Raw genomic sequence first — 57671 nt, forward strand, 5'->3', positions numbered from 1 at the left:
GCATCCGGCCTAACGCCGGTCGATCACCGGATCAGTGGCCACCGCCGAACGGTCCAAGCCGTCACACATCGCGACGGGCCGGGGTCGGACTTCGATCAACCGCCGCAACGCGAACCGGATCGCCTCGATCTCCGAGGTACCGAGACGAGCCGCGTGCTGCTTCACGAGACGCCGGCGGCTGATCGACTTGAACTGATCACACATCGCGAAACTCGGCTTACCGAGCGAGTCGAGCCGCGGCTGGAAAGGCAGTCCCCGGTCCTTCGTCGTGCAGGGCACCACGAATACGAGGTCATGCGGCAACTCGCAGGCGAACGCCGATCCCACGACCACCGCCAGCCGTTGACCCGCCTGCTCGCGACCAACCTGCGGGTCGAAGTCCGCCCCACACCTGCCATGGCCAGACGGTCCTGGTCACTTGGCGACCTCGGTGTCCACCTCAGCCAGTTCGCGGCTTTCTCGCAGGTAGTCGTCGGCCATCTCCGGATCAGCCGCCAGCCGGGCCAACGCGCCGCGGATGCAGCGGTCGCAAACGGCACAAAAAAGGCGGGCACCCTGTGCAGGGTGCCCGCCTTCGCTCCGGAGTTCCGGGGAACTACTTGACGCTGACCTTCGCGCCAGCAGCCTCGAGCTTCTCCTTGGCGGCCTCGGCGGCCTCCTTGTCGACCTTCTCCAGCAGCGCCTTCGGCGCGCTCTCGACGAGGTCCTTGGCCTCCTTCAGGCCCAGGCCCGAGACGACCTCGCGGACGACCTTGATGACCTGGATCTTCTTCTCGCCAGCACCCTCGAGGACGACGTCGAACTCGTCCTTCTCCTCCTCGACCGGGGCGGCGGCGGCACCGGGGGAGGCGGCCACGACGGCGGCCGGGGCGGCGGCGGTGACGTCGAAGGTGTCCTCGAACTTCTTCACGAAGTCCGAGAGCTCGAGCAGGGTCAGCTCCTTGAAAGCGTCGAGCAGTTCGTCAGTGCTCAGCTTCGCCATGATGGCGTTCCTTTCTGTTCAGGTTCGGGGGGGTGGTAACGGTCAGCTCTCGGCCGGTGCTTCGCCGCTCTGCTGCTCTTGCTCTCGCTTCTCCTGCAGCGCGGCGGCCAGACGGGCCACCTGGGACGCCGGCGCCTGGAACAGCGCGGCGGCCTGGGACAGCTTCGCCTTGAACGCGCCTGCCGCCTTGGCGAGCAGGACCTCACGGCTGTCGAGATCGGCGATCTTGTTGATCTCGTCCACCGTGAGAGCGCGGCCATCCATGTAGCCGCCCTTGATCACAAGCGCGTTGTTGTCCTTGGCGAAGTCACGAAGCGCCTTGGCGGCATCGACCGGTTCACCCTCGACGAAGGCGATGGCGGTCGGGCCGACGAAAAGCTCTTCGACACCCTCGATCCCGGCGTCCGCGGCGGCACGCTTGACGAGAGTGTTCTTCGCAACCCGGTACTTGGCACTGGTGCCGAGAGCGCGGCGCAGCTGGCTGAGCTGGGTCACCGACAGGCCGGTGTACTCAGTGACGACGGTGGCCGAGCTGGTGCGGAACCGGTCCGCGATCTCGGCGACGGCTGCCACCTTGTCGGGCTTCGCCATTCCTCGCCTCCTCTCTTGGCTGTGACCGCCAGCCGGTGAAGGAGCCCGAAACGACGAAACGCCCCGGCGCAGCAGGGCGCGGGGCGTCATACAGTGCACGTGGCACCAGTAGGAAAAGCCTCGTTCCTCCTGCGCGGGCCGCCCGCTGTCGCGGGGCCTTCGTTCCACACGGCGTGTGGAAGACCAGCGGTCTTCGGTAGAACCGTCGTCCAGTGTACCCGGGTATCCCCGGTGATTCCCGCGGGGCCTGTCATCATGGGCGGGTGGTGGGAGAGCGACCTGGCGACGAGTCCGACGACCGAGGCGAACTGGAGCGCGCGCGGCCCGCGGAACCGGCCCGGCCGGACCAGGTGGAGTCGGCGCCGCAGCTGGATCCCGAGCAGCTGCGCCAGTTCCAGCAATTCCAGCAGTTCCAGGACTACCTGAAGTTCACCCAGGCCCAGCAGCAGGGCGGCCAGGTGGTGTCCACCCAGGCCGGCGGGCCGCCGGTGCCACCGCCGCCGCAGGGCGGTCTCGTGCCGGCACCACCGCAACCGCCGCGGCGGCCACGGATCCCGATGCCACGGTTCGTCAAGCGGGCGCTCGCCTCCGTGCTGTCCGCGCTGATCTTCCTTGCCGTGCTGGGGATCGCGGGCAAGCTGCTGTACGACCACTTCTTCCCGCCCCAGGACGACGACAAGCCAGCGGCGGAGACCGGCGGCGGGACCTACCACGCGAACAAGATCCTCTCGACCCAGCCGTACGAGGCCGTGCGGAAGGTCTACCAGCAGATCGCGCAGGGCCGGCCGGATCTCGCGTGCGGCTACTTCGACACCCCGGTGCAGGACCGGTTCGCGCGCGACGTCAACGCCGCCGACTGCCAGCAGGCCGTGCTGACGCTCAAGGGACAGGTCACGAACGTCAACGACTATGCCGAGTCGATCTGGCCGCAGACCTACGACCCGAACGCGGCCACGCTCACGATCAACTCGTGCGACTTCACCATCACCGGCGGCCCGGCGCTGGGCGTCTTCACCGTGACGAAGGTCGACAAAGGACAGTGGCTCATCACCGGCCACGCCCCTGGCCCGCCGACGTGCCCGGCGCCCACCTCGTGACGCGAAAAGAGCCGGCTCCCGCGCAGGGAACCGGCTCTTTTCGTTGCTACGTCAGACTGCCGCGCCCTCGCCAAGGAGGTTGCGGGTGCGCGCCGGGTCGACCGGGATGCCCGGGCCCATGGTGGTGGAGAAGGTGATCTTCTGCAGGAACCGGCCCTTGGCGGCGGACGGCTTGGCCCGCAGGATCTCGTCCAGCGCGGCGGCGTAGTTCTCGACGAGCTTCTCCGGGTCGAAGGAAGCCTTGCCGATCACCAGGTGCAGGTTCGCCTGCTTGTCCACCCGGAAGTTGATCTTGCCGCCCTTGATGTCGGCGACGGCCTTCGTGACCGCGGGGGTCACGGTGCCGGTCTTCGGGTTCGGCATCAGGCCACGCGGGCCGAGGATGCGGGCGATGCGCCCGACCTTCGCCATCTGGTCCGGCGTCGCGATCGCGGCGTCGAAGTCGAGCCAGCCACCCTGGATGCGCTCGATGAGGTCGTCGCTGCCGACCGCGTCCGCACCGGCGGCCTCGGCCTCGGCGGCCTTGTCACCGACGGCGAACACGATCACGCGGGCGGTCTTGCCCGTACCGTGCGGCAGGTTCACGGTGCCGCGGACCATCTGGTCGGCCTTGCGAGGGTCGACGCCGAGACGCAGCGCCACCTCGACGGTGGCGTCCATCTTGACCTTGGAAGTTTCCTTGGCGAGCTTCGCCGCCTCGAGCGGGCTGTACAGCCGCTCGCGGTCGATCAGCTCGGCGGCCTGACGATAGGCCTTGCTGCGCTTTGCCATGCTCTGTCCTTTGGATCAGTGTGGTGGCGGGCCAGCGCGTGGCCCTCCCACGGGTGTTCGGGGTGGTTATTCGACCGTGATGCCCATCGACCGGGCCGTGCCCGCGATGATCTTGGCCGCTTGGTCGATGTCGTGGGCGTTGAGGTCGCTCTTCTTGGTCTCTGCGATCTCACGCACCTGGTCCCAGGTCACCTTGGCGACCTTGGTCTTGTGCGGCTCACCGGAGCCCTTCTCGACACCGGCGGCCTTCAGCAGCAGCTTCGCGGCCGGCGGGGTCTTGAGCTTGAAGTCGAACGACCGGTCTTCGTACACGGAGATCTCGACCGGCACCACGTTGCCGCGCTGCGACTCGGTGGCGGCGTTGTAGGCCTTGCAGAACTCCATGATGTTGACACCGTGCTGACCCAGCGCGGGTCCGACCGGCGGTGCCGGGTTCGCGGCACCCGCCTGAATCTGCAGCTTGATGATCGCCGCAAGCTTCTTCTTCTTGGGTGGCATTCCTGTTCCTATTCACTACTGGCTCCCCCATGCGCCTGCCTGCACACAGGGGCCAACGATCCAGTGTACGGACCGTCAGATCTTGGAGACCTGGTTGAACGACAGCTCGACCGGCGTCTCGCGGCCGAAGATCGACACCAGGACCTTGAGCTTCTGCCCGTCGGCGTTGACCTCGCTGATCGTCGCGGGCAACGTCGCGAACGGGCCGTCCATGACGGTGACCGACTCGCCGACCTCGAAGTCCACCTCGACCGGGGTGCCGCCCAGGCTCGTCTCGGCCGACGCGGCGTCGCCGCCCTTGGCCTTCGCCGGGACGGGCTGCTCGACCTTGGGCGCCAGGAACTTCAGCACCTCGTCCACGGTCAGCGGCGAGGGCTTGTTGGTGGCGCCGACGAACCCGGTGACGCCCGGCGTGTTGCGCACCGCGCTCCACGACTGGTCGTTGAGGTCCATCCGGACCAGGATGTAGCCGGGCAGCACCTTGCGCTGCACCTGCTTGCGCTGGCCGTTCTTGATCTCGGTGACCTCTTCGGTCGGCACCTCGATCTGGAAGATGAAGTCCTCGACGTCCAGGGTCATGGTCCGGGTCTCGAGGTTGTTCTTGACCTTGTTCTCGTAGCCGGCGTAGGAGTGCACGACGTACCATTCGCCGGGCAGGCTCTTCAGCTCCGCGCGGAGCTTGGCCACCGGGTCCTCGTCGTCGGCTTCGGGCTCGATGGGCTCAGCGGGCTCGGTCTCGTCGACGACGTCCTCGAGGTCGGCCTGCGCCTCGGCGGTGCTTTCGGCTGCCTCGTCCGCGGGCTGCACCGGCTCGTCAATCTCTTCGCCGGCTGTCACGCCGTTCTCGGAGGTCACGTTCCGTCCTCTCAGTTGATCGCTTGTCGTGCTGGTGCCGGCCTGTCGCGTCTCGCGCGCCTCAGCCGAACAGCCAGAACACGCCCTTGCGGAACACCCAGTCCAGCAAGTAGACCAACGCGACCATGAAAGCCACGAAGACCAACACGACAGTGGTGTAGGTGACCATCTGGTTGCGCGTCGGCCAGATGACCTTGCGCAGCTCCGCCCACACCTCGCGGATGAACCGCATGAACCTCGACAGCAGCGAGGCCTTCTTTTCCTTGCGGTCCCGCTTCGGGGTCGCCTTGCCCTTGGTCTCAGCCGTCTTGGCCCCGTCTGCCGAGACCGCGGCCTTCGCCGGGCGTGCCTTGTCGGTGTCCTTGGCCGAAGCCTTGCCGGCAGGGCGCGCGGAGGCGCGGCGCTCACGCCGAGCCGCGGCGGTGACCGGTCGAGAAGCCCGCTTGGACTCCTGTTCCTTCTCGCCGCCGGCGTCGCTGTCGCTCACGACTTCTCCTCCGCTTGGACCACCTGATTACGTCGACGCAGGGGCGACAGGACTCGAACCTGCGACCTGCGGTTTTGGAGACCGCTGCTCTACCAACTGAGCTACACCCCTTCGAACGGCCAGGCCGCTCGCTGGACGCCCTTCACCAACCCCGTAACCCATACGAGGTCAGGTGCCGGACGTTCCAAGTTCAGGAGTCTACGGCAAGGCTCGTGGCGGGCTTCAACCGAGCCTCCCCTGCGTGCTTCATCACAATCAGTGCGTGCCACCATGGAGGCCATGACCTCTCCCGCTACCGTCGTCCGCTCGCGCATCTCGGCCCGCATCGCCGGCATCACGCCGTCGGCGACCCTCGCGGTGGACGCGAAGGTGAAGGCGCTCAAGGCCGAGGGGCGCCCGGTGATCGGTTTCGGCGCGGGACAGCCCGACTTCCCGACGCCGGACTACGTTGTCGAGGCCGCCGCTGCCGCCGTGCGCGACCGGGCCAACCACGGCTACACCGCGGCCGCCGGCCTCCCCGAGTTCCGCGACGCGCTGGCCGCGAAGACGCTGCGCGATTCCGGTTACTCGGTCGAGCCGTCCCAGATCCTGGTGACCAACGGCGGCAAGCAAGCCGTTTATTCCGCGTTCGCCACGCTGCTGGACCCGGGCGACGAGGTGCTGCTGCTGGCGCCGTACTGGACGACCTACCCCGAGTCGATCAAACTGGCCGGCGGTGTGCCGGTGCAGGTGACCGCGGACGAGTCGACCGGCTACCTGGTCTCGGTGGACCAGCTCGAGGCGGCGCGCACCGACCGGACGAAGGTGCTGCTGTTCAACTCGCCGTCGAACCCGACCGGTGCCGTGTACCCGCGTGAGCTGATCGAGGCGATCGGCAAGTGGGCGCTCGAGCACGGGATCTGGGTTGTCACGGACGAGATCTACGAGCACCTCGTGTACGACGAGGCGAAGAACTACTCGCTGCCGGTGGTCGTCCCGGAGATGGCGAACCAGACGCTGGTGCTCAACGGGGTCGCGAAGACCTACTCGATGACGGGGTGGCGCGTCGGCTGGATCATCGGCCCGCAGGACGTGATCAAGGCGGCTTCGAGCTACCAAACTCACCTGTGCGGCAACGTGTCCAACGTCGCGCAGCGGGCCGCACTGGCCGCCGTCGCCGGTCCACTGGATGTCGTGCACGAGATGCGTGCCGCGTTCGATGTGCGCCGCAAGCGGATCGTGTCGCTGCTGTCGGAGATCCCGGGCTTCGAGTGCCCGACGCCCAAGGGTGCCTTCTACGTGTACCCGTCGGTGAAGGGCGTGCTGGGGAAGGAAATCCGGGGCGAACGGCCTTCGGACTCACTGGAACTGGCGGACCTCATCCTGCGCGAGGCGGAGGTCGCGGTCGTCCCCGGCGAGGCCTTCGGCACGCCCGGCTACTTCCGGTTCTCGTACGCCCTCGCTGAGGCGGATCTGGTGGAGGGTGTTGGCCGGGTTGCGAAGCTGATGGCCGAGGCGCGGTAGTTTTCGGGATTAAAAGATGCCTCGCCGGCGGGCTGGCTCCGGGATGAGGGGGCCCAGAGGATCTTGCGTTGGGTGGGTGGTCGGGGTGGGTTGTCATCCCGTCGCCTGCGGTTTGTGAATATCACTTTGCTCCGGGGCCGCAAGGTTTGTGCTGTCGGCCGCCGGTTTCGGCGTAGGTTGCGGCCCCGGCTCAAAGTGATGGTTCCGGTTTCAGGCGACGGGATGACAACCCAAGCCCTCGGGTTTAAAGACAAACCCGCACCGGGCAGCGATCACCGCACTACGGCATTCGCCTTTCCCAGCACCGTTTTCCCCTCGAACTTCGCCGTGATGTCCACCCGGGCGCTGCCGTCCTCGCGGACCTCGGCGATCTTGGCGGTGAACTCGATCATGGCGCCTTTGTCGTCGTCCGGGACCACGACCGGGCGGGTGAATCGACAGCCGTATTGCACCAATCGCCCCGGGTCGCCCAGCCAGTCCGTCACGATGCGGCCACCGAGCGCCATGGTGAGCATGCCGTGCGCGATGACATCCGGCAGGCCGACCTGCTTCGCGAACCGTTCGTTCCAGTGGATCGGGTTGAAGTCCAGCGCGGCCCCGGCATATCGCACCAACCGGTCCCGCGTCACCTGCACCTGCAGCGGCGGCAGCTCCTCGCCCACCTGAAAGGTCATGATTCCCCCCGGACCACGAGCTGGGCGCGCGACGTGCACACATGCGAACCGTCGATGTCGGCGATGTCCGCGCGCACCGTCATGAAGTCGTTCCCCGCCCGGGTCATGATGTCCTCGATGTGCGTCGTCAACCGCAACTGGTCGCCGGCGTGCACCGGCCGCGAGTGCACGAAGCTCTGGTCCCCGTGCACCATCCTCGAGTAGTCCAGCCCCAGCTCCGGGTCGGCGACGACCGCGTTGATCGCGGCCAGGTTGATGATCGTGAGGAACGTGGGCGGGGCGATGACATCCCGGTACCCGGCGGCACGAGCCGCTTCCGGGTCGTAGTAGACCGGGTGCTCGTCGCCGATCGACTCCGCGAACTCACGAATTTTCTCCCGCGCGACCTCGTAAATGCTGGTCGGCGGGTAACTACGCCCGATGAACGACTGGTCCAGTGCCACGCCCAGAACATTACCCAGCGAGCGCGATGGCACCACGCAGGGCGCCGTCGTCGGCGAACCTGGCCGGCACCACCTCGGGCGGGAACGGCACGGCCCGCGCCAGCCGTTCCCGCAGCGCGGGCAGGATCACGTCGTTCGAACCGGCCAGCCCACCACCGACCGCGATCCGCCGCGGATCCAGTGTGATGGCCAGGTTCGCCAGTTGCACCGACAACTCCTCGAGCGCCCCCGACACCAGCCCCTTCGCCGTCGGGTCCCGCCTCGCCAGGGCGAACAGCTCCGCCGCCGTCACCGGACGCCCCAGCACCTCGCTCGCGAACAATCCCAAACCGCGCCCGCCGACGACCTGCTCCAGCGGCGCCATCCCGGCCGCGAAGCCCTCGTCACCGCCGTCGCGCAGGTTGTAGCCGATCTCCCCCGCCGCCCCGTTCGCGCCGGTCAGCACCTTCCCGCCGACGATGATCGCCGCCGCGACGCCGGTGCCGAGCGACAGGAACACCGCCGGATCCGCGCCCGCCAGCGCTCCCCACCGCGACTCCGCTAGACCGGCCGCCTTCACGTCCGTGCCCACGGTGACGGGTGCGCTGAACTCCGCCGCCACCAGCTCGCGCAATCGCAGGCTCCCCCAGCCCGGCACGTTCGGCGCGAGCAGGATCTTGTCCGGCAGCACAATGCCCGGGCTCACCACCCCGACGGCCGTGGGTTCGCGGCCGCCGAGCAGGTCGCGCGCGGCGGCCAAGGCCCGCGACACGACCTGCTCGGCACCCAGTTCGGCCTCGGTGTCCAGGCGGGTCTGGCTCACCAAGGTGCCCGCCTCGCCGGCGACCCCGATCGCGACCTTCGTGCCGCCGAAATCGACGCCCAGAACGAGTTCGCTCACCCGGCCACCGTAAGCGCCGGTGTGTTGAACCCGGACACGCTCACCTTCGGCGCCGCCACCGGGTCGTAGTGCGCCGTGACCGTCTGCGATTCGCCGGGCCACAACGTGATGTCGTTGTCGCTCCAAGTCGCCGAGGGGATATCCACGCGCAGGAAGAACGCCACCTTGTCCGACGTGTTCGTGAGCGTGACCGACGTAACGCCCGGCCTGGGCGTGCTCGCGACCGCCTCGACCGTGGTCTTCGGCAGCGTCTGCAACGCCGAGAAGTCGGCGTACTGCGTCATTGTCGCCTGCGGGTTGCCCATGGTGGCCGCCCAGTCGACGACATCCGGCTTGATCGAGCGCCAGTAGGTGTTCCGGTCGACGACCTTGCCATGCTGGCTCAACAGCAGCTCGACGAAGTACATCGAACCACTGCCAGGCACCTTCGGCGCGAGCACGTCGTTGCGAACCTCTTGGCTGCCAAGGGAAAGCCCACCTACCTGCTGGTCGTCGAGCAGCTTCCCGTTCAGGTCGTAGACCTTCGCCTCGACACTCAGCTCGCGCTGCGTGTCGCCACCCAGGTTGTCCACCGTGACCTTGTCGTCGTCATAGCCGAGCAGTGCGTGCAGCGGCTTGTTCGCCTTCTGCGCGCCATAGTAGGCGCCCGGCTGGTCACCGTCGTAGTTGTAGAGCGACCACAGCAACGTCGGCCAGCCCTTGTTGAGCTGCCAGTACACGACGCCGGTCGACGGGTTCGCCTTGTCCGTCGAGTGGTCCAGGAACGCCTCGAACTGCGACCGGGTGTTCTCGTAGTTCTGCACCTGCGCCAGCTCCACATAACTGTCCAAAGAGGACCAGTTGCCGTAGCGAGCCTTCAGCGCGGTGTCGAACGTATAGAGCGTCCCGAAGGCGTAACCGCCGTGGCCGGGCTCGAAGTTGGCGTGATACTGGTTGTACGCCGGGTCCTGCCAGAGCTTCGCCTGCTCCTCCGGGGAAAGGAAACGCTTGATCGAGTCGAGGGTCGGCACGGTGTCCCCGGCGCTCTGCTCGCTCGCGAAGCCCCACGCGCCGCCCACGTTCGACCGGCTGCCGTCACCCGGGTCGTAGTGGCTGGTGTCGTACCAGTACGACGGCGGCACCCAGTCGTACGGGCCTTCCTTCTCCCCCGCCTGGCCGAGCGTCGGCGTGCTCTTGTACTCGGCCGAAGCGATGATCGGGACCTGGAAGTCCGCCTCGGCGAACCCGGCCAGCGACTCCCTTTCCTGGCGTGGCAACGGTTCGTTGTCGCTCCAGCCGTAGGTGATCACGCTCGGGTGGCCGCGCTCGCGCTCGCCGATGCTGCGCGCGGAGTCGTGCATGATCCGGAAGTCGCGGTTGGTGAGGTTCGCTTCGCTGTCGGGCTGCCACGCGTCACAGCAGATGAACCCGCCCAGCACCAGGATTCCCGCGCGGTCCATCTGCTCGTAGAAGTCCTGCGGCATGTCGTGGCCTTCGAGCCGGACGCCGGTGAACCCCAGGTTCTTGATCAGCTGGACCTGGTGTGCCACATCGGACTTCGAGTAGCGCAGGAACAGATCCGGCGCATACCCGCCGCCGCGGAACACGAACTCCTTGCCGTTGACCGCGAAGATCCGCGCGCCCTCGGGCAGCTGTGGTGAGCCGCCGACCAGCCGGGTCGTGACGGTGCGGATGCCGAAGGTGTCGCTGGACGTGGTGGACACCTTGCCGTTCTGCGCAACCGCGGTGCCCAGCGTGTACAGCGGCTGGTCGCCCATCGAGTAGGGCCACCAGACCTTCGGCTGGGTGATCGTGACCGGCGCGAACGTGACCGTCTTCGTGCTGTGCGCGGGCACGGTCACGGTCTGCCGCACCGTGATCGGCTTCCCGCCGCCCGGCGGGGTGATCGTCGCGGTGACGTCACCTCGCTGCTCGCGGCCGGCGTTGTTGGTGACGTCGAGCTTCGCGGTCAGCTTCGAAGCCGACAAATCGGCCGTGTTCTGTTGCAGGACATGCGCGTTCGAGCCGGTGAGCGCGTCGGAGATCTGCAGCTGGATCGGGTACTGGATACCGGTGTTGTTGTCCGGCGGGAACTGGTTCCAGTCCACGTCGTCCACGGTGTACATCTTGGTCGGGTCGTTCGGGTACATCTTGATCGCGAGGGAGTTCTTGCCCTGCCGGACGAACGACGTGATGTCGAAAGTGTGCCCGGCGAAGGCGCCGCTCACCACGTCCAGGCCGGCGACCTGCTTGCCGTCTACCCACACATCGGCCTCGCCGACGACGCCCGGGATGGTCATCTTCACGTCCTGGCCGGGGTTCGCGTCCAGGGTGAAGTCGGTGCGGAACCACCACGGCACGGCGAACCGCGGCACGGTGACCGGGCCGAGCTTGTCCACGTAGCCGAAGCATTTCCGCATGTTGTCGGAGTAGAAAACGTTGGGACACGCGCCGTTCTGCAGCAGCGCGTTGATCTCCGTGCCGGGCGCGCCCGCATCGTCGGGCTTGACCGGCAGCCAGTTCGTCGTGCGATAGGCGGGGTTCGAGATCCGCTCGGCCAGGTCGGTGGCGACGGTGCTGCTCTGCACCTGCCAGCCCTGCGAGCCGACGGTGATCAGGCCCGTGTCGTGCGGCTGGGCCGCCGCCGCTGGCGTGAGCGATGCCGTCGCCAGCAGGACGACGGCCCCCAGCGCGATCGTCCTCATTGGGCGTACGCCTCGCGGATTTCCTTTTCACCGAACGGCCAGGTCTTCTCGACCGCCGCCCAGATCAGGAACGCGATGATCCCGGCGACGATCCACGCCAGCGTGAGCCACTTCGACAGTGTGGTCGCCGAGTAGAAGATGTAGCCCCAGCCCACGAGCGCGAGGAGCGTCGGCACCGGGTACAGCCACTGCCGGTACGGCCGCTTCAGGTCCGGCTGGCGGCGCCGGAGCGTCCAGATCGCCGCCACCTGAGCGACCGACTGCACGATCACGAGCACTGCCAGCGCCATGTTGATCACGTCGGTGAGCGTGAACAGCGAGCCGACGGCGGTGATCACGCCCATCGCCAGCAACCCCACGACCGGGAAGTTCAAGCGCGGGTGCAGCCGGGAAAACCACGGCAGGAACACCTTGTCGCGCGCGGCTTCGTAGGGCACCCGGGACCCGCCGAGCAGGCCCGCGAACACCGAGCCGAACGCGGTGATCACGATCGCGACGGTGATGACCTTGGCGGCCACGCCGCCCCAGGTCCGTTCCAGCACCAGCGACGCGATCGACGTCGAGTCCTTCACCTCCTGCCACGGCACCGCGCCGAGCACGCCCACCTGCAGCAGGAAGTAGAGACCCATGATGCCGAGCACCGAGTAGATGATCGACCGCGGCAGCGTGCGGCCGGGGTCGTGCAACTCCGCGCCGAGGTAGGCGGTGGTGTTGTAGCCGAGGTAGTCGTAGATCGCGATCACGAGACCCGCGCCGAGGCCGGTCCAGAACGCGCCGCCGGAACCGAACGCGCCGGGCGTGTAGCCGAACGCCTGGCCGCCGTTGAAGTGCGTGAACGCGGCGATGACGACGGCGAGCACCGAGAACAGCATGATGCCGAACAGGACCGTGGTCAGCTTGCCGATGTCGCCGATCCGCCGCCACAACGCGAAGACCACGATCACGACGACCGCGATCCCGATGACGTGCCCGAGCGCCGTCGTGTTGCCGTCGGCGTCGACCACGCCGGGCACGAGGTAGCCGAGGTAGGTGACCAGGCCGATCACGCCGGTCGACATGATCAGCGGGATGAACAGGACGGCGCTCCAGGCGAACAGGAACGGCATCAGCCGGCCGGTCCGGTACCGGAAGGCTTCGCGCAGGTAGATGTAGGTGCCGCCGGCGCCGGGCAGCGCGGCGCCCAGCTCGGCCCAGATCAGGCCGTCGGCGAGGGCGATGATCGCGCCGATGATCCAGCCGAACATCGCCTGCGGGCCGCCCATCGTCGCGACCATCAGCGGGATGGTGACGAACGGGCCGATGCCGCACATCTGGGTCATGTTGATCGCGGTTGCCTGCCAGGGGCCGATCTGCCGCTGCAGGCCGGTGGTTTCGAGACCGGAACGGGTGGGTGAGCTCACGGCGCGCCTCCAACCAGTTTGTTAAGAAGGTTTCTTAACATAGTCCTGACGCTGGGGGAAGAGTGCGCCGTAAACTGGCGGGCGCTGAGGTGCGGAAAGTAGGGGTGTGGGGTGGAGGTCGGTACTCCGGCGAGCATGCGTGAGCTGAACCAGCGCGCGGTGCTGGAACGCTTGCGGCGCAAGGGGCCCGCGACCCGGCCGCAGATCGCCGCGGACACCGGGCTGTCGAAGCCGACGGTCGGGCAGGCGCTGCTCGACCTCGAACAGCACGGCCTGGTGCGCACCGCGGGCCGCACGATCTCCGGTCCCGGCCGGTCCGCGGTGGTGTACGAGGTGAACCCGGCCGCCGGGCATGTGCTGGGGATCGACATCGGGCGCGGGCTCGTGCGGGTGGCCGTCGCCGACCTGTCGGGCACCGTGGTCGCGCGGTTCGACGAGCGGAACAAGGCCCGGTCGGCCGGTGCGCTGATGCGGTCGGTGCGCTCGTCGGCGGAGGCCGCGGTCGCACAGGCGGGACTGCGGTTCGGCGACATCGTCGCGACCGTCGTCGGCACGCCCGGCGTCCCCGATCACCGGTCCGCGACCCTGCGGCGTGCGCCGAACCTCCCGGGCTGGGAACGCAAAGGGCTGTTGAACGAGCTGTCTTCGGTGCTGGGCACGGAACTCGTGGTCGAAAACGACGCGAACCTCACGGCCATCGGCGAGCACGAGGCCGGGGCCGCGCGCGGCGTCGACGTGTTCGTGTGCGCGACGGTCGGCACCGGGATCGGCATGGGCATCGTGGTCGACGGCGCGCTGTTCCGCGGGGCGCACGGGGCGGCCGGGGAGATCGGGTACCTGCCCTACGGCTGGCCGCCGCCGAGCTCGCCGCCGCGGGAAGGGATGTTGGAGTCCGCGGCGGCGGCGCATTCGGTGGTGGAGATGGCTTCGGCGCGGGGGTTGTCCGTGCGGACCGCGAAGGAGGTCTTCCGGCTGGCTCGCGAGGGGGATGCCCGGGCGCTTTCCGCTGTCGAGGAGGAGGCGGCCCGGTTGGCTTTCATGATCGCGTCGGTGGCTGCGGTGATCGATCCTGCGCTGGTCGTGCTCGGGGGCGGGATCGGGAAGAACGTCGATCTGCTGGCCGAGCCGTTGGAGCGGGCGCTGGCGCATGCGACGCCGTTGCGGCCGAAGATCGTGCCTGGGGAGTTGGGGGAGGATGCGGCACTGACCGGGGCGATCGCGACGGCGCTACGGACGGCGCGGGATGTGGTGTTCGTGCGGCGGGGTCAGGTTTTGTGAGGGCTCGTCGCTTGGCCGCGACCTCGCTGAACGAGGCCACCCCGCCCCAACTCGCCGAGTGTTCAACGGTCGTCACACCGCGTCAAGGGCGCCTTCGGCGTCGCTTCGCGATGGGCGTTGCCCACCCTTGACACGGCGCGCCGACCGCTGAGGAGGCTTCGTGTTGGGGTCGGGGGGAGGGTGTGGGCGGAGCCTTGCTCGGGCCCGTTGCCGGGTGGCGGTTGTGTGGGCGCGCACAAAACCGCCCCGGCCGTGTGTCGCCGGGGCGGTGTGCGGGTCTGGAAGGAACGCCTAGCGGGTTTCCTTGTGCATCCGGTGCTTACCGCAGTTCGGGCAGAACTTCTTCATCTCCAAGCGGTCCGGGTCGTTGCGCCGGTTCTTCTTGGTGATGTAGTTGCGGTGCTTGCACTCCTCGCACGCCAGCGTGATCTTCGGTCGCACGTCGGTGGCAGCCACGGCTACAGCCTTTCTCTACAAAACTCGAATCCCCCTGGCGGGGGTTTGGGGGTTCGACCCCCAAGTTCTTGGCGGACCGAGCACGTCCGCGCCTTCCGCGAACAAGCCCCGCCCACTCGGGTAGCGGTGGCCGGACTTGAACCGGCGACACAGCGATTATGAGCCGCTTGCTCTGCCAACTGAGCTACACCGCCCTGTGCGTGCCCACCGCCCGGGGGTCCAAGGGCACCGGAAGCATCGGCTCCCTGAGACAGGTTAACACCTGCCCGCGAGCCCCTTTACGGAATCGAACCGTAGACCTTCTCCTTACCATGGAGACGCTCTGCCGACTGAGCTAAAGGGGCGGATCAACGCGTTCACGTTGAAGCCTCGAAGAGCCTACCCAATCCGTGGACCGGCACGTGCACCGGGGTGGCCGCTACGTCAGCAGCGTCAGGATGGTCTCCCGTTGCCGGCCCGCTGACCTCGCCGTTCGGGCCTGCAGCCAGGCCTCCAGGCGGTCCTCGGCCAGCGGCCGCGAAATCAGGTACCCCTGCGCCACGTCACAGCCCATCGCCTCGAGCTGGTCGCGTGCGACGTCCTCCTCGACGCCCTCGGCGACCACCGTCAGCCCCAGCGAGTGGCCCAGTTCCACGATGGACCGGACCACCGCGAGGTCCCCGAGGTCCGTCCCCATCCCCAGCACGAAGCTCTTGTCGATCTTGACCTCGTCCACCGGCAGGCGCCGCAGGTAGGCCAGCGACGAGTAGCCGGTACCGAAGTCGTCGACCGCCAGCACGATGCCCAGCGCGTGCAGCTCCTGCAGGATCGGCAGCGCCTTCTGCGGGTCCGCCATCACGCCCGACTCGGTCAGCTCGAACGTCAGCAGCTCCGGCGGCACATCGAAGCGCCGTAGCGCCTCGACGACCTTCGCCGGGAAGTCTTCGTCCGCGAGGTTCCGCACGGACAGGTTGACGGCGACCGCGATCCGCAGCCCCTCGTCCATCCACTTCCGCACCCGGATCAGCGACTGCTCCAGCACGAACCCGGTGAGCACCCCGATCAGCCCGGCCGCCTCGACGGCCGGCACGAACTCGTCCGGGTCGAGCTTGCCGAACTCCGGGTGCACCCACCGCACCAGCGCCTCGACCCCGAGGACCTGCTTGCTGGGCAAGGAGATCTTCGGCTGGTAGTGCACGCTCAGCTGGCCCTCTTCCAGTGCCTGCCGGAACTGCGTGACCATCTGGAAGCGGCGCAGGAAGATCTGGCCCATGCTCGGCACGTAGCCGCGGACCTCCTCGCCGCCGCGGGTGGCCCGCACGGCGACGTCGGCCCGCTGCAGCAGCGTGTCGATGTCCAGTGTCTCCGCCTCGTCGGCGGACGGCGTGGCGTAGCCCACCATGGCGTTCGCCTCGACGGTGAGCCGGTCCACCGGGTACGGCGCGGACAGCTGCTCGCGCAGCCGTTCGGCGGCCTCGTGGATCTGGGTGCTGTGGTAGCCGACGAGCAGCGCCGCGAACGACGCGCCTTCCAGCCGGGCCAGCGGCACGTCCGGGCCGAGCGCGTCCCGGATCCGCCGTCCCGCGGCGATCACCATCCGGTCCGCCCACGCGTAGCCGAGCGCGTCGCTGACGGTCGAGAACACGTCGAGGTCGACCCGCAGCACGGCGCCGTCCCGCCGGTCCCGCAACGGTTCCCGGGCGACCTGGCGGAAGCCCGGCCGGTTCAGCAGCCCGGTGAGCGGGTCGTGGTAGGCGTCGTGGCGCAGGGTCGCCAGCAGCCGCCGATTGTCGAGCGCCGTCGCGAGGTGACTGGCCATCGTGCCGAGCAGCTGCACGTCGTACTTGCCGAACCCGCGCCACCGCGAAAGCCGGTCGTGCGCTTCGACGAGACCGAGCAACTGGTTGGCGCTGCGCAGCGGCACCACCAGCGCCTCCTGCGCACCACGGTCGAGCAACGCGGACGCGACGTCGGAATTCGCTTCGGTGATACGGAAATGCCGGACGTGCGAGCCGGGCAACCGGACCAGCGCGTCCTCGCCCACCATGTCGCCGAGCGGCAACGGCTCCCCCGCGACGACCGTCGTCATCGCGGCGGTCGGTTCGAGCCGCAGCCGCAACACCACCCGCGCCGCCGCCAGCTGGTCCTTGATGCGCTCGGCGATCGTGGCCCAGTCGCTGACGTTGACGCCGCCGGTCAGATCGTCGACCCGGGTGGCGGGGCGGGCGGCCGCCTGCTGACCGGAACGGGCCACCATCAGGCTGACGTCTGAAAGCGCTTCCATATCGCGCTGCTCGCGCAACAGATCCGAATAAGCCCAGTACAGCGCGGAAAGTCCGAGGAAGACCGCGACCACCAGTGGCCAGGCGTTGCTGGTGCCGGCGATCACGAGGTAACCACTGAGGCCGACCGACGCGTTGACGAAGCCGACCACGAGGATGCGCCCGGTCAGCCGCAGCGCGGTGCCGACCCGCATCCGCCGCCGCAGCACGCGCACCGCCGCGAGTGCGAGCAGCGTGCTGGCCAGCGGCGCGGTCAGGGTGCCGGCGAGCGCGGCCGGCCAGGTCATCGCGGTGCTGCCCATCGCGTGCTGGACCAGACCAGCCACGGCGAACGCGCTGGTGATCTCGAGCAGGAAGGCGCCGGCGTTGTACAGCACGCGACCGGAGACCCGCCGGACGAGCAGGGTGCTGATGCCCGCGACGAGGTGGGCGACCAGCACGACCTCGAACGGGGCCACGAAGAAACCGATGACGAGCGGGATCTCGGTGAACGAGATGGTCCACGAGATACCGCTGCGGACGTCGACGTTGATGCCGAGCTGCTCGGCGAGCAGGAACGACAGCGCCAGCACCGGGCCGATCCACCAGAGCTCGGCGCTGCCGTGGAAAGGCAGCCACAGCAAGGAAACCAGGGTCGCGGCGACGATGCCGGAGGTGAGCACGGTCAGCGTGTAGAGCCGGAACCGCCGCTCATCGCCGCGCGCCTCACCGGAGGGCGGGCGGGCGCTGCCATCGGACAGCGCAGGGACGGGTGCATCTGGCGTGCGGCTGCTGCCCGCCATGCAACCTCCTTCCCCGCCCGAAGGCCCCCACGTCATCCGCCACGTGATCTCCGCCGCGAATGAGGTGACACTGTACCCCGGAGGGCGTACTTCAGCCTCTTTCCAGCTGCCATGAGATCAGCCCATAGTTAACAATGTGCCAACTACGCTGAGCTGCGACGACTACCGGGTGAAACGTGCACCCGTTCACCATTTCCTCCGATAACAAGCCGTAACCGGACCTGCTGTGGCCCCGATCGGGCATTGGGTCTTCAATACGCGCATGAACACGGAGGCGACGCTGGCGTCGCACGCCGGCCGACTGAACAGCGCCGATCCCCTGCTGCCCTCGGCAGACCCGTTCGCGGGTCACGGTGGCGAGGCCACGGCGTTCGACGCGCGGGACGGCGATTCGTCGGCCGCCGGACTCGCGATCCGGACGGAAGTGGCCGCGAACTCCCGTGACTCTCTGTGGCGAGCACTGGTCGAACACCGGCTCACGGTGCGGCTCTCGGGTCCCGCGCCAGCTAAATCGTTAGCGAGAATTCTCACGCGATGGGAGGACCACCTCGCCGAGGTGGCGCCCCGCGGGGACTGGGACACCGCGGCCGTCGTCCCCCGGCCCAGCCGGGATCCGGCGGGTTCGGCCGAGCTGCTGCGGCACGGTTTCGCCCCCGTGCGGGTGCTGGCGGTCCGCCCGGCCGACCGGCTCACCGCGCCCGGGCCCGCCGCCGAACCCGGTGTGCGGATCCGCCCGGCCGAGGAAGGCGACCTGGCGACCGCGGTCGAGCTGTATACGGAGCTGCAGCGGTACGACGCGCAGTTCGGCCTGGTGACCCTGCGGGAGAACGCGAACCAGCTGCTCACCGAAGACCTCGCGGGGCAGCTGGGGCGGACCGAGCCGACGGTGTGGATCGCCGAGTTGTACGGACGACCGCTCGGCCTGCTGCGGCTGCAGTTCCCGCCCGAGACCGGCTGGATCGCTCCTTATGTCTCGGCGGATCGGGTCGGTTACCTCTCTTCTCTGCACGTCGCGGAGGCCGCGCGGTCTTCGGGCGTCGGCACGGCGCTCGCGGCGCACGCCCATCAGCTGTTCGACGAGGTCGGCGTCGACGCTGTGTTACTCCATCACGCGCTGGCGAACCCGACTTCTACGCCGTTCTGGTGCGGGCAGGGATACCGCCCACTCTGGACATACTGGTATCGCCGCCCCGCAGTGCGATAGAACACTCATGTGGGTGACAGGCAGCGTTCCGCACCGGCCGCGCCCGATGGCGTCGACACGGAGAGACCGTCGGTAGCGCGGGTCTACGACTGGTACCTCGGTGGCGACCAGAACTGGGCGATCGACCGGGAGTTCGGCAAGCGCGCCGTTGAGCTGTTCCCGCAGGTCAAGGACGTGGCCCGGCAGAACCGGGAGCTGCTGGGGCGGATCGTGCGGGCCGCGCTGGAGGCCGGCATCCGGCAGTTCCTCGACCTGGGCTCCGGGGTGCCGACCGTCGGCAACGTGCACGAGGTGGTGCGCGAGCACCTGCCCGAGGGCGAGGCAGCGACCGTCGTCTACGTCGATTACGAGCCCGTCGCCGCGGCGCACGCGATCGTACTGCTGGAGCGGGACGGGTCGACGGACTGGAGCGGTCTGGTCCAGGAGGACCTTCGCGACGCGGACGCCGTGCTGACGAACCGCACCACCAAGCGGCTCATCGACTTCCGGCGGCCGGTATGCGTGCTGATGCTCGCGGTGCTGCACTTCGTCGGCGGCGACGACCAGCCGGACGAGATCATCGCGCAGTACCAGCAGAAACTCGCCCCGGGCAGCTGGCTCGGGATCTCGCACATCACCGACGAGAACGTGCCGGCCGAGGAGGTCGCGGCGGTGCGCGCGCTGGCCGACAGCTACGAGCACACCAGCAACCCGATGTGGGTGCGCGGGAGTGGGGAGCTCGAACCGTGGTTCGGCGCCTGGCCGCTGCTCGAACCCGGCCTGGTACCGGTCGCGGACTGGCGCCCGGACTGTGCGCTCACCCCCGCGGGACGCCGCGCGCGGCCGTTCGGGCTGGCCGGCGTGGCCGCCCGGCCGAGCTGATCTTATTCCCGGATGCGCGCTCGCTCATAGCGAACTACCTGCGGAAACAAAACGGGACGCGACGAAGTTGAGTGGTACAGACTCAACTAAGAAGGAGCGTCCCGATGACCGAAATCAGGCTCCTGCCCGTACTCCCCCTCGATGACGACGTCGTGCTGCCCGGCATGATCGTCCCGCTCGAGCTCGACGTCGCCGAGACCCGTGCCGCGGTCGAGTCCGCCCAAGCCGGGGCCGCACGGACGTCGGGCCCGTCGTTCCCGGGCATCCGCTCGGTGCCGGCCACCACGGCCGAGGTGCTGATCGTCCCCCGCGTGCACGGCGAGTACGCCGAGCTGGGCACGATCGCGACCATCGAGCGGGTCGGGCGGATCCCCGGCGGCAAGGCCGCCGTCCTGCTGCGCGGCGCCCGCCGGGCGGCCGTCGGCGCGACCGGCGACGGACCAGGCGCGGCGCGCTGGGTGCGGGCCGAAGACGCGCCGGAGCTGACCGACGACCGTGCGCAAACGCTGGCCACCGAGTTCAAGGCTGTCGTCATCTCGACTTTGCAGCAGCGCGGCGGCTGGCAGATGATCGACGCGGTCCAGGAGCTGGCGGACCCGTCCGCCATCGCCGACCTGGCCGGCAACGCGCCGTACCTGGACCTGGAACAGAAGCTGGAGCTGCTGCGCACGCTCGACGTCGCGGTCCGGCTGGAGCGCGCGCTCGAATGGAGCCGCGCGTACCTGGCCGAGCTGGAGGTCACCGACACGATCCGCAAGGACGTGGCCGAGGGCATGGAGAAGCAGCAGAAGGAGTTCCTGCTGCGGCGCCAGCTCGAGGCGATCCGCAAGGAGCTCGGCGAGCTGGACGGCTCGAGTGAGAGCGAGGACGACTACCGCGCCCGCGTCGAGAAGGCCGACCTGCCCGAACAGGTCCGCAAGGCCGCACTGTCCGAAGTGGACAAACTGGAGCGGACGTCGGACCAGTCCCCCGAGGGCGGCTGGATCCGGACCTGGCTGGACACGGTGCTGGAGCTGCCATGGAAGACACGGACGAGTGACCGCTTGGACATCGCGGGCGCGCGGGCCGTGCTCGACGCCGACCACTCTGGTCTGGACGACGTGAAGGAACGCATCATCGAGTACCTGGCAGTGCGTGCGCGGCGCCAGGAGTCCGAGGTCGGTGGCCGGCACAACGGCGCCGTGCTGGCGCTCGTCGGTCCGCCCGGGGTCGGCAAGACGTCGCTCGGCGAGTCGGTCGCGAAGGCAATGGGCCGCAAGTTCGTCCGCGTCGCGCTCGGTGGCATCCGGGACGAGGCGGAGATCCGCGGGCACCGGCGCACCTACGTCGGCGCGCTGCCGGGCCGCATCGTCCGCGCCATCAAGGAAGCCGGCTCGATGAACCCGGTCGTGCTGCTCGACGAGGTCGACAAGGTGGGCGCCGACTACCGCGGCGACCCGACCGCGGCGCTGCTGGAAGTCCTTGACCCGGAACAGAACCACACGTTCCGCGACCACTACCTGGAGGTCGAGCTCGACCTGTCGGACGTGGTGTTCCTGGCGACGGCGAACGCGCTGGAGACGATCCCCGGCCCGCTGCTGGACCGGATGGAGCTCGTCACCCTCGACGGCTACACCGAGCACGAGAAGGTGACCATCGGGCGTGACCACCTGCTGCCGCGCGAGCTGGAGCGGGCGGGCATGAAGCCGGGCGACGTGGTGCTGACCGACGTCGCGCTGAGCCGGATCGCCGCCGAGTACACCCGCGAGGCGGGCGTGCGGAACGCGAACCGGACGATCGCGAAGGTGCTGCGGAAGATCGCGACCCGCGTCGCGCTCGACCAGGAGTCCTTGCCGATCACGGTGGACGCCGAGGCCCTGACGGACTACCTCGGCCGGCCGCGGCACCTGCCGGAGTCGTCGCTGCCCGCGTCGACCCAGCGCACCTCGACCCCAGGCGTGGCAACAGGTCTGGCGGTGACCGGTGCCGGTGGTGATGTCCTCTACGTGGAGGCGTCGCTGGCGGACCCCGAGTCCGGCGGCACCGGGCTGACCCTGACCGGCCAACTGGGCGACGTGATGAAGGAGTCGGTGCAGATCGCGCTGTCGTACCTGCGGTCGCACGGCGCGGAGCTGGAGCTGCCGGTCGGTGACCTGAAGGAGCGCGGCATCCACGTGCACGTGCCCGCGGGCGCGGTGCCGAAGGACGGCCCGTCGGCCGGGGTCACGATGACCACGGCGCTGGCGTCGCTGCTGTCGGGCCGGGTGGTCCGGGCGGATGTGGCGATGACCGGTGAGGTGTCGCTGACCGGGCGGGTGCTGCCGATCGGTGGCGTCAAGCAGAAGCTGCTGGCGGCGCACCGGGCGGGGATGAAGACGATCATCATCCCGCAGCGCAACGAGCCGGACCTCGACGACGTCCCGGCGGACGTCCTGGCCGAGCTGGACGTGCACCCGGTGTCGAACGTCCGCGAGGTGCTCGACCTGGCGCTCACCCCGGCTTCCACGCCGGTGGCGCAGGCGGCCTGACGAAGAAAACGACTACGCCGGTGAGGACCCCAGTGGTTCTCACCGGCGTAGTCGTTCACGCGCGGCGGCGCCACTGACGGACCAGCACCCACGCGAGGTACAGCCCGCCGAGCGCACCCGTCACCACGCCGACCGGCAGCCGCCCGCCGAACACCCGCTGCGCTGCGAAATCGCTTGCCACCAAAAGGAAAGCACCCATCAACGCGGAGGTGAGCAGGGCCGGGCCCGCACCGCCGGACAGCCGGCGCGCGACCTGCGGGGCGGCGAGCGCGAGGAACGCGATCGGTCCGGCGACGGCGACCGCGAACGCCGCCAGCGCGACACTCACCGCCAGCAGCACCAGCCGCGTCCGCTCCGTGCGCACGCCGAGCGCCTGTGCCTTGTCGTCCCCCAGTTCCAGCAACGACAACCGCCGTGCGTAGGCCAGCGCGATCGGCAGCAGCACCGCGAGCGCGAGGCCGGAAACCGTTACGTGCGCCCATTCCCGGCCGTTGAGCCCACCCACTTGCCACGCCTGCGCGACGATCGCGTCCTGCAGCGAAGCGCGCGTGATGAGATACGAGTTGATCGCCAGCAGCAGCGCGCTGACGCCGATACCCATCAGGATCAGCCGCATCCCCTGCACCCCACCGCGATACGACAGCAGGTACAGCACGATCGCGGTCACGATGCCGCCGACGAGCGCGCCGGCGGAGATCGCGGCCATGCCGCCGTCCAACACGAGGATCACGAAGAACGCGCCGACGGCCGAGCCCTGGGTGAAGCCGATGACGTCCGGGCTGCCGAGCGCGTTCCCGGAAACGCTCTGCAGGATCCCGCCGCTCACGCCGAGCGCGGCGCCGACGAACAGTCCGGTGAGCAGCCGCGGCAGGCGCAGCGTGGTCACGACGAAATCCGCGCCGGGTGGGCCGTCACCGAACAAGGTCCGGACCACTTCGGGCACCGAGAGCGGGTAGTCGCCGGTGGTGAGCGCGACCATGCTGATCGCGAACGTCGCCACTGCCAGGGCGGTCGCGACGAGGACGGCGCGCGGATGCACGCGAAGCGAAACGGGTCCGGTACGCAGCGCGGTCACAGCCGCGCCAACTTCCTGCGGCGGCACAACAAGACGAACACCGGCGCGCCGACGATCGCGGTCACGATCCCGACTTCGATCTCCTCGACGCCACCGATGACGCGGCCGAGGATGTCCGAGCCGATCAGCAGGATCGGCGCGAGCACCATCGAGTACGGCAGCACCCACCGCTGGTCCGGGCCGACGAGCAGCCGCGCCGCGTGCGGTATCGCCAACCCGACGAAGGTGATCGGCCCGGCGGCCGCGGTCGCCGCGCCGCACAGCAGGGTCACCGCGATCGCGACGAGCACCCGGGTGCGCCCGAGGTGCGCGCCGACCGCTTTGCCCGCCTCGTCGCCGAGCGCGAGCGCGTTGAGGGCGCGCGCCTGCGAGAGCGCGAGCAGGATGCCGGCCACGATGAACGGCGCGACCTGGCCGACCACGTCCATCCGGCGCGAGGCGAGCGAACCGACGTCCCAGAACCGGAACTGGTTGAAGGTCAACGGGTTCAGCAGCAGCACACCCACCACGAACGCGAACAGCACGGCGGTGATCGCGGCGCCGGCGAGCACGAGCCGTTCCGGAGTGGCGGAACCGCGCCCCGCCGTGCCGAGGATGTAGGCCAGCACCGCGGCGACGGCCGCACCGGCCAGCGCGAACCACAGGTAGCCGGTCAGCGAGGTGATCCCGAGGAAGCCGATCGCGACGACGACCGCGGCCGACGCGCCCATGTTCACGCCGAGCAGGCCGGGGTCGGCGAGCGGGTTGCGGGTGAGCGCCTGCATGAGCGCGCCGCCGAGCCCGAGCCCCGCGCCGACGAGCAGGCCGAGCAGCGTCCGCGGGATCCGCAGGTCGTGGATGATCACGGCCTCGCTGGAGCCGTCGCTGTGCCAGAGCAGGTCCCAGGTCGCCGTGAACGGGATGCCCTTGGCGCCGACCCACAGGCCGGCCAGGCAGGTGAAGACGAGCAGTGCCAGGGCGAGCACCAAGCCCGATGCTCTCGAAACTGAGCGCCGCTCTCGGGCTTGCTCAGTGTTCACCGCCATGAAGTTAGAGTAGCCTTACCTACCTATCGACTTCCGAGGCGGGGCGCCTGATTGGTCCGGGTTCGTGATCTACAGCGCCTTGACTTGAAACTTTGGGTAGGCAAACCTAACTGCCATGACCTCTTCGTTCACGCGCCGGTTCCTGGCGGGCGCACTGGCCTCGGCGTTACTGGTCGTGACCGGGTGCGGCGCCGGGAGTGACACGGCACAGCAGGCGCCCGGCGCCGACGGTGGGGCGTACCCGGTCACGATCGCGCACAAGTACGGCAGCACCACGATCACGGCCGCACCCAAGCGGGTCGTCACCGTCGGCCTGACCGAGCAGGATTCGTTGCTCGCACTGGGCGTGGTGCCGGTCGGCACCACCGAGTGGTTCGGCAAGTTCCCCGGCGCGATCGGCCCGTGGGCGCAGGACGAGCTCGGCACCGCCCCGAAGCCGGAAGTGCTGTCCGACACCGACGGACCGCAGTACGAGAAGATCGCCGCGCTCCGGCCGGACCTGATCATCGGCCTGTACTCCGCGCTGACCCAGGAGCAGTACGACACGCTGTCGAAGATCGCGCCGACGGTCGCCCAGCCCAAGGACGTCAGCGACTACGGCATCTCCTGGCAGGAATCGACGCGCACGATCGGCAAGATCCTCGGGAAATCGGCGGAGGCCGGCAAGCTGGTGTCCGATGTGGAGGCTCGCTTCACCAAGGCCCGTGCGGACAATCCGGCGTTCGCCGGCGCGACCGCGCTCGTCGTGACCAACTACCAGGGCTATTTCGTGTACAGCAGCGAAGATCCGCGCTCCCGGGTGCTGACCTCGCTCGGCTTCGTGCTGCCCGGCGATCCGGCCACCAACAACAAGTTCGGCGCCAACATCTCCGCCGAGCACACCGATCTGCTCAACGTCAAGGCGCTCGTCTGGCTCACGAACGCCGACACCCACAACACGCTCAACGCCGACAAGCTCTACTCGAACCTCGACGTCGCCAAGCAGAAGCGCGAAGTCTTCGTGCCCGACGACACCGAATACGGCAGCGCGATGTCCTTCGTGAGCGTGCTGAGCCTGCCGTACCTACTGGACCAGCTCGTACCGCAGCTCGCCGCAGCTGTCGACGGTAATCCCGCCACCTGATGAGGAAAGGCAAGTTCTCCATGTCCCGTAAGAGAGTTCTCGGTGCACTGCTGCTCGCCGGCGCCGTTTCGTTCGGCCTGGTCGCGTGTGGCGACGTGCAGGACTCGTCGTCCTCGCCCAGCTCGGCCCCCGCCGCGGCCGCCGACGCGGCGGCGTTCCCGGTGACGATCACGCACAAGTTCGGCTCGACCACGATCGAGAAAGCGCCTTCACGTGTCGTCGTGATCGGCACGTCGAGCGACGACCTGGACGCGGCGCTCGCACTCGGGGTGACGCCGGTCGCGTTCTTCGACAAGTCCGGTTCGGACGGGGTGCCCAGCTACCTGCAGGGCAAGCTGGACCCCTCGAAGACCAAGCTCGTCAACGCTGCCAACGGGGTCAACGCCGAAGAGGTCGGCGCGCTCACCCCCGACCTGATCCTGGCCACCGCCGACTACGGCCTCGATCAGGAGTACGCGAACCTCTCGAAGGTCGCGCCCACCATCGGTTACGCGACCGAGTGGGGCGCGCAGACCTGGCAAGAACATGTGCAGGTGACGGCGAAGGCGCTCGGCAAGACCGCCGAGGCGCAGAAGATCATCGACACCACGCAGGCCGCGATCGACAAGGTGAAGGCGGACTACCCGAAGGCGGCGGGCAAGACGTTCACCGCGTCGGTCGGCAACACCCCGGGCAAGGTGTTCACGCTCGTGTCGCAAAAGGACTTCGCCGTGCAGCTGGTCCAGTCGCTGGGCCTGAAGCTGAGCCCGGCGATCGCCGGGCTGGGGCAGAACGACTCCGGCAGCCCGACGGGTTCGCTGACCCCGGAGCAGTACGACAAGCTGGGCGCGGATCTGGTGATCATCGCCTTCACCTCGCCGGACCTGCAGCAGGCCTTCGAGAGCAACCAGCTCGTGGCGAGCGTCAAGTCCGGCGACTACCTGGTAGTCGACATGGAGACGATCTCGGCGCTGCGCTACCCGACGGTCTATGACATCCCGTGGGTGCTGGACAAGCTGAAGCCGGGCCTGGCGAAGCTTTCCTGACCTGACAACGAAGGCCTCCTCCCTGCTAGTTCGGGAGGAGGCCTTCGTTGTCGCGTCAGGACAGTTCAGCGTCCACATCGGACTCGTCGAGCGCGTCGACCTCCAGGTAGATCTCGGCGACCTGCGCGAGCCTGCCGGGGGTGGTCTCGTCGGCGAGCAGGCGGGCGGCCATCGCGCTCACGCTGAGCGTCGCGAACAACGTCCGCACCGAGATCCCGTTGCTGTCCAAGGCTTCCCGCAACCGGCCGACGATCATCGTGGCCAGCACGGAGTCACCGCCGAGGGCGAAGAACGGGTCGTCGACGCCGACCCGGCCGACCTCCAGGACGTCCGCCCACACCTTCGCGAGCACCTGCTCCAACGGTGTTTTCGGCGCCACGTAGGAGTCCGTCTCGGCCGCCCAATGCGTCGCGACGGCGCGCCGGTCCACCTTTCCGTTGGCGGTCAACGGCATTTCGCCGAGCACCACCACCCGCGCGGGCACCATGTGCGGCGGCAGCATCGTCCGCGCGAACTCGCGCACCTCGTCCGCCATGACCTCGCCCGCGACCGCGGCCACGAGCTGGTTGCCCGCCACACCGGCGATCCCGCGCCGGACCGCGGGATGCTCGGCCAGCGCGGCCTCGATCTCGCCCAGCTCGATCCGCACTCCTCGCACCTTGACCTGGTGATCACGGCGGCCGAGGAACTCGAGCGTCCCGTCGGGCCAGTACCGCGCCATGTCGCCGGTGCGGTACCAGCGGCGCCCTTCGTACTCCACGAACCGGTCGGCCGTACGCTCCGGATCGGCGCGATAACCATGTGCGACACCATCTCCGCCGATCCACAGCTCGCCGCCGACCCAGTCCGGGCAGTCGCGGCCACGGGAATCGACCACGCGGCAGGCGACGTTGCGCAGCGGCGTGCCGTAGGGCACCGACCGCCACTGCGTCGGCACGCCGTGCACCTCGCACACCGTCGAGTGGATCGCGGTTTCGGTAGTGCCGCCGAGTCCGGCGAACCGGCAGCGCGGCGCGTGTGCGGCGACGCGCCCGGGCAGGTCGGTGCCGACCCAGTCGCCGCCGAGCAGCACGGTGCGCAGCCCGGTCAGCTCACCGGGGCGGGCGGAGACCAGCAGCATGTCCAGCAGCGCCGGCACGCAGTTGACGAGGGTAACCCCTTGCGCCGCAACGAGTTCGGCCCATGCTCGGGCGTCCTTCCGGTCGCCTTCCTCGACGAGGACGACCGCGCCACCGGCACCGAGCAGACCGAAGATGTCGTACACGGAGAGGTCGAAGTCCAAAGCGGACACTGCGAGGCAGCGGTCCGACTCGCCGATGCCGAAGCGCTCGCTGAGGTCGTCGATCGTGTTCATCGCCGCCCGGTGCGGGACCTCGACACCCTTGGGCTCGCCGGTGGATCCCGACGTGAACAGCACGTAGGCCACCGACTCCTCGTCCACGCGCACGGGTTCGGCGAGTGGTTCGGCGTTGCTGTCGGCGCTGGTCAGGACGGTGCGGAGGCCTGCAATGCGGCGGATGCGCTCGGCTCGCGCCGACGGCTGGTCGACGCCGATCGGCACATACGTGGCACCGGCGGCGAGCACGCCGAGGACCGCCGCGATCTGGTCCGGACCTTTCGGCAGGCTCACGCCGACCGTGTCCCCCGGCGAGACGTCCAGCGACGCCGCGATCTTGAGCGCGCGCTCGGCGAGTTCGCCGTAGCTGATCGAGCCGGTGGCCCACAGCAAGGCTGGTGCATCAGGGTTTTGCCGCGCCCGCTCGAAGAACCCGTCGTGCAGGAGCTTCCCGCTCCGCGGACCGGCGGTGTCGTTGACCTTCGCGCGGACTTCGGCTTGCGCCGAGGGCAGCGCACCGCCCACCGGGCGGTCCCAGGCCGCGTCGTCCTGGCCGAGCCGGGTGATCAGGCTGTGGAAGGCGGCGAACATGTCGTCGATCAGGCCGCCCGGGAAGGCGTTTTCACGCACGTCCCAGTTGATCAGCAGGCCCCCGTTGACCTCGGTGACCTGCGCGTCCAGCAGCACCTGCGGGCCCTGCGAGATGATCCACACGGCCTCGCCGAACAAGCGGCGGACATCGGCGTCGAACAGCTCGCCGAGGTTCAGCGCGCTCGTGAACACGACGGGTGCGAGCACCTGCTCGCCCTGGTGCCGCGACAGGTCCCGCAGCACCTCGACACCCGAATAAGCCGCATGCGCGGCGTCGGCGTGCATCCGGTCCTGCAGCGCCCGCGCGTGGTCCACAAAGGACGCCTCCGCGGACAGGTCCACGTCCAGCAGCACGGATCCGGTGAAGTCGCCGACGAGCTGGTCGACCTCCGGGTGTGCGCTCTCTCGGTCGAACATCGGCACGTTGAGCAGGAACCGCGGCTGCGCGCTCCACGACGCGAGCGACTCCGCGAACGCGGTCGCGACGACCATCGCCGGGGTCAATCCGTGCTCGTGCGCCCGCGAGGAAAGGTTCTTGCGGTCCTCCGGCGCGAGCCAGTGGTGCCGCCGGGTCACGCGCGTCGCGTCGCCGCGCTCGCCCTCCGGCACGAGCGGCAGGTCGGGCGCCGCAGGCAGTTCCGGAATCCTTTGCTGCCACCATTCGCGGGCCCGCTCGCGGTCGGCCTGCCGCGCCGGCTCGCGTTCGGCCAGGTAGCGCGGGTAGCTGTAACCGATCGGCTCGAACTCGGGGTTCTCGTAGAACCGCGCGAGGTCGGCGAGCAGCACGCGGTAGCTGAGCGCGTCGGCGGCGAGCATGTCGACGTCGACGTGCAGCCGCGTCCGACCAGCGGACAGGCGGCTGAGCTGGATCGCGAACACCTCGCCCTCGGCGACGTTGAGCCGCTCGTGCGAGGATCGGTCCCGGATCGCTTCCAGCTCCGTCTCGTCCTCGATGTCATGCACGACGAGCAACGGCTGGGCGCGCTCGGACAAGATCTGCTGACGGCCGTCGTCGGTGAACTTCGCGCGCAGCATGCCATGTCGCTCGACCAGCGCCCGCACGGCTTGTTCGAGCTTCGCCGGGTCGACATCCTGGCCGTCGAACTCGACGTAGAGGTGTGCGGCGACCGAACCGAGCGTGGTCTCCTCGTCACGGCCGATCCAATACGCGTGCTGCATCAGCGCCAGCGGGAACGGCTCGCTCTCGTCGATGTCCATCGTGACAACGGGTTCCGGCGCGACCCCGGCCGCGTCGGCGAGCACCTCGCGCCAGCCGGCGAGCGTCGGGCTCTTCGCCAGCTGCGCGAAGCCGACCTTGATCCCGCGGCGGCGCCACTTGTTCGCGACCTGCATGAGCTGAATGGAGTCCAGGCCCCACTCGATCAGGCTGTCGCTTTCGGACAGTCCGGCCGCTTCCGGGCCCAGTAGGTCGGTGACCTCCCGCAGGAGCTCCCCCGCCGTCGGCTGCTGACTCACCACGTGCCCAGCTCCTCTTCGAACTCGTCGAACTCGTCCTGACTGATATCCACAAGGGACAGATCGGGTTTGGCTTCCGCCAGCGCTTCCCCGAGTTTCTGTACCAGAGCCGCCACGTCGTGCGGGCTGATCAGGCTGATGCGCAGCTCACCGTCGATGGCGGCCGCGTTCACCTCCAGCGCCCAGTCCGGGCGCCTGCCGGGCTTCGGCGGCACGCGCAGCATCGGCGCCTCCGGCGCGACCGACCAGGCCGAGCCGTCGCTCGCGTCGACCCGGCCGAGGTAGTTGAGCACGATGGTCGGCTCCGGCAGGCCGAGCGGGCGCAACAGTCCGTAGCCGAGGCCGTGGTCGGGCAGGTCTTCGACACGTCCGTTGGCACGCAAGGGAAAGATCGTGGTGAACCAGCCGACCGTCGCGGACAGGTCGACGCCGGGCGCGATCTGCTCCTCGCGGCCGTGGCCTTCGACGGCGATCACGGCGTTGTCCACGCCGAGGGCCTGGCCGAGCGCGCGGATCAGCGCCTGCTGGACATCGCCGGTGGGCAGCGGTGCGGTGAACTCGGTGACCTGCGGCTCGGCGGCGATCAGGGGCAGCACCTGGTCGGCGCCGTCGAGGATGCCGCGCCACAGGTCCCACTCGCCGCTGCGGTCCTGCTGTCCGAGCAGCTCGCTCCAGCGACGGAACGAGGTGCCGGCGCGGATCAGCTCGTGCCCCTGCCAGGCTTCGGCGAGGTCGTCGAGCAGAATCCGCCAGGACACGCCGTCGACGACGAGGTGGTCGGCGACGATCAGCACCCGGTCGTCGAACCAGACCACCTGCAGCATCCGGTCGTCGGTGAGCCGGCCGCGCGCGGCGAGCAGTTCGTCGTCCAGGGAGCCGGTGGCCCTGGTCAGGATTTCCTTGGCAGGGAAGGATTCCTCTGGGATGACAAGCGTCTCGCCGTCCCAGCGGGCGCGCAGGACGTCGTGCCGGTCGAGGATCGCCTGCACGGTGCGCAGGAGTTCCTGTTCCGCCAGGTTTTCCGGTGCCGCGAGGAGCATCGCCTGGTAGAGCCCGCGGTAACGCATGATCGGCGTCGGCTCGACGCGCCCGTGCGGGGTGCCGGTGTGCACGACGAAGCCACCCGCGGCGGCGAGCCCGGCCGGTGTGCGGTGTTCGAAGATCTGCCGCGGGGTGAGCGTGATGCCGGCCTTGCGGGCGCGGCTGACGAGCTGCACGGAGATGATGCTGTCGCCGCCGAGTTCGAAGAAGCTGTCGTGGATACCGACCTCGGGCAAGCGCAGGGTCTCCGCGAAAAGCTTGCACAGCAGACGTTCCCGCTCGTCACGTGGCTTGTCGTCGCCGGCGAGGGCGGCGAAGTCCGGCGCTGGAAGCGCTTTCCGGTCGAGCTTGCCGCTCGGGCTCAGTGGCAGCTCGGCGAGTGACACGACCGCGGCGGGAACCATGTGCTCGGGCAGAGTCTTCGCCAGCTCTTGCTTGACGTCGCTTGCGTCGCCGACGACGTACGCGACCAGCCGGCCGTCCCGCACCACGACGGCCGCCTGCTGCTCGATCGCCGCCTCGATCTCGCCGAGCTCGACCCGGAAGCCGCGGATCTTGACCTGGTCGTCGGTCCGGCCGAGGTAGTGCAGCACCCCGTCGACCTGCCGCACGAGGTCGCCGGTGCGGTACAAGCGGCCGTTCTCGTGCGCGACGAACCGGGACGCCGTGAGCCCGGGCCGGTTGAGGTAGCCGCGCGCGAGCTGGACGCCGCCGAGATACAGCTCCCCCGGCACTCCAGACGGAACCGGCCGGAGAAGGCGGTCGAGGACATGCACTTCGGTGTTCCAGACGGGCGTGCCGATCGCGACTTCATCGGTGACGGTCCAATGTGTGACGTCGACGGCAGCTTCGGTGGGGCCGTAGAGGTTGTGCATCCCAGGCTTGGCGATGTCTGCTGGAAGCGCTTCCCCGCTGGTGATCACCCGCTTGGGCAACGGCTTCTCGCCGTAGGCCCTGAGCATCGATGGAACAAAGTGGACGGTCGTCACCTGGTCCATGATCGACGCCAGGTAGTCGGGATCCTTGTGACCGCCCGGCTTCGCCACCACCAACTTCGCGCCCGTGATGAGGGGCCAGAAGAATTCCCACACCGACACATCGAAACTCGACGGCGTCTTCTGCAACACGGCGTCTTCGGGCGTGAGGTGATACTCGTGCTGCATCCACAACAGGCGGTTCACGATCGCCTGATGCGAGACCACGACACCCTTCGGGCGTCCGGTCGAACCCGATGTGTAGATCACATAAGCCGCGTTATCCGGGCCCGGCTTTGTCGTCGCAGCGGCCCCATCAAGCGCCGCAGGAAGAACTACCGTCGGCTGAGCATCGGAGATCATGAACTCCAACCGCTCCTCCGGATACGACGGATCCAGCGGCAGGTACGCACCACCAGCCTTCAGCACACCGAGGAGCGACACGATCAAATCCAGCGAACGGTCCTGCCGAATCCCCACGATCCGATCCGGACCCACACCCGCCGCGGCCAGACCCGAGGCCAACTCGGCCGCTCGTGCATCCAACTCCGCGTAGGTCAGCGATTCGCCCTCGAACACCACCGCCGTGGCCTCCGGCGTCCGCGCCACCTGCGCCTCGAACAGCTCGGGCAGGGTCGTCTCCGGCACCTCGACCGACGGGAACGACTCGGCCTCGCCGAGTGCCAACTGCGACAATGGCCGGTCCGGGTCGCCGACCAGCAGTTCGACCACCGCCACGAACCGGCGCACAATATCGTCCACTGTGGACCGATCGAACAGGTCCTTGCTGTAGACGAGCCAGCCGTCGATCCCGCTCGTGCCCTCGAAGAGGTGGAACGACAGGTCCATCCGCGCGGCGTAGAACTCGACGTGTTCCTCGCGCATCGACGCCGCCCCGAACGGCACGGCAGCGCGCGGCGCCTGCTGGTAGGCCAGCATCACCTGGAACAGCGGGTGCCTGCCCATCACGCGTGCCGGGTTCGCTGCCTCGACGAGCCGCTCGAACGGCAGGTCCTGGTGGCCGAACGCGCCGAGATCGGTCTTCCGGACGCGCTCGATGAGCTGCCGGAAGCTCGGGTTCCCGTTGACATCCGTACGCAGGACCAGGGTGTTCACGAAGAACCCGACGAGATCGTCCAGCGCTTCGTCGATCCGGCCGGCGATCGGGGTGCCGAGCGGGATGTCGGTGCCGGCGCCCAGGTAGTCGAGCAGGGCGGCGAGCGCGGCCTGCACGGTCATGAACACCGTCGAGCCGGTTTCCCTTGCCAGACCGGCGAGCTTGGCCTGCGTCCCGGCCGAGAGCCGGAAGCGCACGGCGTCGCCCTCGAAGCTGGGGACCGCGGGACGCGGCCGGTCCGCGGGCAACCGCAGCTCGTCCGGCAAGTCCGCGAGCTGGGTACGCCAGTAGGCGAGCTGAGTCGAGGCTGTGCTTTCCGAATGCGTGCTTTCCGGATCAGCCGCGTTGCCGAGCAGGTCACGCTGCCAGAGCGCGTAGTCGGCGTACTGCACAGGCAACGGCTGCCAGTCCGGCGCGCGGCCGCGCAGGCGCGCGGTGTAGGCGGTCGTCACGTCGGCCAGCAGCCGTTCACCGGACCAGCCGTCGCTCGCGATGTGATGTGTCAGCAGCGAAAGCACCTGGCCGTCGAGCAACCGCGCCTCGAACGGCGGTTCGCGATCGAGTTCGAACGCACGCCGCGCGGCCTCCTCCGCGGCGCCACCGACCTCCAACGCCGGCGCCCAGTCGAGGATTTTCTGGTACGGCCGCCCCTCGAACTCCGGATAGATCGTGCGCAGCACCTCGTGCCGTCCGACCACATCGGACAGTGCCGCGCGCAGCGCTTCGATGTCGAGCGGGCCGTCGAGGCGCGCGGCGAGCGGGACGTTGTAGGTCGGGCTCGGGCCTTCCAGTCGGTAGAGGAACCACAACCGTTGCTGCGCGAACGAAAGCGGGATGCGTCGCGGACGCGGCATCGGCGTCAACGCGGCGCGCTTCCGGTCACCGTCGTCGAGCGCGGCGGCCAGGCGCGCGACCGTGGGGGCGTCGAATATCGTGCCGATCGCCAGCTCGATCCCGAGTTCGGCGCGTACCCGGCCGACGAGCCTGGTGGCCAGCAACGAATGTCCGCCGAGCGCGAAGAAGTCGTCGTGCACGCCGACGCGGTCGAGTTCGAGCAGATCGGCGAACAGCCGGGCGAGGGCGCGTTCGCGTTCGGTGCTCGGTTCCGCCTCGCTCACGGTGACGGTCGGCTCTGGAAGCGCTTTCCGGTCGAGCTTGCCGCTCGGGGTGAGCGGCACGGCGTCGATCTCGACGATGACCGACGGCACCATGTGCTCGGGCAGTGACCTCGCCAACTGCCGCTTGGCGTCGCTCGCATCGCCGACGACATAGGCGATCAGGCGCTCGCCCCGCGCGATGACGGCCGCCGCTTCGACACCGGACAGGGCGGTCAGCGCCGCTTCGATCTCGCCGAGCTCGACGCGGAAGCCACGGATCTTGACCTGGTCGTCCGCGCGGCCCAGGTAGTCGAGTGCGCCGTCTTCGCGCCAGCGCACGAGGTCACCGGTGCGGTACAAGCGGCCGTTCTCGTGCGCGACGAACCGCGAGGCCGTGAGCCCGGGCCGGTTGAGATAGCCGCGGGCGAGCTGCACACCGCCGAGATACAGCTCTCCCGGCACGCCAGGGGGCACGGGCCGCAGGAACCGGTCGAGGACGTGGAGCTGCGTGTTCCACACCGGCCGCCCGATCAGCACCTCGTCGGTCACGGTCCAGTACGTGACGTCGACAGCGGCTTCGGTGGGGCCGTAAAGGTTGTGCATCCCGGGTTTGGCGATGTCGGCTGGAAGCGCTTCCCCGCTGGTGATCACCCGCTTCGGCAACGGCCTCTCGCCATACGCCCGCAGCATCGACGGTACGAAGTGGACAGTCGTGACCTGCGGCATCACCGACGCCAGATAATCCGGATCCTTGTGCCCGCCCGGCTTCGCCACCACCAGTTTCGCGCCCGTGATGAGAGGCCAGAAAAACTCCCACACCGACACATCGAAACTCGACGGCGTCTTCTGCAGAACGGCATCTTCGGGCGTGAGCTGATACTCATGCTGCATCCACAACAGCCGGTTCACAATCGCCCGATGCGAGACCACCACACCCTTCGGCCGCCCCGTCGAGCCCGACGTGTAGATCACATAGGCGGCGTTATCCGGGCCTGGCTTTGTCGTCGGAGCGGCTCCGTCGAGCGCGGCAGGCAGAACCGCCACCGGCTCGGCGTCGGAGATCATGAACTCCAACCGCTCCTCCGGATACGACGGATCCAGCGGCAAATACGCACCACCAGCCTTGAGCACCGCCAACAGCGACACGATCAAATCCAGCGAACGGTCCTGCCGAATCCCCACGATCCGATCCGGGCCCACACCCGCCGCGGCCAGCGACGACGCCAGCGAAGCAGCCCGCGCATCCAACTCCGCATACGTCAACGACTCACCCTCGAACACCACCGCCGTCGCATCCGGCGTCCGCGCCACCTGCGCCCCGAACAACTCCGGCAGAGTCGTCGATGGCACCTCGGCCGCGGTGTCGTTCGGCAGCCGCGCGGCGTGGTAATCCAGCCGCCCAACGCCCTGACCTGGCGCGTCGAGAGCGGCGGTGAGCAGGGACTCCAGGTGCTCCAGGAACCGGTCGATCGTCCGGGCGAGGAACAGGTCGGTGGAGTACGTCGCCTCGATCCGCAGCTGCCCGTCGGTCAGAAACGCTTCCAGCGCAAGGTCGAACTGCGTGGTGTCGTTGTGCACCGTCTCCCAGGTCGCGGTCACGCCGGGCAGGTCGAGCCCCTGCAAACCCTGCGTCAGGAACAGCAGCATGACATCGAACAGCACCGAGCGCCCGGCCGTCCGGGGCGGCCGCAGCCGCTCGACGAGCAGGTCGAACGGCAGGTCCTGATGCGCATAACTGTCGGTGCACACGCGGTGCACACGCGCGACCAGCTCGGCGAACGACGGCTCGTCGGCCAGATCCGCCCGCAGCACCAGCGTGTTGCCGAAGTTACCGATGAGCCGCTCGACCTCGCCGGCGTCGCGATTCATTGACGCCGAGCCGATCGGCACATCGGTCACACCCGTGTAGCGGTGCAGCAGCGCGGCGTAGGCGGCGAGCACAACCATGAACGGCGTGACCCCACGGGCCTGCGCGAACGCCGTCGCCCGCTCGGTCAGCGCCGCGTCGAACGTCCTGAAGCGACGGTCGCCGCGGCTCGAACGGGCGGCCGGGCGGGGAAAATCGGTCGGCAGCGGCAGGTTCTCGGGCATCGGGTCCAGCGCGCCGCGCCAGTACTCGAGGTCACCGGCGAGCCGTTCGTCGGTAAGCGTTTTCCGTTGCCACAGCGCGAAGTCCGCGTATTGCACCGTGAGCGGTTCCAGGCCCGACGGCCGTCCCGCGGTGTCTTCGCGGTAAAGCGCGGACAGGTCGTGGGACAGCGCGTTGAAGGTGAAGCCGTCCCACGCGATGTGGTGCACCGTCATCACGAGCACCCAGTCGTCGTCGCCTTGCCGGAGCAAGCGCAACCGCAGGGAGTGCTCGCGGGACAGGTCGAAGGCGTGCGCGGACTCCTGCCGGGAAAGCGCTTCCACCGCACGGGCGCGCTCGTGTTCCGGCAGGCCGCGCAGGTCGGTCTCGGCCATGGTGACCACCGCATATGCGTCGATCACCTGCCGCGGTTCACCGTCCGCGCCGGGCACGTAGCGCGTGCGCAGGATCTCGTGCCGCTCCACCAGCCGCTGGAAGGACCGGTGCAGCGCGGCGGTGTCGAGGTCGCCGCGCAGGCTGATCGCAAGGCACACGTTGTAGGCGGCGCTGTCCGGTTCGAGCTGCTGCAGGAACCACATTCGGGACTGTGCGTAGGAAAGCGGCAGGTCGTCCTCGCGGTCCCGACGCGGGATCTGGTTGGTGCTCGCGAGTCCGGCCTGCGCCAGCCGGCGGCGCAACAGCTCGCGCTTGCGGGCCGCGAGGTCACTCATCTGAGATCTCCTTCAGCGCGGCGAACCATTCGCGCGACAGTTCGTGGATGCGTTCTTCCGGGAAGATCCCGCCGGCCCACTGCCAGTCCGCTTCCAGGACCGAGCCATTGACCAGCGCATTGAGCACAAGGCAGTACGGCGCGGGCATTTCGTCGTCCACGCCACCGCCCATCGCGCCGACCTCCGGCGCACCGGACCACGGTTCGTCGTCGGACTCGCCGACGGTCAGCCGGCCGAGGTAGTTGAATTCGACCTGCGGCTCTGGCAGGCGCGCCAGTTCCGGCGCGGTGTCCGGGTTGAGGTACCGGAGCAGGCCGTGGCCGATTCCCTTGTCCGGCACGGCAAGTTGCTGTCCGACCTGACGGACGTCGGTGGGATCGATGCGGACGGGATGGACGCTGGTGAACCAGCCGACGGTGCCGGACAGGTCGGCGCCGGGCACGATCTGCTCCTCCCGGCCGTGCCCCTCCAGTGCGATCAGCACCGAACCACCCTCGCCTCGCCACCGGCCGACGGCGCGTGCGAACGCGGTCAGCAGCACGTCGTTGATCGTGGCGCCGAGCCGCTCCGGCACGGTGGTCAGCAGCTTTTCGGTGAGTGCGGCGTCGAGGACCGTGCGGGTGGCCCGCATCGTCGCCCGCGTGTCGAGCGCCGGGTCGAGCCTGCGCTCGCCGAGCACCGGATCCGGGCCGGACAGGATGTCGCGCCACAGGTCCAGCTCGGCCGACTTCGCTTGCGCCACCTCGGGAAGCGCTTTCGCCCACTCCCGGAACGACGTGCCGACCGGCGGGAGCTCCCGGCCCTGCCACAGATCCGCCAGCTCAGGGACCAGCACGCCCCACGACGCGCCGTCGACCACGAGGTGATGCAACAGGATCAGGAGACGTCCGTCGCTTTCGCCCTCGAACCACACGAACCGCGCCATTTCGCCGTTCGCCGGGGACAGCTCACGCAGCTCCTCCTCCATCACGTCAGGGAGTTGTACCGCGACGTCGGTGAGTTCGATCCGGCGGATGGAAGCGCTTACCGCACCGCGTGGCCGCACCGTGAAGGCACCATCGAAAGTGGACCGCAGCACGTCATGCCGGTCGAGCAGGGTCTGGATCAGCTCCGTGAGCCGATCCAACGTCAACCCGGCCGGGGTGCACAGCAGCCGGGCCTGGCTGAGCCGGTCGTACGGTTTGTTGTGGGTGAGCCAGGTCAGCATGGGTGTCAGCGGCACCGCGCCGATACCGGCCTCGGGGTCTGCGGAGCGCTTCGCAGTGCCGACGACCTGAGCGAGTTCGGCCACCGTCCGGCGCTCGAACACGTCACGCGGGCTGAAGCCCAGGCCTGCCGCGCGGGCCTTGCTGACCAGGCGCATCGAGACGATGCTGTCGCCGCCGAGCGCGAAGAAGCTGTCATCGGCGCCGACCTCGCGCACGCCGAGCACCTCGGTGAACAGCTCCGCCAGCCGCCGCTCGGTATCAGTGCGCGGCGCACGGGTGGTGCCGCGGTAGTCGGGTGCTGGAAGCGCTTTCAGATCGAGCTTGTCGTTGCGGGTCAACGGGAACCTGTCGACGGCGACGATCGCGGCGGGGACCATGTAGTCCGGCAGGCTCGCGGCCACCCGCTCTCGCAACCCTTCCACGCCACCGTTGCGCACCACGACATAGGCGACGAGACGGCGAACGCCGGGGGTGTCCTCGCGCGGTACCACGACGGCCCGCTCGACCCGGTCGTCCCGCGACAGCACGGCTTCGATCTCGCCGGGTTCGATGCGGAACCCGCGGATCTTCACCTGGTCGTCGACGCGACCGAGGCATTCGATGCGGCCATCCGCCGTCCAGCGCGCGATGTCACCCGTGCGGTACAGGCGCTGGCCATCAGGGGCCGCGACAAAACGTGACGCCGTGGTGCCCGGGCGGCCGAGGTAGCCGCGGGCGAGCCCTTCGCCCGCGAGATACAGCTCGCCTTCGACGCCGATCGGGCACAGTCGCAGCCGCCGGTCGAGGATGTAGGCGCGAGCGTTGCCGACCGGCGAGCCGATGGACGGCGACTCGCTGTCCGCGAAGTCGGCGGCCACGGAGTCCACAGTGCACTCCGTCGGCCCGTACAAGTTGTGCACGGCAAGGTCTTCCTGGTCGCGCAGCATCCGCCACAGCTCGCCAGGCACGGCTTCACCGCCGACGCCGAGCACCTTCAGCGAGCCCCGCCACGGTTCGTTCGCGATCTGCGCGAGCAGGGTCGGCGACAACTCGACGAACTCGATCTCGTGCTGGGCAAGGAAATCGCGCAGGAGGTCGGCGTCGCGCCGGACAGCCGGCGGCACGAGGTGCAGCTCGTGCCCGGCGAACATCCACAGCATCGGCTGCCACGACGCGTCGAACGCCATGGGCCACGCGTGTGCGACCCGCAGCGGCCGCCCGGCCCGGCGCCACGCCGGGTCGAACAGCGCCGCGCGATGGCTGACCAGCAGGTTCGTGATCGACCGGTGCGTGACCACGACGGCCTTCGGGGTGCCGGTCGAGCCCGAGGTGTAGATGACGTAGGCCGGGTTCCCGGGTCGCGCGGATTGCGGCAGGTTTTCGCCGTGCCCCAGCGGAATCTCGGTGAGGACGATGACCGGTTTCGAGTCGGCGAGCATCGTGTCGAGCCGTTCGGCGGGCCAGTCAGGGTCGAGTGGCAGGTACGCGGCACCGGCCTTGAACACCCCGAGCAGGGCGATGATCATTTCCGCACCGGCCGGCATCTTCAGCGCGACGATCTGCTCCGGCCCGGCGCCCTGCTCGACGAGCGCGCGAGCGACGTGGTTGGCGCGGCTGTTGACTTCGGCGAAGGTCAACTGCCGGTCGTCGGCGATCAATGCGATCGCGTTGGGCGTGCGGCGGGTTTGCTCCTCGAAGACCTCGGACATCGTCGTCGGCGTGACCTCGAGCCGGGGGCCGGTGCCGAATTCGATGAGCTGCCGATACTCGGATTCCGGCAGTAGATCGAAGGGCCTGTCCTCGGCGAAATCGGCGGCCGCGCGGGTGAAGTACCGGGCGATCGCCTCGATCCGCTCGCGATCGAAGACGTCCGGCCGGTACTCGAAGGTGACGGAAAGCGCTTCCTCGGCCGCGACCGCGAGGGTCAGCGGATAGTGCGTCGCGTCTTCGACCTCGACCTGGCTGATCCTGATGCCCGCGCGGTTTTCGCTCTCCCCCACCGCGTCCGAGTCGATCGGGTAGTTCTCGAACACGACGAGCGTGTCGAACAGGTCACCGGTGCCGCGCTGGATCTCGGTGAGCCCGAGGTACTGGTGGTCCATCAGCCGCGACTGCCCGGCCTGCAACTCGCCGAGTGGCGCGTCGGCGCGCACCCGCACCGGAATCGTGTTGATGAACAGGCCCACCATCGAGTCCACACCGGACAGATCCGCCGGACGGCCCGACACTGTGGCACCGAAGACCAAGTCGTCCCGGCCGGTCAGCCGGGCCAGCACCTGGCCCCACAGCCCCTGCACGACGGTGTTGACCGTCAGGCCTTCCGCGCGCGCACGGGCATAGAGCCGCTCGCCCGGCAGGTCGATCCGGATCTTGCCGGGACGCGTCGGGACGCGTGAAGCGGTGGGCGCCAGCAGGGTCGGCTCGGCTCCTGCAAGCGCTTTCTGCCAAGCAGCCGTCGAAGCCTCAGTGTCGCGTGTGGACAACCACGTGAGGTAGTCCCGGTACGGCCTGGGCCGGGCCGGTTCGGTGCCGCCGTAGAGCGCGAGCAGCTCGCTGACCAGCAGCGGAAGCGACCAGCCGTCGAGCAGGATGTGATGGTTCGTCAGCACCAGCCGGTAGTCGGTCTCGGCCAGCTTCACCAGCGTCATCCGCAGCAGGGGCGGCTCGGCGAGATCGAACCTCGCCTCCCGGTCTCGCCGCCGGGCCCCGTCGAGATCGCCCTCGACCTCGGCCCACGGCAGCTCGACCTCGTCGAGGATCACCTGCACCGGATCGTCGACGTCCTCGTACACGAACGCGGCCCGCAGGTTCGCGTGCCGGGCCAGCAATGCCCGCGCCGCCTCGTGTAAGCGCTTACCGTCGACCTCGCCTTCGAGGCCGAGCACGAACTGCACGGTGTAGACGTCGTCCGCGCTCCGGTCGAACAGGGCGTGGAACAGCATGCCCTGCTGCAGCGGCGACAGCGGCAGGATGTCCTCGATCACTTCTTTCCCCACTTCGCCGCGAGCTTGTCGAGCTGCCCCTGGTTGAGCGAAACCAGCGGGACGTCCGACGGCGTGAGCCCGGCGTCGGTGTCCTCGGAAAGCGCTTGCAGCCAGGTCTCCGCGAACCCGCGCACCTCGGTCTCGGTGTGCGCGGACGTCCACGACCAGGTCGCCTTCAGCACCGGACCGCCGGGGCCGTCCTCGGTGACCGCGTTGATCTCCAGCGGACGGTGTTGCGTCCGCGGCTCCGGCAGTTCCTCCGGCCCGGGCGTCCAGTAGTCCTCGCTCAGATCGAACCGGCCGAGGTAGTTGAAGCCGACCGCGGTATCCGGGATGTCCTCGCCGAGTTCGGTGCCCCGCAAGCGTTCCTTGACCTCGGCCAGCGTCGGCCGGTTCAGGTCGAACGGGAACACGGTGGTGAACCAGCCGACCGTCCGCGACAGGTCCGCGCCCGGCACGAGGTGTTCGTCACGACCGTGCCCTTCGAGCGCGACGACGGTCGGCCCGAGCACCCGGCCCAGCGCGAACACCAGCACTTCGTTGGCCCGGGAGTGCTTACGTGCCAAGATCTTCCGGGTCTCCGGAACACTCAGCTCCACTGTCAGTCTGCCCGCCACCGGCGCCGCCTCACGTGCCTTGGCTGTGTTCGGCCGCGCCGTCGCGAGCGCCCAGGTGCGGAACGAGGTCGGCACCGGCGCGAGCACCGGCGCGCGGTCGGCGGCGCGCGCGGTCCACGCCTCCGCCAAGTCCTCGGCGAGGATCCGCCAGGACACGCCGTCGACCACCAGGTGATGCAGCACCAGCAAAAGTCGCCCGTCGAACGCGACCGCGCGGACCATCGAGTTCGCTGGATCCGCGGCGCCGTAGTGCTCCGGGCGGTACGGGCCGTCGACATGCTCGACGACGGCCTTGACGGAACCCGGCGGTGGAACGTGCAGCACGCCGTCGCCGAGCCGCGCCCGCAGCAGGTCGTGATGATCGAGCACATCCTGCAGCACCCGCTCGAACGCGTCCGGCGCGAACGGTTCGGGCACCCGCAGCAACGCCGCCTGGTGCATCGTGCGGTCGCCGGTTTCCGTCCACCACCGCATGATCGGGGTGAGCGGCACATCGCCGGCACCGTCGTCGTGCGCGATCACCGAGGCCGCGTCGATGGTGCGGGCGAGCGCGGCCGCGGTCTGGTGCTCGAACACCTGGCGCGGCGAGATCGCCAGGCCGGCGGCGCGGACCTTGCTCACGAACCGGATGGACAGGATGCTGTCGCCGCCGAGGGAGAAGAAGTTGTCCTCGGCGCCGACCTCCGGCAGCCGCAGCAGCTCGGCCATCAGTCCACAAAGGATGCTCTCGGTTTCGGTGACCGGCCGCCGGCTCGCCGGTTCGTCCGGCTCGGGTGCGGGCAGCGCCCGGCGGTTGACCTTGCCCGAGGGCAGCAGCGGGAACTCGTCGAGGAAGACGAACCGTTGCGGCACCATGTGTTCCGGCAACCGGGTGCGCAGCCACTCACCGATGCCCTCGACCGGGGGCGCGAGACAGTAGCCGGTCAGCCCGGGCCGGTCGTCGCGGACCAGCACGACCGCGCGCCGGACCAGCTCGTGCTGTTCGAGGACCGCTTCGATCTCCTCCAGTTCGACCCGCATCCCGCGAATCTTGATCTGGTTGTCGGCGCGGCCCAGGAACTCCAGGCTCCCGTCGGCCAGCCACCGCGCGAGGTCACCGGTGCGGTACAGCCGGGATCCGAGCGGCCCGAACGGGTCCGCGACGAAGTGGTCCGCCGTCCTCTTTGGATCGTTGATGTAGCCGCGGCCGAGGTACACGCCGCCCGCGTACAGCTCGCCCGGCACGCCCACGGGAACCGGCAGGAGGTTGCGGTCGAGCACGTACAACCTGGTGTTGCCGTTGGGTTTGCCGATGGACACCGCGCCGCGGATCGCCTCCGGGTCGCGGTAGACGACGTGGCTCACGCCGATCGTCGCCTCGGCAGGCCCGTAGCCGTGGTACATCACCGCTTCGCTGCTGTGCCGGAACCGCTGGAACAGCTCGGGTGTCAGGACTTCACCGCCGCACCAGACGTGTTTGAGGGACCGGGCCTTCGGCGTGAAGTCGTCGATCTGCAACAACAGGTCGAGGATGGAGGACGGCAGGTAGGTGAAGGTGACCTCGTGCCGCTCGATGAGGTCGAGCAGGTAGTCGATGTCGCGCTCGCCGCCGGGTTCGGCGATGACCACCTTGCCGCCGGTGACCAGCGGCAGGAAGATCTCGTTGATCGAGATGTCGAACCCGAGCGGCGCCTTGAACAATGCCGCGTCGCCGACCCCGAAACCCAGCATTTCCCGCTGCCACAGCAGGCGATGGGTGATCGCGCGATGCCGGATCATCGCGCCCTTCGGCGTGCCCGTCGAGCCCGAGGTGTAGATGACGTAGGCGAGATTCTCCGGTGCGATCCGCGCGTCGACCGTGTCCGAAGTGGACTCGTCGATGTGCACCACCGGGACGCCGAGGTCCCGGACGGGCTCGTCGTGCTTCTCACCGCTCAGGATCGCGGCCAGCCCGGCGTTCGCACAGACCTCCGCGATCCGCCGTTCGGGCCACGACGGCTCCAGCGGCACGAACGCGCCACCCGTCTTTTCCACGCCCAGCAGGCCGACGATCATCTCGATCGACCGCTCCCAGTGCATGCCCACGGTCTGCTCGGGACCGACGCCGAGATCCTGCAGCGTGCGGGCGACGTGGTTCGCGCGCGCGTCGAGTTCGGCGTAGGTGAGCTTCTGGTCGTGGAACTCGACCGCGATCGCGTCCGGCGTCCGGGCGACCTGCTCGGCCACCATCGCCGTCAGCGTGGTCTCGGGGCGTGTTTCGCTGGTGTCGTTGAACTTCCGGAGCTGGTCGTGCTCGGCGGGTCCCAGTGTGTCCACGAGATCGACGGGCCGGTTCGGGTCTACGGTAAACGCTTTCAGCAGCCGGGCGAGCCGTCGCCCGAATCCATCCACGGTGGACTCGTCGAACAGGTCGGTGCCATAGGAGACCAGGCATTCGCCGGGGCCGAAGTGGAAGGCGAGGTCGAACTTCGCACCGGTCACGCCCGGGTCGAGCGGTGTCGTCGTGATACCGGGCAGCGTCAGCTCGGCGCTCGTGGGGTCCTGGTGCGACACCATCGTCTGGAACAGCGGATGCCGGCCGGGTGAGCGCGCCGGGTTGACCGCCTCCACGACCCGCTCGAACGGCAGGTCCTGGTGCGAGTAGGCGTCGAGATTGGTCTCGCGGACGCGCGCCAGCAGATCGCGGAACGTGGGATTGCCGGACACATCCGTGCGCAGCACCAGCGTGTTCACAAAGAACCCGACGAGGTCGTCGAGCGCTTCGTCGCCGCGCCCGGCGGTCGGGGTGCCGAGCGGGATGTCGTCGCCGGCGCCGAGCCGGTGCAGCAGCACCGCGACCGCGGCCTGGCCGATCATCAGGTCGGTGACGCCGAGTTTGCGGGCTAGCTGCCGCGTGTCGGGCAGCTCGAACCGAACGGTGCCGCCGCGGCGGCTCGGTGTCCGCGGGCGGGGGCGGTCGGCCGGCAGCGGCAGTTCCTCGGGCAGGCCGTCGAGCCGCCGCACCCAGAAATCCGTGTCGTCGCGGGAGTTTTCGAGCTGCCACAGCGTGTAGTCGGCGTACTGCACGGGAAGCGGTGCCCAGGTGGGCGCTTTACCGTCGCGTCGCGCGGCGTACGCAACGCCGAGGTCGCGCAGCAGTGGCCGGGCAGACCATTCGTCAGCCGCGATGTGGTGCACGAGAAGGGTGAACTCGTGCTCGTCCTCGCCGGTTCGACGCAGGTCGTAGCGGACCGGCAGTTCCTCGTCGAGCCGGAAGGAATGCTCGGCCGTGCCGCGTTCGATCGGCCTCGGCGCGAGGATCTCCTGGCGTGGCTCGGTTCCCGGGAAGATCGTGCGCAGCGACTCGTGCCGTTCGACGACATCCTGGAGCGCCGCGTCCAGCGCGGGCACGTCGAGCGGGCCGGCCAGCCGCGCGACGAACGGAATGTTGTACGTGGGGTTCGGGCCTTCGAGGCGGTAGAGGAACCACAGGCTGCGCTGGGCTGGTGAAAGCGCTATCTCGGCGGGGCGCTCGCGTTTGACCAGGGCCGGTCTCCGGTCACCGTCGTCGACAAGCCGCGCCAGGCGCGCGGCGGTCGGTGCGTCGAAGACCGCGCGCAGCGGCAGGTCGACGCCGAACGTACGGCGGACCCGGCTGACCAGTTTCGTCGCGAGCAGGGAATGGCCGCCGAGTGTGAAGAAGTCGTCGTCGGGCCCGGCGGTGCCGAGGCCGAGGACATCGGCGATCAGCTCGCAGAGGATCTCTTCGCGCGGGTCCCTGGCTTGACCGCCGCCGGTTTCGAGCCGTGGTTCGGGCAACGCTTTGCGGTCGAGTTTTCCGCTCGGGGTCAGGGGAATCGCGTCGAGGGTGACGATCGCGGACGGGGTCAGGTGCTCGGGCAGCCGGAGCGCGGAGGTGTCCGGGGTCGCGCCTTCTTCGGGCACGAGGTAGCCGATGAGCTGCTGCCGTTCGGCTTGGACGGCGGCCGCGGCGGCCTTGACACCGGGCAGCGCGGCGAGCGCCGCCTCGACCTCGCCCAGTTCGACGCGGAAGCCACGAATCTTGACCTGGTCGTCCGTCCGGCCCAGGTAGTGCAGAACTCCGTTGTGCCAGCGGACGAGGTCACCCGTGCGGTAGAGGCGTTCGCCGTTCGGCGCGGCGACGAACCGCGCCGCGGTGAGCCCGGCCCGGTTGAGGTAGTCACGGGCGAGCTGTACACCCCCGAGGTACAGCTCGCCCGTCATCGCCGGGCGGAGCATCGGGTCGAGGACGTGGACCTGCGTGTTCCACACCGGCCGCCCGATCGCCACTTCGTCGGTGACGGTCCAATGCGTGACGTCGACCGCGGCTTCGGTCGGGCCGTAGAGGTTGTGCATGCCTGGCTTGGCGATATCCGCTGGAAGCGCTTCCCCACTCGTGATCACCCGCTTCGGCAACAGCCTCTCGCCATACGCCCGCAGCATCGACGGGACAAAGTGGACAGTCGTCACCTGCGGCATCACCGACGCCAGGTAATCCGGATCCTTGTGACCACCCGGCTTCGCCACCACCAACTTCGCGCCCGTGATGAGCGGCCAGAAAAACTCCCACACCGACACATCGAAACTCGACGGCGTCTTCTGCAACACCGCATCTTCGGGAGTGAGCTGATACTCGTGCTGCATCCACAACAGCCGGTTCACGATCGCCCGATGCGAGACCACCACACCCTTCGGACGGCCTGTCGAGCCGGACGTATAGATCACATAAGCCGCGTCGTCCGGCCGAGGCCTCCGCAGTTCACCGGCACCATCAAGCACGGCAGGCAGAACCACCACAGGCTCGGCGTCGGAGATCATGAACTCCAGCCGTTCCTCCGGGTAGGAGGGGTCAAGCGGCAGATAAGCGCCACCGGCCTTCAGCACACCAAGCAACGACACAATCAAATCCAGCGACCGATCCTGCCGAATACCCACAATCCGATCCGGACCCACACCCGCCGCAGCCAGCGAAGAAGCAAGCGAACCAGCCCGCGCATCCAACTCCGCATACGTCAACGACTCACCCTCGAACACCACCGCCACCGCACCCGGAGTCCGCGCCACCTGCGCCTCGAACAACTCCGGCAGAGTCGTCGCAGGCACCTCGACCGAAGGGAACGACTCCGGAGCGACCAGATCCAACTGCCCCACGGACAAGTCCGGGGTCGTGACGAACCGGCCGAGCACATCGGATACCCACGACGCGATCAGCGACACGTCGGGGAACTGCGCCGGATCGTGATCGATCCGCAGCACCAGCTGCTCCCCCGGCACGACGAGCAGCGCCAGCGGATAGTGCGTCGCGTCGCGCACGGAAACGCTGTCCAGCAGGGGAATCGAGGTGTCCATCGGGTAGCTCTCGAACACGACGAGGGTGTCGAACAGGCTCGCGTGCCCGCTGGCGCGCTGGATGTCGGCGAGCCCCAGATGTTGATGCTCCAGCAACCGAGCCTGCTCAGCCTGCACGCGCGCGAACAGTTCGGCGAGCGACTCCCCCGGCGAAAGCCGGATCCGCACGGGCACGGTGTTGATGAACATGCCGACCATCGACTCGACGCCCGGAACGTCGGCGCTGCGGCCGGAAACCGTCGCACCGAAGGTCAGATCGTCGCGCCCGGTCAGCGCTGACAACGTCAGCGCCCACGCGCCCTGCACGACGGCGTTGACCGTCACGCCGTGACGACGGGCCGCCTGCTCCAACGCCTGCCCGTCGAGCATGAACTCCGAACGGCGAGGGAAACCGGCCGAAGGACCACCGACGAGCGTCGGCTCGTCGAGCCCGGAAAGCGCTTTCTCCCAAGCCGTCGTAGCGGTGTCCTGTTTGGACAGCCACGCGAGATGATCCCGATACGGCCGGACCGGTGGTAGGGGCTCACCGCGGTAGAGGGCCAGGAGTTCGCGGACCAGGATCGGCGCGGACCAGCCGTCCCACAGCAGATGATGCGCGGTCAGCACGAGAGTTCGCTTGCCTGCCACCGTGAACCGCAACAGCGGCGGGCGGGCGAAATCGAACGGCTCGGCCCGCTCGGCGTCGAGGTCGACCGACTCGGCGACCCGGAACGGCACCTCCACGGCACGCCGGATCACCTGCACGAACTGCCCCGAAGCCTGGGTGCGGAAGGCCGCCCGCAGGTTCGCGTGGCGGCGCACCAGGGCTTCCGCCGCGGCGCGCATCCGCGGCGGATCGACGTCTTCGGTCAGGTGGAGGACGGTCTGCACCGTGTAGACATCCACCCGGTCGTCGAGCAGGGCGTGGAACACCATGCCCTGCTGCAACGGGGTGAGCGGGAGGACGTCCTCGACGCTCGAAGCCCGAGAAACCCGGGAAACCACGGTCAGGACTCGGTTTCCATCGCGCGCACGAGGCTGCGTGGCCGCATGTCCGTCCAGTTCGCCTCGATGTGGTCGAGGCACGCCTGCCGGCTGTCCTCGCCGAACACAATCGTCCAGCCCGAAGGCACCTCGGCGAACGTGGGCCACAGCGAGTACTGGCCCTCGTCGTTGACCAGCGCGTAGAAGCGGCCGCTGTCGTCGTCGAAGGGGTTGGTCACGGAAGCCTCCCGATCATGGGTTAACTGAGGCTTACCTTAGTAAGGCGGAGCTAAGTGTGTCTACCCGCGAAAAAGGTGACGAGCGCGGCGTTGACCTCATCCGGTCGCTCCAGGTAGCCGTAATGCCCGCAGCCTTCGAGCTCGAGATACCGCGCGGACGGGATCGCGTCGGCGACTTCCCTTGCCAGGTAAGCGGGCAACCGCAGGTCGTCGGCGAATCCGATGACCAGGCACGGAACCTTGATCGCGCGGTAGGCCGGCAGCCGGTTCCCGGTGATGTCCAGGCGCAGCTGCGCGCGCAGGCCGGGCGTCCAGATGGTGGGCGACAGCGTGAACAGGTCGAGCCAGTCGCGCATCGCCGCGTCATCGTTCAGCGTGCGGGGTGAGAGATTCTGTACCGCCCGCACCACCGCCTCGTACCGCGCCGGCAGGTCCACGCCACTGTCGCGCAGCTCGCGTTCGGCCTCCCCCATCGCCTCGCGCAGCACGTCCGGGCGACCGCGCGTCGCCATCATCACCGCCTGCGTGACCAGGTCCGGGCGGGCCAGCGCCAGCTCGGTGACCACCTGCGCGCCCATCGACGTGCCGGCGAGCCGGCACGGGCCCAGGTCGAGATGCTCGATCAGCTCGGCGGTGTCGGCGACCAGATCGTCGATCGTGAAGTCCGTGTCCTCGCCGGAAAATCCGCGGTTGTCGAACGTGATCACGCGGTAGCCGGCGTCGACGAGCGCGGGCACCTGGTGCAGATGCCACACCCGCCCGGTCGCGGCGGTGCCCATCACCAGCACCACGGGTTCGCCGGAACCCGTGTCCTGATAGGAGATCTTCACGCCGTTGACGGCTGCGAGGGCCATTGCTCTCCTTGCAGGCTCGCGCGGCGCAGCCGGGGCATCGTCACGGCGACAAGGCACACGCCGAACACGCAGATCAGCCCGCCGCCGACGATCGCGCCGGCGCTGCCGAACAGGCGCGCGGCCAGCCCGGCTTCCGCGTTGCCGACCGCGGGCCCGGTCGTCGCCTGCGCGAGCCACAGGCTCGACACGCGGCCCTGCAACTCGTCCGGCGTGTAGTGCTGGAGCAGCGCGCGGCGCAGGATTTCCGACGTGGTGTCACCGATTCCCGCGATCGCCAGGCACATCAGCCCGAGCCACAGCTGTCCGGACAGGCCGAACCCGATGATCGCGAGACCCCACACCAGCACCGAGGCGATCAGCGCGCGGCCGCTGTGCCGGGCCCGGCCGATCCAGCCGCTGGCCAGCGCACCGAAGAAGGCCCCGACCGCGGGCGCCGTGTAGAGCAGGCCCACGGTGGACGGGCCGCCGTGGAAAACCTGTTCGGCCAGCTGCGGGAACAGCGCGTACGGCATCGCGAACACCATGGCCCACACGTCGATCAGCAGCAGCCCGGCGACGACCTGGTTGTGGCGGACGAACCGGAACCCCTCGGCGAGCGATCGCAGCGGATGTTGTGGCTTGTGCTCGGAACGCAACGGTGGAATGGACCACATCAGGACGACGCCGAGGATGTAGCCGCCCGCGTCGATCGCGAAGCAGGTCGCGACGCCCGGCCCGGCCGCGATGAACCCGGCGACCGTGGGGCCGATCATCGCACCGAACTGGCTGGTCACGGTGAACAGCGCGCCCGCGGCGGCCAGCTGCTTGGCCTCGACCAGCGACGGCACCACCGCCATCAGCGCCGACCCGCCGAGCCCGTTGATGCTCCCGGCGAGCACGGCCGCGAGGTAGACGACAGCCAGCGCCGGATGCGGCATCGCGGCGTTGATCGCGAGCCCGGCGAGGATGACCGCGACCACCGAACGGGTGCCGAGGATCAGCCGCCGCCGGTCGAGCCGGTCGGCGAGCACGCCACCGGAGAGCAACCCCACGAGCAGCGCGAACCCGAACACGAGACTGACCAGGCCGACCTGGACGGATGAGCCGGTGAGCTGGTAGACGTGCAGGTTGATGCCGACGTTCGTGAGCGCCGTGGTCAGCACCGTGAGGGTCTGCGCGGCGAAGACGCGGCGGTACCCCGGACTGGTCCGCAACGGTGTGGTGTCGATGACCAGTTCGCCAAGCCGCACGAGGTACCTTCCTCCCGATTACATCGGCTAGCCTAACCTAAGTTCGTCGCCTGACCCAAGGAGTTGCTGATGTTGGACGGGTGCGTGCCCTGGCCGGAAGACCTGGCCGAGCGCTACCGGGCGGCGGGCTACTGGACCGGGGAACCGCTGGACACGCTGCTGTGGGACGGGGTTTCGCGGCACCCCTCGCGGGTCGCGCTGGTCGGCGCCGACGGGTCGCGGTGGACGTATGCCGAACTCGACGCGTGGGTCGCGCGGGTCGCGTCAGGACTGTCGCGGTTGGTCGCACCGCGCGAGCGGGTCATCGTGCAGGTGCCGAACATTCCGGAGTTCGTGGCGCTTTTCTTCGCACTGCTGCGGGTGGGCGCTCTTCCGGTGCTGGCGCTGCCTGCGCATCGGGAAGCGGAAATCGTGCCGCTGTGCGAACTCAGCGAAGCGGTCGTGTACTTCATCGCGGACGAATACCGGGAACTCGGGCGCATCGTGCAGAAAGCCGTGCCCGGCTTGCGGCAGGTCGTGGTGGTGGACGAGGAGCTGCCGACCGGGGAGCCCGTCGAACTGCCGGAGCCCGACCCCGCGGATGTCGCGCTCTTCCTGCTCTCCGGGGGGACAACGGGGACCCCGAAGCTGATCCCCCGTACGCACAACGACTATCTGTACAACGCGCGCGCGAGCGCTCGGGTGGCGGGCTTCGACGAGTCCACTGTGTACCTCGTCGCACTCCCGGCGGCGCACAACTTCGCACTCGCCTGCCCCGGCCTGCTGGGCGCCTACGCGGCGGGCGGCACCGTCGTACTCGCGTCGGATCCCAGTCCCGACACGGCTTTCGCGTTGATCGAACGCGAGCACGTCACGGTCACCGCGGTGGTGCCGCCGGTCGCTCTACTGTGGATGGACGCGGCGGAGTTCGCCGACGAGGACCTGTCGAGCCTGCAACTGTTACAGGTCGGCGGCGCGAAGCTGAGCGCGGAACCGGCGGGGCGGGTCCGGTCGGCGTTGGGCTGCGCATTGCAGCAGGTGTTCGGGATGGCGGAAGGGTTGCTGAACTTCACGCGGCTCGACGATTCCGACGAACTGGTGATCACCACCCAGGGCCGTCCATTGTGTCCGGACGACGAAGTGCGCGTCCTGGATAACGGTGAGCTGCTCACGCGCGGTCCGTACACGCTGCGCGGCTATTACCGTGCGGCGGAACACAACGCGCGCTCGTTCACCGAGGACGGCTTCTATCGCAGCGGTGACGTCGTGCGGCAGCTGCCGTCCGGGCATCTGATCGTCGAGGGCCGGGTCAAGGACCAGATCAACCGCGGTGGCGAGAAGATTCCCGCCGAGGAACTGGAGAACCACCTGCTCGCGCACCCGGCGGTGCACGACGCGGCGGTGGTCGGCATGGCGGACGAGGTGATGGGCGAACGGACCTGCGCGTTCCTCGTCGTCAAGGGCGAGGCACCCACGCTGCGTGAGGTCACGGCTTTCCTGCGGGAGCGCGGGGTCGCGGCCTACAAGCTGCCGGACCGGGTCGAGGTGCTGGAGAAGTTCCCGCTCACGAAGGTCGGCAAGGTCAGCAAGGCGGACCTCGCCCGGCGCCTCGCCGGTGACGCCGAGTGAGGTCTCGCACCACCGGCCTCGTCGTCGCCCTGGTTCTGCTCGTTCTCGTCGCGCTGGTGAGCATCGCGGTCGGCGCGCGCTCGATCCCACTGTCCACTGTGGTCCATCTCCTGTTCGAACGGGACGGTTCGGACTCCTCGTACGTGGTGTGGACCCTGCGGATTCCGCGCACCCTGATCGGGATCGTGGTCGGCGCGTCACTCGGCGTCGCGGGCGCGGTCATGCAAGCGCTCACCCGCAACCCGCTCGCCGATCCCGGGCTGCTGGGGGTCAACGCCGGTGCGTCGGCGGCGGCCGCGCTGGCGGTGAGCGTGCTGGGGTTGACCGATCTGCGGGCGTTCGTGTGGTTCGCGTTCGCGGGGGCGGCGATCGCCGGGACGGTGCTGTACGTCATCGCGGGCCGGGGCGGCGCTTCACCGGTGCGGCTCGCGCTCGCGGGGACAGCGGTGTCGGCCGCGTTGACCGGGCTCACCCAGGGATTGACCCTGCTGGATCAGCAGACGCTGGACCAGATGCGCTTCTGGACGGTGGGCTCGCTGCAACGGGCCGACGGCTCGACGCTCGTGCAGGTCGTGCCGTTCCTCGCGGCCGGGTTGATCCTCGCGCTGCTGCTCGCCCGGCCGCTGAACGCGCTGGCGCTCGGTGACGATGCCGGGAAGGCGCTCGGCGCGCATCTGGGCCGCACGCGTTTGCTGTCGCTGGTGGCGATCACGCTGCTGGCCGGGGCCGCGACGGCCGCGGTCGGCCCGCTGGTGTTCGTCGGACTCGCTGTGCCGCATATGGTTCGCGCCGTGACCGGGCCGGATCAGCGGTGGGTGCTGCCGTACTGCGCGGTGGTCGCGCCGACGTTGTTGCTGGCCGCCGACGTGCTGGGCCGGGTCATCGCGCCCGAAGAGATCGACGTCGGTGTGGTCACGGCATTCCTGGGGGCGCCGGTGTTCGTGTGGTTGGTGCGGCGGAGCAAGGCGGCGCGGGCATGACCAGATCCGTTGTGGTGTCGACAGGTCTGATCGCCGTCATTGTCATCGTGTCGGTGATCACCCTCGGCGTCGGCTCGATTTCCGTGGCACCACTGGATGTCGTGCGTACTTTGCTGGGGAACGGCAGCAGGCTCACCAATTTCGCGGTACTCGACCTGCGGTTGCCGCGCGTGCTGATCGCCCTGTGCGTCGGCGCGGCGCTCGGCATGAGCGGCGCGGTTTTCCAGAGCCTGTCGCGGAATCCCCTGGGCAGCCCGGACATCATCGGTTTCAACTACGGGGCCACGACCGGTGGGCTCCTGGTGATCCTGGTGTTCGGCGGCGGCCTGCTGGGGGTTTCGGTGGGCGCCCTCGCCGGCGGGATCGTGACCGCGCTCGCGGTGTATCTCCTTGCGTGGCAACGAGGTGTGCGCGGGACGCGGTTGGTGCTGGTGGGTATCGGGGTCAGCGCGGTCCTGCAGGCGGTCAACTTCTACCTGATCGTCAACGCGAAACTGGCCGAAGTCTCGCGGGCGACGGTGTGGATCACGGGGAGCCTCAACAACCTTGGCTGGGAGCACGTCTGGCCGATCGTCATCGCACTCGTGGTGATCGTGCCGCTGTTGCTGGTCGGGGTGCGGTGGCTGAACATCCTGGAAATGGGTGACGATTCGGCGGCCGCGCTCGGTGTCCGGGTCGAGCCGAGCCGGCTGTACCTGATCATCGTCGGCACGGCCGCCTGCGCCGCGGCGACCGCCGTCGCCGGACCGATCGCCTTCGTGTCGCTCACCGCCCCGCAACTCGCGAAGCGGCTCACACACGCGCCCGGCGCGGGAATCCTGCCGGCCGCCTGGATGGGTGCGCTGCTGGTGCTGGCGGCGGATTTCGTGGCCCAGCGCGTCGCGGGCAGCGGCACGCTCCCCGTCGGTGTCGCCACCGCGGCCTTGGGCGGCGCCTACCTGGCCTGGCTCCTGCGCCGCACCCGCCGCTGACCGTCGCTTACGCGGGCACGACGTAGGGGGCGACGCTGGTCAGCTTCTCGCAAGTCTCTTCCAGCTCCCGCTCCGGCGTCGAGTCCACCACGATCCCGGCCCCCGCGCGCAGCCACGTCAGGCCGGATTCCTGATACACCGCCCGCAGGACGAGCGCCGCGTCCAGGGAACCGTCGTGCGACGTCGCGATCACGGCGCCCGAGTAAAGGCCGCGGGTCTCGTCCAGACGCGCGATCGCGTCGAGCGACTCGCGCTTGGGGATGCCCGACGCGGTCACCGCCGGGAAGAGCGCCTCGAGTGCGTCCCACGCCGTCCGCCCGTCCGCCAAGTGGCCGCTGACCAGCGAAGCCAGGTGCTGCACGCTGCCACGTTCCTTCACGCCCATGAAGTCCCCGACCCGCACGGACCCCGGGCGACACACCCGGCGCAGCTCTTCCTGCGCGGTGCGCACGGAAACCGCGTGCTCGAAGATCTCCTTCGGGTTCGACTCCAGTTCCGCCCGCGCCGCGGCATCGGCTTCTGCCCCGCGGCCGAACGCGCGCGTCCCGGCCAGCGGCTGCGTCGTGACATCGCCCGACGGGGACACGGTCACGACGATCTCGGGACTGAACCCCGCCGCCTCCGCGTCCCCGAGCCGCATCAGGAAGGAGCGCGCGGGGGTGTTGCCGCGACGCCCGAGCTCGTACGTCGAGACGAGGTCTGCGGCGAACGGGATCCGCACCGACCTGGAGAGAATGACCTTCTGATACTGCCCCTGCCGGATTTCCTTGACCGCCTGCGCGACGCGCTCGCGGTAGCTCGCCCCATCCGCCCGGACATCGACGGCACGAGGCTCTCCCGGCGAGGCCACCGGCGCGCTCAGGATCGCGCGAACCCGATCTTCGTCCCCACGGATGGTCACGTCGCCATCGACGACGGTCACCTCGGTCTGTGGCACGAGCAACCGCACCAGCACGCCGTCCGGTTCGCCCGCACCACGCAGACCCAGCCCGGGCAACAACCCCGAGAATCCAAAGTGGACGCGGCCGTAGGCGCGCCATTCGGGCACCGGCAACGAGTCCAGCGCTTTCCGCAGCGCCGCGCCGGGCGAACCCGACCATTCGGTGTCGGATTCGATCACACCACGCACCCGGACATGCGACGCGTCGAGCGTGACCGTCGCCAGCGCGCCGCCCGCGAACGTCCACGCGCCATCTCGTTCGTACACCACATAATCGCCGAAGCCGGCGCGCGCGAGCGCCGTCATCATCCCCAGTGTCACGCCCACTCCTTTACGACATACTCATCCGACCAGTCCAACGCCGGCCGGCGGTCCACGATCGAAGCCAGGATTTCGCCGACCCGCACGGCGGTGTTGGACAGCAGCGACGACGTGATGCCGTGCGTGTGCTCGGTGCCGCCCTGCAGATAGATCGCGCCGGGCAGGTCCGGCAGGACGAGCCGGTAGTCCCGTTCGACGCGCAACCGGCCGTGCTCGTCGCGACGGCACCGCTGTCCGAGATCCCCGAGCAGTGGCGTCGGATCGGCGGACAGGTAACCGGTCGCATACACCACGAGATCGGCTTCCAGCACGGTTTTTTCGCCGGTGGTAAGCGATTCCACGGTGACACACACCGTCTCGTCCTCGGTGATGTCCACCGGCCGCGAGGTATTGAAGATCCGCAACCGCGACTTGCCCTGCACCTTTTCCCGGTACACGCGCTTGTACAGATCGTCGATGAGGTCGATGTCCACGGCCGAGTAGTTCGTGTTCGCGTGGTAGGTCATCAAGCGCCGCTTGACATCCTCGGGCGCCGAGTAAAACGCGTCGACGCCGTCGGGGTCGAAGATCCGGTTGGCGAACGAGCTGTCGTCCGACGGGCTGTAGCCGTACCGCGCGAAGACCGAGCAGACCTCGGCCGCGGGAAACCTGTCGTGCAGGAACGCGGTCACCTCGGCGGCGCTCTGCCCGGCCCCGACGACCACACAGCGCGCGGGATCCCGGACGTCGTCGATCCGGTGCAGCAGCTGCTGGTTGTGCCAGATGCGATCGCTGGTCTCGGCCCCTTCCGGCAGGTTCGGGCGCAGGCCGGTGCCGACCACGAGGTTGCGCGCGCGGTAGACCTCGCCGCCGGCGGTGCGCACCTCGAAGAACGGGTCACCGCCGCGTACGGAAACCACTTCGTGGCCATAGGAAACCTGGTCGTCGACCTTCGCGGCGGCCCACTCGAAGTAGTCGTGGAACTCGATGCGCAGCGGGAACAGGTTCTTGTGGTTGATGAAATCGACCAGGCGCCCGTGACTGTGCAGGTACGACAGGAAACTGAACGTGCTGGCCGGGTTCCGCATCGTGACCAGGTCCTTGAGGAACGAGACCTGCATCGTCGCGTCCTCGAGCAGCATCCCGCGATGCCAGCCGAACCGGGGCTGGCGTTCGAGGAACTGTGCGGTGACCGGCGTGGCAGCGGTGGCGTTGTGCTCGGCCACGGCGATCGCCAGCGCGAGATTGGAGGGCCCGAAACCCACCCCGATCAGGTCGAACTCCGGCGGTACTGGCATGCCCGTCCCATCTGTCGATGTACAACCGAGGCAACCCTAACCTAACTTAGGTGAGCCTCTGCTACTACATTTGGGCGTGATGTTGATCCCTGACACGAGGAGGACCGATGCGGGTCGCGATGTTCGGGTACCAGACCTGGGGGCACCGCACGCTGCGCGCGCTGCTGGACTCGGAGCACGACGTGGTCCTGGTGGTGACCCATCCCAAGAGCGACCACGCGTACGAGAAGATCTGGTCCGACTCCGTGGCGGATCTCGCCGAGGAGCACGGCGTTCCGGTGCTGCTGCGGAACCGGCCCGATGACGTGGTCACCCACCTCAAGGAGGCCGAGCCGGACATCATCGTGGCGAACAACTGGCGCACCTGGCTGCCGCCGGAGATCTTCACCCTGCCGCGGCACGGAACGCTGAACGTGCACGACTCGCTTTTGCCCGCCTACGCCGGATTTTCGCCGCTGATCTGGGCGCTGATCAACGGCGAGCCGGAGGTCGGCGTCACCGCCCACATGATGGACGAGGAACTGGACGCCGGGAACATCGTGCTGCAACGCTCGGTAGCCGTCGGGCCGCGTGACACGAGTGCGGACCTGTTCCACAAGACCGTCGACCTCATCGCGCCCGTGGTGACCGAGGCGCTCGGGCTGATCGCGTCGGGGCGCACAGAGTGGGCGCCGCAGGACCGGTCCAGGGCCAGCTTCTTCCACAAACGGTCCATTGAGGACAGCCGGATCGACTGGACCTGGCCGGCGGCGGACCTCGACCGGCTCGTGCGCGCGCAGGTCGACCCGTATCCGAACGCGTTCACGTTCCATCGTGGACAGCGGCTGCGGATCGTGAAAGCTTCGGTGTCGCAAGGCTTTTACGGTGGGACGCCCGGCCGGATCTTCATCAAGGAAGGTGACGGCGTGGTGATCGTCGCCGGCGCCGACGCCCGGTTCGGCCGCAACCACGGCCTTGTCGTGGAACGCGTCCGCACCGAGGACGGCACGGAACTGGCGGCCGGCGACTACTTCCGCACGATGGGCGGTTATCTCACTGGTCAGCCCTGAGGAAGCAACACGAGCTTGCCCCGGGCATGCCCGCTCTGGCTGATTTCGAGCGCGGCGCGCCACTGCTCGAGCGGGAACGTGCGGGCGACCGGGATGGTGAACCGGCCGTCCGCGGTGTGCTGGGCGAACTCGCCGAGCACGTCCCAGGCCAGCGGCTGGGTCTCGGTGAAACTGGTGCGGATTCCGAGTTCGGTGGCGGCGGTCATGTCGGTGACGGTGAGCACGCGGCGC

General features: G+C 68.9%; 37 protein-coding genes, 3 tRNA genes and 1 pseudogene (1 of these 41 only partly in view). 12 read left to right on the forward strand and 29 right to left on the reverse strand.

Features of this window, described 5'->3' with window-relative positions; all coding sequences use genetic code 11:
- Positions 1 to 9: 9 nt before the first annotated feature.
- From LOZ83_RS07550 to rplJ, 3 genes and pseudogenes are all read right to left on the reverse strand, one after another.
- Positions 10 to 372 (reverse strand): annotated as a pseudogene (locus LOZ83_RS07550) (type II toxin-antitoxin system PemK/MazF family toxin); the annotation flags it as partial.
- A gap of 223 nt (positions 373 to 595) precedes the next feature.
- Positions 596 to 982 (reverse strand): 50S ribosomal protein L7/L12, encoded by a 387-nt coding sequence (rplL, locus tag LOZ83_RS07555; RefSeq protein WP_236789532.1) that lies wholly within the window; start codon positions 980 to 982, stop codon positions 596 to 598.
- A gap of 42 nt (positions 983 to 1024) precedes the next feature.
- Entirely contained in the window at positions 1025 to 1573 is a 549-nt protein-coding gene (gene rplJ / locus LOZ83_RS07560; protein WP_236789533.1) for a 50S ribosomal protein L10, read from the reverse strand.
- Positions 1574 to 1836: 263 nt separating this feature from the next.
- Here rplJ and LOZ83_RS07565 point away from each other — a divergent pair, with 263 nt between their 5' ends.
- On the forward strand, positions 1837 to 2670 hold the full coding sequence (locus LOZ83_RS07565) for a hypothetical protein (RefSeq protein ID WP_236789534.1): 834 nt from the start codon (positions 1837 to 1839) through the stop codon (positions 2668 to 2670).
- A gap of 51 nt (positions 2671 to 2721) precedes the next feature.
- Here the strand turns inward: LOZ83_RS07565 and rplA are convergent, their stop codons facing one another.
- The 5 genes from rplA to LOZ83_RS07590 all read right to left on the reverse strand — a co-directional run bounded on the left by rplA (position 2722) and on the right by LOZ83_RS07590 (position 5392).
- Positions 2722 to 3441: a 50S ribosomal protein L1 gene (rplA, locus tag LOZ83_RS07570; RefSeq protein ID WP_236789535.1), complete on the reverse strand. Its 720-nt coding sequence runs from the start codon at positions 3439 to 3441 to the stop codon at positions 2722 to 2724.
- A gap of 66 nt (positions 3442 to 3507) precedes the next feature.
- The gene (rplK, locus tag LOZ83_RS07575) at positions 3508 to 3939 is read right to left on the reverse strand and encodes a 50S ribosomal protein L11 (protein ID WP_139095431.1); all 432 of its coding nucleotides are present in this window, start codon (positions 3937 to 3939) and stop codon (positions 3508 to 3510) included.
- Between the two features lie 75 nt (positions 3940 to 4014).
- On the reverse strand, positions 4015 to 4794 hold the full coding sequence (gene nusG / locus LOZ83_RS07580; RefSeq protein ID WP_236789536.1) for a transcription termination/antitermination protein NusG: 780 nt from the start codon (positions 4792 to 4794) through the stop codon (positions 4015 to 4017).
- Positions 4795 to 4855: 61 nt separating this feature from the next.
- Positions 4856 to 5281: a preprotein translocase subunit SecE gene (gene secE, locus LOZ83_RS07585; protein WP_236789537.1), complete on the reverse strand. Its 426-nt coding sequence runs from the start codon at positions 5279 to 5281 to the stop codon at positions 4856 to 4858.
- 38 nt (positions 5282 to 5319) lie between these two features.
- Positions 5320 to 5392, reverse strand: a tRNA-Trp gene (locus LOZ83_RS07590).
- Between the two features lie 168 nt (positions 5393 to 5560).
- On the opposite strand from LOZ83_RS07590, the gene LOZ83_RS07595 reads away from it, so the two are divergent.
- Positions 5561 to 6784, forward strand: coding sequence for a pyridoxal phosphate-dependent aminotransferase (locus tag LOZ83_RS07595; protein WP_236789538.1), 1224 nt, complete (start codon positions 5561 to 5563; stop codon positions 6782 to 6784).
- 272 nt (positions 6785 to 7056) lie between these two features.
- Here LOZ83_RS07595 and LOZ83_RS07600 read toward each other — a convergent pair whose 3' ends face one another.
- The 5 genes from LOZ83_RS07600 to LOZ83_RS07620 are packed head-to-tail and all read right to left on the reverse strand — an operon-like array spanning position 7057 to position 12865.
- Positions 7057 to 7458 (reverse strand): MaoC family dehydratase, encoded by a 402-nt coding sequence (locus LOZ83_RS07600; RefSeq protein WP_236789539.1) that lies wholly within the window; start codon positions 7456 to 7458, stop codon positions 7057 to 7059.
- Positions 7455 to 7901 carry a MaoC family dehydratase N-terminal domain-containing protein gene (locus LOZ83_RS07605; RefSeq protein WP_236789540.1) on the reverse strand — a complete coding sequence of 149 codons (447 nt, stop codon included), beginning with the start codon at positions 7899 to 7901 and terminating at the stop codon, positions 7455 to 7457. The genes LOZ83_RS07600 and LOZ83_RS07605 overlap by 4 nt, the downstream gene beginning before the upstream one ends.
- 10 nt (positions 7902 to 7911) lie before the next feature.
- A complete protein-coding gene (locus tag LOZ83_RS07610) occupies positions 7912 to 8781 on the reverse strand; it encodes an ROK family protein (RefSeq protein WP_236789541.1) in 870 nt (289 codons plus the stop codon).
- Entirely contained in the window at positions 8778 to 11465 is a 2688-nt protein-coding gene (locus LOZ83_RS07615; protein ID WP_236789542.1) for a glycoside hydrolase family 2 protein, read from the reverse strand. Before LOZ83_RS07615 ends, LOZ83_RS07610 begins: the two co-directional genes overlap by 4 nt.
- Positions 11462 to 12865, reverse strand: a complete 1404-nt coding sequence (locus LOZ83_RS07620) for an APC family permease (protein WP_236789543.1) — start codon at positions 12863 to 12865, stop codon at positions 11462 to 11464. The genes LOZ83_RS07615 and LOZ83_RS07620 overlap by 4 nt, the downstream gene beginning before the upstream one ends.
- A gap of 135 nt (positions 12866 to 13000) precedes the next feature.
- Here LOZ83_RS07620 and LOZ83_RS07625 point away from each other — a divergent pair, with 135 nt between their 5' ends.
- Positions 13001 to 14143, forward strand: coding sequence for an ROK family transcriptional regulator (locus LOZ83_RS07625; protein ID WP_236789544.1), 1143 nt, complete (start codon positions 13001 to 13003; stop codon positions 14141 to 14143).
- A 291-nt stretch (positions 14144 to 14434) separates the two neighbouring features.
- Here LOZ83_RS07625 and rpmG read toward each other — a convergent pair whose 3' ends face one another.
- The 4 genes from rpmG to LOZ83_RS07645 all read right to left on the reverse strand — a co-directional run bounded on the left by rpmG (position 14435) and on the right by LOZ83_RS07645 (position 17642).
- Entirely contained in the window at positions 14435 to 14599 is a 165-nt protein-coding gene (gene rpmG, locus LOZ83_RS07630) for a 50S ribosomal protein L33 (protein ID WP_374202641.1), read from the reverse strand.
- 121 nt (positions 14600 to 14720) lie between these two features.
- Positions 14721 to 14793 (reverse strand) — tRNA-Met (locus LOZ83_RS07635).
- 77 nt (positions 14794 to 14870) lie between these two features.
- Positions 14871 to 14943 (reverse strand) — tRNA-Thr (locus LOZ83_RS07640).
- 74 nt (positions 14944 to 15017) lie between these two features.
- Positions 15018 to 17642 carry a bifunctional diguanylate cyclase/phosphodiesterase gene (locus LOZ83_RS07645; RefSeq protein WP_236789545.1) on the reverse strand — a complete coding sequence of 875 codons (2625 nt, stop codon included), beginning with the start codon at positions 17640 to 17642 and terminating at the stop codon, positions 15018 to 15020.
- 262 nt (positions 17643 to 17904) lie between these two features.
- Between LOZ83_RS07645 and LOZ83_RS07650 the strand changes: the two genes are divergently transcribed.
- From LOZ83_RS07650 to lon, 3 genes are all read left to right on the forward strand, one after another.
- Positions 17905 to 18846, forward strand: coding sequence for a GNAT family N-acetyltransferase (locus LOZ83_RS07650; protein WP_236789546.1), 942 nt, complete (start codon positions 17905 to 17907; stop codon positions 18844 to 18846).
- A 9-nt stretch (positions 18847 to 18855) separates the two neighbouring features.
- The gene (locus LOZ83_RS07655; RefSeq protein ID WP_236789547.1) at positions 18856 to 19707 is read left to right on the forward strand and encodes an SAM-dependent methyltransferase; all 852 of its coding nucleotides are present in this window, start codon (positions 18856 to 18858) and stop codon (positions 19705 to 19707) included.
- Positions 19708 to 19811: 104 nt separating this feature from the next.
- Positions 19812 to 22214 carry an endopeptidase La gene (lon, locus tag LOZ83_RS07660; protein ID WP_236789548.1) on the forward strand — a complete coding sequence of 801 codons (2403 nt, stop codon included), beginning with the start codon at positions 19812 to 19814 and terminating at the stop codon, positions 22212 to 22214.
- A 55-nt stretch (positions 22215 to 22269) separates the two neighbouring features.
- On the opposite strand, the gene LOZ83_RS07665 is transcribed toward lon, so the two are convergent.
- Both LOZ83_RS07665 and LOZ83_RS07670 read right to left on the reverse strand, forming a co-directional pair.
- Positions 22270 to 23289, reverse strand: coding sequence for an iron chelate uptake ABC transporter family permease subunit (locus LOZ83_RS07665; protein WP_236789549.1), 1020 nt, complete (start codon positions 23287 to 23289; stop codon positions 22270 to 22272).
- Positions 23286 to 24314: an iron ABC transporter permease gene (locus tag LOZ83_RS07670; protein ID WP_236789550.1), complete on the reverse strand. Its 1029-nt coding sequence runs from the start codon at positions 24312 to 24314 to the stop codon at positions 23286 to 23288. The genes LOZ83_RS07665 and LOZ83_RS07670 overlap by 4 nt, the downstream gene beginning before the upstream one ends.
- 115 nt (positions 24315 to 24429) lie before the next feature.
- On the opposite strand from LOZ83_RS07670, the gene LOZ83_RS07675 reads away from it, so the two are divergent.
- Both LOZ83_RS07675 and LOZ83_RS07680 read left to right on the forward strand, forming a co-directional pair.
- Positions 24430 to 25437: an iron-siderophore ABC transporter substrate-binding protein gene (locus LOZ83_RS07675; protein WP_236789551.1), complete on the forward strand. Its 1008-nt coding sequence runs from the start codon at positions 24430 to 24432 to the stop codon at positions 25435 to 25437.
- A gap of 20 nt (positions 25438 to 25457) precedes the next feature.
- Positions 25458 to 26462 (forward strand): ABC transporter substrate-binding protein, encoded by a 1005-nt coding sequence (locus LOZ83_RS07680; RefSeq protein WP_236789552.1) that lies wholly within the window; start codon positions 25458 to 25460, stop codon positions 26460 to 26462.
- 55 nt (positions 26463 to 26517) lie between these two features.
- On the opposite strand, the gene LOZ83_RS07685 is transcribed toward LOZ83_RS07680, so the two are convergent.
- From LOZ83_RS07685 to entS, 7 genes are read right to left on the reverse strand one after another with little or no spacing between them, the layout of a single operon-like run.
- Positions 26518 to 29868 (reverse strand): amino acid adenylation domain-containing protein, encoded by a 3351-nt coding sequence (locus LOZ83_RS07685; RefSeq protein WP_374202642.1) that lies wholly within the window; start codon positions 29866 to 29868, stop codon positions 26518 to 26520.
- Positions 29862 to 36893, reverse strand: coding sequence for a non-ribosomal peptide synthetase (locus tag LOZ83_RS07690; RefSeq protein ID WP_236789554.1), 7032 nt, complete (start codon positions 36891 to 36893; stop codon positions 29862 to 29864). Before LOZ83_RS07690 ends, LOZ83_RS07685 begins: the two co-directional genes overlap by 7 nt.
- Positions 36886 to 41064, reverse strand: coding sequence for an amino acid adenylation domain-containing protein (locus LOZ83_RS07695; RefSeq protein WP_236789555.1), 4179 nt, complete (start codon positions 41062 to 41064; stop codon positions 36886 to 36888). The genes LOZ83_RS07690 and LOZ83_RS07695 overlap by 8 nt, the downstream gene beginning before the upstream one ends.
- Entirely contained in the window at positions 41061 to 47993 is a 6933-nt protein-coding gene (locus LOZ83_RS07700; protein ID WP_236789556.1) for a non-ribosomal peptide synthetase, read from the reverse strand. Before LOZ83_RS07700 ends, LOZ83_RS07695 begins: the two co-directional genes overlap by 4 nt.
- Positions 47994 to 47995: 2 nt before the next feature.
- Positions 47996 to 48211: an MbtH family protein gene (locus LOZ83_RS07705; RefSeq protein ID WP_236789557.1), complete on the reverse strand. Its 216-nt coding sequence runs from the start codon at positions 48209 to 48211 to the stop codon at positions 47996 to 47998.
- 50 nt (positions 48212 to 48261) lie between these two features.
- A complete protein-coding gene (locus LOZ83_RS07710) occupies positions 48262 to 49065 on the reverse strand; it encodes an alpha/beta fold hydrolase (RefSeq protein WP_236789558.1) in 804 nt (267 codons plus the stop codon).
- Entirely contained in the window at positions 49038 to 50294 is a 1257-nt protein-coding gene (gene entS, locus LOZ83_RS07715) for an enterobactin transporter EntS (RefSeq protein WP_236789559.1), read from the reverse strand. Before entS ends, LOZ83_RS07710 begins: the two co-directional genes overlap by 28 nt.
- Before the next feature lie 69 nt (positions 50295 to 50363).
- On the opposite strand from entS, the gene LOZ83_RS07720 reads away from it, so the two are divergent.
- Genes LOZ83_RS07720 through LOZ83_RS07730 form a run of 3 tightly spaced genes read left to right on the forward strand, consistent with a single transcriptional unit; the run spans position 50364 to position 53853 of the window.
- Positions 50364 to 51902, forward strand: coding sequence for a (2,3-dihydroxybenzoyl)adenylate synthase (locus LOZ83_RS07720; protein ID WP_236789560.1), 1539 nt, complete (start codon positions 50364 to 50366; stop codon positions 51900 to 51902).
- Entirely contained in the window at positions 51899 to 52882 is a 984-nt protein-coding gene (locus LOZ83_RS07725) for an iron ABC transporter permease (protein WP_236789561.1), read from the forward strand. The genes LOZ83_RS07720 and LOZ83_RS07725 overlap by 4 nt, the downstream gene beginning before the upstream one ends.
- The gene (locus LOZ83_RS07730) at positions 52879 to 53853 is read left to right on the forward strand and encodes an iron chelate uptake ABC transporter family permease subunit (protein ID WP_236789562.1); all 975 of its coding nucleotides are present in this window, start codon (positions 52879 to 52881) and stop codon (positions 53851 to 53853) included. The genes LOZ83_RS07725 and LOZ83_RS07730 overlap by 4 nt, the downstream gene beginning before the upstream one ends.
- 7 nt (positions 53854 to 53860) lie before the next feature.
- Here LOZ83_RS07730 and LOZ83_RS07735 read toward each other — a convergent pair whose 3' ends face one another.
- Together LOZ83_RS07735 and LOZ83_RS07740 are read right to left on the reverse strand one after the other, a co-directional pair.
- Complete coding sequence (locus tag LOZ83_RS07735; RefSeq protein WP_236789563.1) at positions 53861 to 55114, reverse strand: salicylate synthase; 1254 nt, start codon at positions 55112 to 55114, stop codon at positions 53861 to 53863.
- On the reverse strand, positions 55111 to 56391 hold the full coding sequence (locus LOZ83_RS07740; protein ID WP_236789564.1) for a lysine N(6)-hydroxylase/L-ornithine N(5)-oxygenase family protein: 1281 nt from the start codon (positions 56389 to 56391) through the stop codon (positions 55111 to 55113). The genes LOZ83_RS07735 and LOZ83_RS07740 overlap by 4 nt, the downstream gene beginning before the upstream one ends.
- 107 nt (positions 56392 to 56498) lie before the next feature.
- On the opposite strand from LOZ83_RS07740, the gene LOZ83_RS07745 reads away from it, so the two are divergent.
- Positions 56499 to 57440 (forward strand): methionyl-tRNA formyltransferase, encoded by a 942-nt coding sequence (locus LOZ83_RS07745; protein ID WP_236789565.1) that lies wholly within the window; start codon positions 56499 to 56501, stop codon positions 57438 to 57440.
- Here LOZ83_RS07745 and LOZ83_RS07750 read toward each other — a convergent pair.
- Positions 57431 to 57671, reverse strand: partial view of an NADP-dependent oxidoreductase gene (locus LOZ83_RS07750; protein WP_236789566.1) — the final stretch only. It continues 710 nt past the right edge of the window; only the last 241 of its 951 coding nucleotides appear in the window; the start codon falls outside the window, past its right edge; the stop codon is at positions 57431 to 57433. The two genes, LOZ83_RS07745 and LOZ83_RS07750, sit on opposite strands and share 10 nt — an antisense overlap.

It is taken from the genome of Amycolatopsis sp. GM8 (assembly GCF_021653975.1).
In the GTDB taxonomy this organism is placed as follows: Bacteria; Actinomycetota; Actinomycetes; order Mycobacteriales; family Pseudonocardiaceae; genus Amycolatopsis_E.

What these genes read in the sequence shown, in the direction of transcription:
- LOZ83_RS07615 (WP_236789542.1), bottom strand. Translation starts at nt 11,465, where the DNA reads ATGAGGACGATCGCGCTGGGGGCCGTCGTCCTGCTGGCGACGGCATCG.
- LOZ83_RS07595 (WP_236789538.1), top strand. Translation starts at nt 5,561, where the DNA reads ATGACCTCTCCCGCTACCGTCGTCCGCTCGCGCATCTCGGCCCGCATC.
- LOZ83_RS07710 (WP_236789558.1), bottom strand. Translation starts at nt 49,065, where the DNA reads ATGGCCCTCGCAGCCGTCAACGGCGTGAAGATCTCCTATCAGGACACG.
- LOZ83_RS07720 (WP_236789560.1), top strand. Translation starts at nt 50,364, where the DNA reads ATGTTGGACGGGTGCGTGCCCTGGCCGGAAGACCTGGCCGAGCGCTAC.
- rplK (WP_139095431.1), bottom strand. Translation starts at nt 3,939, where the DNA reads ATGCCACCCAAGAAGAAGAAGCTTGCGGCGATCATCAAGCTGCAGATT.
- LOZ83_RS07740 (WP_236789564.1), bottom strand. Translation starts at nt 56,391, where the DNA reads ATGCCAGTACCGCCGGAGTTCGACCTGATCGGGGTGGGTTTCGGGCCC.
- LOZ83_RS07730 (WP_236789562.1), top strand. Translation starts at nt 52,879, where the DNA reads ATGACCAGATCCGTTGTGGTGTCGACAGGTCTGATCGCCGTCATTGTC.
- LOZ83_RS07680 (WP_236789552.1), top strand. Translation starts at nt 25,458, where the DNA reads ATGTCCCGTAAGAGAGTTCTCGGTGCACTGCTGCTCGCCGGCGCCGTT.
- rplA (WP_236789535.1), bottom strand. Translation starts at nt 3,441, where the DNA reads ATGGCAAAGCGCAGCAAGGCCTATCGTCAGGCCGCCGAGCTGATCGAC.
- LOZ83_RS07650 (WP_236789546.1), top strand. Translation starts at nt 17,905, where the DNA reads ATGAACACGGAGGCGACGCTGGCGTCGCACGCCGGCCGACTGAACAGC.
- LOZ83_RS07670 (WP_236789550.1), bottom strand. Translation starts at nt 24,314, where the DNA reads ATGGCGGTGAACACTGAGCAAGCCCGAGAGCGGCGCTCAGTTTCGAGA.
- LOZ83_RS07690 (WP_236789554.1), bottom strand. Translation starts at nt 36,893, where the DNA reads ATGAGTGACCTCGCGGCCCGCAAGCGCGAGCTGTTGCGCCGCCGGCTG.
- LOZ83_RS07745 (WP_236789565.1), top strand. Translation starts at nt 56,499, where the DNA reads ATGCGGGTCGCGATGTTCGGGTACCAGACCTGGGGGCACCGCACGCTG.
- LOZ83_RS07645 (WP_236789545.1), bottom strand. Translation starts at nt 17,642, where the DNA reads ATGGCGGGCAGCAGCCGCACGCCAGATGCACCCGTCCCTGCGCTGTCC.
- lon (WP_236789548.1), top strand. Translation starts at nt 19,812, where the DNA reads ATGACCGAAATCAGGCTCCTGCCCGTACTCCCCCTCGATGACGACGTC.
- LOZ83_RS07625 (WP_236789544.1), top strand. Translation starts at nt 13,001, where the DNA reads ATGCGTGAGCTGAACCAGCGCGCGGTGCTGGAACGCTTGCGGCGCAAG.
- rplJ (WP_236789533.1), bottom strand. Translation starts at nt 1,573, where the DNA reads ATGGCGAAGCCCGACAAGGTGGCAGCCGTCGCCGAGATCGCGGACCGG.
- LOZ83_RS07600 (WP_236789539.1), bottom strand. Translation starts at nt 7,458, where the DNA reads ATGACCTTTCAGGTGGGCGAGGAGCTGCCGCCGCTGCAGGTGCAGGTG.
- rplL (WP_236789532.1), bottom strand. Translation starts at nt 982, where the DNA reads ATGGCGAAGCTGAGCACTGACGAACTGCTCGACGCTTTCAAGGAGCTG.
- LOZ83_RS07675 (WP_236789551.1), top strand. Translation starts at nt 24,430, where the DNA reads ATGACCTCTTCGTTCACGCGCCGGTTCCTGGCGGGCGCACTGGCCTCG.